This is a genomic window from Octadecabacter algicola (assembly GCF_021532625.1).
In the GTDB taxonomy this organism is placed as follows: Bacteria; Pseudomonadota; Alphaproteobacteria; order Rhodobacterales; family Rhodobacteraceae; genus Octadecabacter; species Octadecabacter algicola.
In genome coordinates, this window is sequence record NZ_JAKGAR010000001.1 from 743129 (window position 1) to 800799 (window position 57671).

The 57671-nt window shown below is 54.6% G+C and carries 57 protein-coding genes and 1 tRNA gene (2 of these 58 running past the window's edge); 27 read left to right on the forward strand and 31 right to left on the reverse strand.

Translation table 11 applies throughout. The features are described from left to right. Window positions 1-453: the 5' portion of a UMP kinase gene (gene pyrH, locus L0666_RS03585; RefSeq protein ID WP_235258723.1), read on the reverse strand. The gene continues 273 nt to the left of window position 1, outside the view; the window shows 453 of its 726 coding nt (coding positions 1-453); it begins with the start codon at window positions 451-453; its stop codon lies beyond the left edge, outside the window. A gap of 61 nt (window positions 454-514) precedes the next feature. On the opposite strand from pyrH, the gene miaA reads away from it, so the two are divergent. The 6 genes from miaA to L0666_RS03615 all read left to right on the forward strand — a co-directional run bounded on the left by miaA (window position 515) and on the right by L0666_RS03615 (window position 8947). Continuing rightward, window positions 515-1399, forward strand: coding sequence for a tRNA (adenosine(37)-N6)-dimethylallyltransferase MiaA (miaA, locus tag L0666_RS03590; RefSeq protein WP_235258725.1), 885 nt, complete (start codon window positions 515-517; stop codon window positions 1397-1399). Window positions 1400-1495: 96 nt separating this feature from the next. Further along, the gene (locus tag L0666_RS03595) at window positions 1496-2314 is read left to right on the forward strand and encodes a helix-turn-helix domain-containing protein (protein WP_235258727.1); all 819 of its coding nucleotides are present in this window, start codon (window positions 1496-1498) and stop codon (window positions 2312-2314) included. A 253-nt stretch (window positions 2315-2567) separates the two neighbouring features. Beyond that, complete coding sequence (locus L0666_RS03600; protein ID WP_235258729.1) at window positions 2568-4235, forward strand: ABC transporter substrate-binding protein; 1668 nt, start codon at window positions 2568-2570, stop codon at window positions 4233-4235. Between the two features lie 109 nt (window positions 4236-4344). Next, window positions 4345-5391, forward strand: a complete 1047-nt coding sequence (locus L0666_RS03605) for an ABC transporter permease (protein ID WP_235258731.1) — start codon at window positions 4345-4347, stop codon at window positions 5389-5391. Window positions 5392-5403: 12 nt separating this feature from the next. Further along, the gene (locus L0666_RS03610; RefSeq protein ID WP_235258733.1) at window positions 5404-6858 is read left to right on the forward strand and encodes an ABC transporter permease; all 1455 of its coding nucleotides are present in this window, start codon (window positions 5404-5406) and stop codon (window positions 6856-6858) included. Window positions 6859-6862: 4 nt separating this feature from the next. Beyond that, a complete protein-coding gene (locus tag L0666_RS03615) occupies window positions 6863-8947 on the forward strand; it encodes an ABC transporter ATP-binding protein (RefSeq protein ID WP_235258735.1) in 2085 nt (694 codons plus the stop codon). A gap of 71 nt (window positions 8948-9018) precedes the next feature. Here L0666_RS03615 and L0666_RS03620 read toward each other — a convergent pair whose 3' ends face one another. Then, window positions 9019-9621 (reverse strand): lytic transglycosylase domain-containing protein, encoded by a 603-nt coding sequence (locus L0666_RS03620; RefSeq protein WP_235258737.1) that lies wholly within the window; start codon window positions 9619-9621, stop codon window positions 9019-9021. A 175-nt stretch (window positions 9622-9796) separates the two neighbouring features. Between L0666_RS03620 and ssb the strand changes: the two genes are divergently transcribed. Beyond that, window positions 9797-10306, forward strand: a complete 510-nt coding sequence (gene ssb / locus L0666_RS03625) for a single-stranded DNA-binding protein (protein WP_235258739.1) — start codon at window positions 9797-9799, stop codon at window positions 10304-10306. Between the two features lie 78 nt (window positions 10307-10384). On the opposite strand, the gene aroB is transcribed toward ssb, so the two are convergent. Both aroB and L0666_RS03635 read right to left on the reverse strand, forming a co-directional pair. Further along, entirely contained in the window at window positions 10385-11542 is a 1158-nt protein-coding gene (gene aroB, locus L0666_RS03630; RefSeq protein WP_235259551.1) for a 3-dehydroquinate synthase, read from the reverse strand. Window positions 11543-11547: 5 nt separating this feature from the next. Beyond that, window positions 11548-12132, reverse strand: coding sequence for a shikimate kinase (locus L0666_RS03635; protein WP_336246265.1), 585 nt, complete (start codon window positions 12130-12132; stop codon window positions 11548-11550). A gap of 347 nt (window positions 12133-12479) precedes the next feature. On the opposite strand from L0666_RS03635, the gene L0666_RS03640 reads away from it, so the two are divergent. The 4 genes from L0666_RS03640 to L0666_RS03655 are packed head-to-tail and all read left to right on the forward strand — an operon-like array spanning window position 12480 to window position 16622. Further along, window positions 12480-14042, forward strand: a complete 1563-nt coding sequence (locus L0666_RS03640; RefSeq protein ID WP_235258741.1) for a hypothetical protein — start codon at window positions 12480-12482, stop codon at window positions 14040-14042. Beyond that, on the forward strand, window positions 14039-14965 hold the full coding sequence (locus L0666_RS03645) for a site-specific tyrosine recombinase XerD (RefSeq protein ID WP_235258743.1): 927 nt from the start codon (window positions 14039-14041) through the stop codon (window positions 14963-14965). The genes L0666_RS03640 and L0666_RS03645 overlap by 4 nt, the downstream gene beginning before the upstream one ends. A 60-nt stretch (window positions 14966-15025) precedes the next feature. After that, window positions 15026-16315 carry an HlyC/CorC family transporter gene (locus tag L0666_RS03650; RefSeq protein ID WP_235258745.1) on the forward strand — a complete coding sequence of 430 codons (1290 nt, stop codon included), beginning with the start codon at window positions 15026-15028 and terminating at the stop codon, window positions 16313-16315. Window positions 16316-16352: 37 nt separating this feature from the next. Next, window positions 16353-16622 (forward strand): helix-turn-helix domain-containing protein, encoded by a 270-nt coding sequence (locus tag L0666_RS03655; RefSeq protein WP_235258747.1) that lies wholly within the window; start codon window positions 16353-16355, stop codon window positions 16620-16622. Here the strand turns inward: L0666_RS03655 and L0666_RS03660 are convergent, their stop codons facing one another. Together L0666_RS03660 and L0666_RS03665 are read right to left on the reverse strand one after the other, a co-directional pair. After that, the gene (locus tag L0666_RS03660; RefSeq protein WP_235258749.1) at window positions 16623-16907 is read right to left on the reverse strand and encodes a DUF6525 family protein; all 285 of its coding nucleotides are present in this window, start codon (window positions 16905-16907) and stop codon (window positions 16623-16625) included. It lies immediately after the preceding gene. A gap of 66 nt (window positions 16908-16973) precedes the next feature. After that, window positions 16974-18512: a helicase HerA-like domain-containing protein gene (locus L0666_RS03665; RefSeq protein ID WP_235258751.1), complete on the reverse strand. Its 1539-nt coding sequence runs from the start codon at window positions 18510-18512 to the stop codon at window positions 16974-16976. Window positions 18513-19042: 530 nt separating this feature from the next. On the opposite strand from L0666_RS03665, the gene L0666_RS03670 reads away from it, so the two are divergent. Continuing rightward, window positions 19043-19699, forward strand: coding sequence for an invasion associated locus B family protein (locus tag L0666_RS03670; protein ID WP_235258753.1), 657 nt, complete (start codon window positions 19043-19045; stop codon window positions 19697-19699). A 54-nt stretch (window positions 19700-19753) separates the two neighbouring features. Here L0666_RS03670 and L0666_RS03675 read toward each other — a convergent pair whose 3' ends face one another. From L0666_RS03675 to L0666_RS03690, 4 genes are all read right to left on the reverse strand, one after another. Then, entirely contained in the window at window positions 19754-20962 is a 1209-nt protein-coding gene (locus tag L0666_RS03675; RefSeq protein ID WP_235258755.1) for a beta-ketoacyl-[acyl-carrier-protein] synthase family protein, read from the reverse strand. Next, window positions 20959-21216: an acyl carrier protein gene (locus L0666_RS03680; protein WP_235258757.1), complete on the reverse strand. Its 258-nt coding sequence runs from the start codon at window positions 21214-21216 to the stop codon at window positions 20959-20961. The genes L0666_RS03675 and L0666_RS03680 overlap by 4 nt, the downstream gene beginning before the upstream one ends. A 66-nt stretch (window positions 21217-21282) precedes the next feature. Then, complete coding sequence (locus tag L0666_RS03685; protein WP_235258759.1) at window positions 21283-22326, reverse strand: UDP-3-O-(3-hydroxymyristoyl)glucosamine N-acyltransferase; 1044 nt, start codon at window positions 22324-22326, stop codon at window positions 21283-21285. Window positions 22327-22354: 28 nt separating this feature from the next. Next, entirely contained in the window at window positions 22355-23962 is a 1608-nt protein-coding gene (locus tag L0666_RS03690) for a L,D-transpeptidase family protein (RefSeq protein WP_235258766.1), read from the reverse strand. A gap of 356 nt (window positions 23963-24318) precedes the next feature. On the opposite strand from L0666_RS03690, the gene mepK reads away from it, so the two are divergent. Together mepK and L0666_RS03700 are read left to right on the forward strand one after the other, a co-directional pair. Then, window positions 24319-24885 (forward strand): peptidoglycan L,D-endopeptidase MepK, encoded by a 567-nt coding sequence (gene mepK / locus L0666_RS03695; protein ID WP_235258780.1) that lies wholly within the window; start codon window positions 24319-24321, stop codon window positions 24883-24885. 179 nt (window positions 24886-25064) lie between these two features. Continuing rightward, window positions 25065-27746, forward strand: coding sequence for a peroxidase family protein (locus tag L0666_RS03700; RefSeq protein WP_235258789.1), 2682 nt, complete (start codon window positions 25065-25067; stop codon window positions 27744-27746). Here L0666_RS03700 and L0666_RS03705 read toward each other — a convergent pair. Together L0666_RS03705 and L0666_RS03710 are read right to left on the reverse strand one after the other, a co-directional pair. Next, window positions 27743-29986, reverse strand: a complete 2244-nt coding sequence (locus tag L0666_RS03705) for a xanthine dehydrogenase family protein molybdopterin-binding subunit (RefSeq protein ID WP_235258797.1) — start codon at window positions 29984-29986, stop codon at window positions 27743-27745. The two genes, L0666_RS03700 and L0666_RS03705, sit on opposite strands and share 4 nt — an antisense overlap. Before the next feature lie 3 nt (window positions 29987-29989). Then, window positions 29990-30451, reverse strand: coding sequence for a (2Fe-2S)-binding protein (locus L0666_RS03710; RefSeq protein ID WP_235258799.1), 462 nt, complete (start codon window positions 30449-30451; stop codon window positions 29990-29992). A gap of 62 nt (window positions 30452-30513) precedes the next feature. On the opposite strand from L0666_RS03710, the gene L0666_RS03715 reads away from it, so the two are divergent. Next, complete coding sequence (locus L0666_RS03715) at window positions 30514-31077, forward strand: TetR/AcrR family transcriptional regulator (RefSeq protein ID WP_235258801.1); 564 nt, start codon at window positions 30514-30516, stop codon at window positions 31075-31077. Here the strand turns inward: L0666_RS03715 and L0666_RS03720 are convergent. From L0666_RS03720 to iscR, 14 genes are all read right to left on the reverse strand, one after another. Then, window positions 31078-31154, reverse strand: a tRNA-Arg gene (locus tag L0666_RS03720). It abuts the gene before it with no gap. Between the two features lie 29 nt (window positions 31155-31183). After that, on the reverse strand, window positions 31184-32407 hold the full coding sequence (locus L0666_RS03725) for a cysteine desulfurase (RefSeq protein WP_235258803.1): 1224 nt from the start codon (window positions 32405-32407) through the stop codon (window positions 31184-31186). Then, window positions 32404-33093, reverse strand: a complete 690-nt coding sequence (locus L0666_RS03730; protein WP_235258812.1) for a YIP1 family protein — start codon at window positions 33091-33093, stop codon at window positions 32404-32406. The genes L0666_RS03725 and L0666_RS03730 overlap by 4 nt, the downstream gene beginning before the upstream one ends. After that, the gene (locus L0666_RS03735) at window positions 33030-33515 is read right to left on the reverse strand and encodes a hypothetical protein (RefSeq protein WP_235258814.1); all 486 of its coding nucleotides are present in this window, start codon (window positions 33513-33515) and stop codon (window positions 33030-33032) included. Before L0666_RS03735 ends, L0666_RS03730 begins: the two co-directional genes overlap by 64 nt. Then, window positions 33515-34816, reverse strand: coding sequence for a SufB/SufD family protein (locus tag L0666_RS03740; protein ID WP_235258816.1), 1302 nt, complete (start codon window positions 34814-34816; stop codon window positions 33515-33517). Before L0666_RS03740 ends, L0666_RS03735 begins: the two co-directional genes overlap by 1 nt. Next, window positions 34816-35571, reverse strand: coding sequence for a Fe-S cluster assembly ATPase SufC (gene sufC / locus L0666_RS03745; protein ID WP_216036739.1), 756 nt, complete (start codon window positions 35569-35571; stop codon window positions 34816-34818). The genes L0666_RS03740 and sufC overlap by 1 nt, the downstream gene beginning before the upstream one ends. 84 nt (window positions 35572-35655) lie before the next feature. After that, window positions 35656-36183 (reverse strand): hypothetical protein, encoded by a 528-nt coding sequence (locus L0666_RS03750; RefSeq protein WP_235258818.1) that lies wholly within the window; start codon window positions 36181-36183, stop codon window positions 35656-35658. Between the two features lie 147 nt (window positions 36184-36330). Next, complete coding sequence (locus L0666_RS03755; RefSeq protein ID WP_235258820.1) at window positions 36331-37158, reverse strand: polysaccharide pyruvyl transferase family protein; 828 nt, start codon at window positions 37156-37158, stop codon at window positions 36331-36333. 9 nt (window positions 37159-37167) lie between these two features. Then, window positions 37168-37485 (reverse strand): heavy metal-binding domain-containing protein, encoded by a 318-nt coding sequence (locus L0666_RS03760; RefSeq protein ID WP_235258822.1) that lies wholly within the window; start codon window positions 37483-37485, stop codon window positions 37168-37170. Beyond that, on the reverse strand, window positions 37482-37661 hold the full coding sequence (locus L0666_RS03765; RefSeq protein WP_235258824.1) for a hypothetical protein: 180 nt from the start codon (window positions 37659-37661) through the stop codon (window positions 37482-37484). Before L0666_RS03765 ends, L0666_RS03760 begins: the two co-directional genes overlap by 4 nt. 3 nt (window positions 37662-37664) lie before the next feature. Beyond that, window positions 37665-39188, reverse strand: a complete 1524-nt coding sequence (gene sufB / locus L0666_RS03770; protein WP_235258826.1) for a Fe-S cluster assembly protein SufB — start codon at window positions 39186-39188, stop codon at window positions 37665-37667. Between the two features lie 63 nt (window positions 39189-39251). Next, a complete protein-coding gene (locus L0666_RS03775; protein ID WP_235259553.1) occupies window positions 39252-40295 on the reverse strand; it encodes a cysteine desulfurase family protein in 1044 nt (347 codons plus the stop codon). After that, window positions 40295-40729 carry a hypothetical protein gene (locus tag L0666_RS03780; RefSeq protein ID WP_235258828.1) on the reverse strand — a complete coding sequence of 145 codons (435 nt, stop codon included), beginning with the start codon at window positions 40727-40729 and terminating at the stop codon, window positions 40295-40297. Before L0666_RS03780 ends, L0666_RS03775 begins: the two co-directional genes overlap by 1 nt. Continuing rightward, complete coding sequence (gene iscR, locus L0666_RS03785) at window positions 40726-41184, reverse strand: Fe-S cluster assembly transcriptional regulator IscR (protein ID WP_235258836.1); 459 nt, start codon at window positions 41182-41184, stop codon at window positions 40726-40728. Before iscR ends, L0666_RS03780 begins: the two co-directional genes overlap by 4 nt. A 178-nt stretch (window positions 41185-41362) precedes the next feature. Between iscR and L0666_RS03790 the strand changes: the two genes are divergently transcribed. From L0666_RS03790 to typA, 9 genes are all read left to right on the forward strand, one after another. After that, on the forward strand, window positions 41363-42016 hold the full coding sequence (locus tag L0666_RS03790) for an alpha/beta hydrolase (protein ID WP_235258838.1): 654 nt from the start codon (window positions 41363-41365) through the stop codon (window positions 42014-42016). Next, the gene (locus L0666_RS03795; RefSeq protein ID WP_235258840.1) at window positions 42016-42255 is read left to right on the forward strand and encodes a hypothetical protein; all 240 of its coding nucleotides are present in this window, start codon (window positions 42016-42018) and stop codon (window positions 42253-42255) included. The genes L0666_RS03790 and L0666_RS03795 overlap by 1 nt, the downstream gene beginning before the upstream one ends. Before the next feature lie 10 nt (window positions 42256-42265). Further along, window positions 42266-42706, forward strand: coding sequence for a hypothetical protein (locus L0666_RS03800; RefSeq protein WP_235258842.1), 441 nt, complete (start codon window positions 42266-42268; stop codon window positions 42704-42706). Further along, window positions 42707-43858 (forward strand): HD domain-containing protein, encoded by a 1152-nt coding sequence (locus tag L0666_RS03805; protein ID WP_235258844.1) that lies wholly within the window; start codon window positions 42707-42709, stop codon window positions 43856-43858. It abuts the gene before it with no gap. Between the two features lie 210 nt (window positions 43859-44068). After that, window positions 44069-45283 carry an NADP-dependent isocitrate dehydrogenase gene (locus tag L0666_RS03810; protein WP_235258846.1) on the forward strand — a complete coding sequence of 405 codons (1215 nt, stop codon included), beginning with the start codon at window positions 44069-44071 and terminating at the stop codon, window positions 45281-45283. A gap of 111 nt (window positions 45284-45394) precedes the next feature. Beyond that, window positions 45395-46006: a YitT family protein gene (locus L0666_RS03815; RefSeq protein WP_235258848.1), complete on the forward strand. Its 612-nt coding sequence runs from the start codon at window positions 45395-45397 to the stop codon at window positions 46004-46006. Between the two features lie 58 nt (window positions 46007-46064). Continuing rightward, window positions 46065-46694, forward strand: a complete 630-nt coding sequence (locus tag L0666_RS03820) for a YitT family protein (RefSeq protein ID WP_235258850.1) — start codon at window positions 46065-46067, stop codon at window positions 46692-46694. Window positions 46695-46705: 11 nt separating this feature from the next. Further along, window positions 46706-47041 carry an SMR family transporter gene (locus L0666_RS03825; RefSeq protein WP_235258859.1) on the forward strand — a complete coding sequence of 112 codons (336 nt, stop codon included), beginning with the start codon at window positions 46706-46708 and terminating at the stop codon, window positions 47039-47041. A 131-nt stretch (window positions 47042-47172) separates the two neighbouring features. Further along, on the forward strand, window positions 47173-48990 hold the full coding sequence (typA, locus tag L0666_RS03830; RefSeq protein ID WP_235258868.1) for a translational GTPase TypA: 1818 nt from the start codon (window positions 47173-47175) through the stop codon (window positions 48988-48990). A gap of 71 nt (window positions 48991-49061) precedes the next feature. Here typA and alaS read toward each other — a convergent pair whose 3' ends face one another. Both alaS and recA read right to left on the reverse strand, forming a co-directional pair. Then, window positions 49062-51713, reverse strand: a complete 2652-nt coding sequence (gene alaS, locus L0666_RS03835) for an alanine--tRNA ligase (RefSeq protein ID WP_235258870.1) — start codon at window positions 51711-51713, stop codon at window positions 49062-49064. A gap of 142 nt (window positions 51714-51855) precedes the next feature. Then, the gene (gene recA, locus L0666_RS03840) at window positions 51856-52935 is read right to left on the reverse strand and encodes a recombinase RecA (RefSeq protein WP_272492153.1); all 1080 of its coding nucleotides are present in this window, start codon (window positions 52933-52935) and stop codon (window positions 51856-51858) included. 182 nt (window positions 52936-53117) lie between these two features. On the opposite strand from recA, the gene L0666_RS03845 reads away from it, so the two are divergent. Continuing rightward, complete coding sequence (locus tag L0666_RS03845) at window positions 53118-53714, forward strand: sulfotransferase family protein (protein WP_235258883.1); 597 nt, start codon at window positions 53118-53120, stop codon at window positions 53712-53714. Here L0666_RS03845 and L0666_RS03850 read toward each other — a convergent pair. From L0666_RS03850 to L0666_RS03860, 3 genes are all read right to left on the reverse strand, one after another. Beyond that, the gene (locus tag L0666_RS03850) at window positions 53711-54769 is read right to left on the reverse strand and encodes a quaternary amine ABC transporter ATP-binding protein (protein WP_235258885.1); all 1059 of its coding nucleotides are present in this window, start codon (window positions 54767-54769) and stop codon (window positions 53711-53713) included. The genes L0666_RS03845 and L0666_RS03850 overlap by 4 nt on opposite strands. Before the next feature lie 12 nt (window positions 54770-54781). After that, entirely contained in the window at window positions 54782-55810 is a 1029-nt protein-coding gene (locus tag L0666_RS03855) for an ABC transporter permease (RefSeq protein WP_235258887.1), read from the reverse strand. 66 nt (window positions 55811-55876) lie between these two features. Continuing rightward, a complete protein-coding gene (locus L0666_RS03860; protein ID WP_235258889.1) occupies window positions 55877-56851 on the reverse strand; it encodes an ABC transporter substrate-binding protein in 975 nt (324 codons plus the stop codon). 159 nt (window positions 56852-57010) lie between these two features. Between L0666_RS03860 and L0666_RS03865 the strand changes: the two genes are divergently transcribed. Beyond that, complete coding sequence (locus L0666_RS03865; RefSeq protein ID WP_235258891.1) at window positions 57011-57472, forward strand: RrF2 family transcriptional regulator; 462 nt, start codon at window positions 57011-57013, stop codon at window positions 57470-57472. Next, a protein-coding gene (locus L0666_RS03870; protein WP_235258893.1) for a Crp/Fnr family transcriptional regulator crosses the window boundary here: on the forward strand, window positions 57472-57671 show its 5' end (the start). The gene runs 472 nt beyond the window's last position; the window shows 200 of its 672 coding nt (coding positions 1-200); it begins with the start codon at window positions 57472-57474; the stop codon falls past the right edge of the window. Before L0666_RS03865 ends, L0666_RS03870 begins: the two co-directional genes overlap by 1 nt.

The following is a 57671-nucleotide window of genomic DNA, read 5'->3' on the forward strand; positions in this document are numbered from 1 at the left end:
CAATGTGGCCGCGGTATCGGTCGTGAAATACGGGTTACCCGTGCCCGCCGCAAAGATACAAATCCGTTTCTTTTCGAGGTGGCGCACGGCGCGGCGGCGAATGTAGGGTTCGGCCACTTCGTTCATTGTGATCGCAGAAATGACCCGTGTGTGGATGCCAAGACCCTCAAGCGCACTTTGCATCGCCAACGCATTCATGACGGTCGCAAGCATTCCCATATAGTCTGCCGTGGTGCGTTCCATCCCCTGCGCAGAGCCCTGAAGTCCGCGGAAAATATTTCCGCCACCGATGACCATGCAAATCTCAACGCCCATTTCCTGAACGCTTTGAACCTCTTTGGCGATCCGTTCGACGGTTGGCGGATGCAGACCAAACCCTTGGTCCCCCATCAACGCCTCACCAGAAATCTTCAGCATGACCCTGTTATAAGTGGTCTTTTCGGTCTCTGACATCGCTGCCCCCTGCTGCTGCTTTCCGTTTCGCGCAAAATGTCGCAAAAGGGGGCCGGACGCAATGGGACATATGATGTTTGACCTCACCAAAATCGATCCAGACAAGCCTGTCTTGATTTACGGACCAACTGCCAGTGGAAAATCTGGTCTGGCACTGCAAATCGCTGAGGCCCAAGGTGGCGTGATCGTCAACGCCGATGCGCTGCAGATCTATCAAGGCTGGCCCATCCTGACCGCACAGCCGCCGTCCGAAGATTTGGCACGTGCGCCACATCATCTTTATAACCTCCTTCCTTATGACGCGCCCTATTCCGTTGGGGACTGGCTGCGCGATGTCACGCCGTTCTTAAAGGGAACGCGCCCCATTATTGTCGGCGGGACAGGATTGTATTTCACGGCACTGACCGAAGGGCTCGCGGACATTCCGGCAACGCCCCCCGATGTCAGGGCCAAAGCGGACGCGATCCCCCTACCCGATTTGATCGCGGGATTAGACGCTAATACCGCAGGCGCCCTTGACCTCAACAACCGTGCCCGCGTGCAACGCGCATGGGAAGTTCAACAAACCACAGGGCGCAGTATCCGTGACTGGCAAGCCGACACGCCGCCAGCCTTGTTGCCCCTAGAAGACTGCACCGCCCTTGCCCTGATGCCAGACGTCGACTGGTTGAATGCACGGATCGAACAACGTTTTGGGATGATGATGGACGCCGGCGCCTTGGCCGAAGCCAAAGCAATGCTACCAAATTGGGACCCCCTCGCCCCATCGTCCAAGGCCATTGGAGCGCAGGAGCTGATCCAGCTTTTGAACAACGAAATCACGACCGATTCGGCCCGTGAGGCAATTATCGTGGCCACGCGGCGCTATGCCAAACGTCAGCGCACTTGGTTACGGTCCCGCATGAAGCGGTGGCAAATCGTGCCTCTACCAGATGTAGCCCAGTGACAGATAGCCAACAAAAATAACGTTGATTTACAATTTCTTGGCGTCAAAATTGTCCTAATCGAACATCTTTTTTGATTAAGACTGGACCACACGCCGATGATGACAGACCCGCAAAACCGCCTCGCTTTGACAGCAATCGCCCAAAACGCAGGGCAAGGTCGCTGGCGAACCGAAGCCATGCGGTCGCACGCATCTCCGCGTCTTATCTTCGTGGCTCGTGGTCAGGGTCGTATTACCATCGCCGGACTGACCAGCGGCTTTGGCGCGAACAATCTAATCTATATTCCAGCAGGCACCATGTACGGTTTCGAAGTTGGCCCGACCGTGTTTGGGCAGATGCTGACCATCCCATCGGCTATGGCAACCGAATGGCCTCTGGAGCCGACCCACCTTCGGCTGCGCGATGTCATTGCGCAAAAAGAATTCGCTGTGCATCTGGATGCTTTGGAACGGGAACTGAAGTCCGAGCAATCCGGCCACGACCGCGCGGCCCACTATCAGCTTGGCTTGCTCGCAATCTACTTTGAGAGGCAACTTGGCCTGAGAGCCGACGACAGCAAAGACTCCCGCGCCGATACGGCCTCGGCACGTCTGGTGGCGGCTTATACGGATCTGATCGAACGCGACTATCACCTGCACAGCGGCGTTGCGGATTACGCCGCCAAGCTTGGTGTGACACCGACCCACCTTGCCCGCTGTTGCAAAGCCACAAGCGGGAAATCCGCACTCACGTTGTTGAACGATCGCATTTTATTTGAAGCACGCCTCATGCTGCGAGACAGCAAAGCGCCAGTGAACAAAATCGCGCAATCACTCGGATTTGGGTCTCCGGCGTACTTCACAAGGGCGTTTCAAACGCAGACTGGAATGACCCCATCCCAGTTCCGCAAAAAAGGGCCCTTGGCCTCCATTTAGTGGAACAATTTGTGGTGCGCGACGCTGCAATGCGGCAATCGAGTTTCCCTACAATATCTCATTTGCGACCCGAAAAATGTCGCTAATGGGAAGCGAATTGCCGATTGCAGCCGTTGACCTTTCGGCCAAAACACTGACCTAATGAGATTTCTTGTGGGGGCATGGTTATTGAGCGAACGCGATAAGACGTTTTCCTGACCTGTTAAGACCCCGACCAAACGAGAAATAAATAGTGTCTTCAGGGAGATCACGAATGACCAACAAAACACTTACCGGGGCGCCTATGCATCCGGCCATCGACGTTTATGTCAAAGATGAGAAAGCCGGAAAACTAAGCCGCCGTGAATTCATGGCGCGCACAACCGCACTTGGCGTTACATCCGCTGCGGCCTACGGCATGCTTGGCCTCACTCAGCCAGCGCAGGCTGCAGGCCACGCCCAACAAGGCGGCACCATGCGTATGCAAATGGAAGTCCGCGCCCTTAAAGACATCCGCGCGACTGACTGGACACAGATGGCATTCGTCTATGCAGGTTGGCTGGAATACCTCGTTGAGTATAACTCCGACGGTTCTTTCAACCCGATGCTCTTGTCTAGCTGGGAAGTGAACGACGACGCGACCGAATACACATTGAACGTCCGTCAGGGCGTCAAATGGAACAACGGTGATGATTTCACAGCCGAAGACGTCGCCCGTGTTTTCACTGAATGGTGTGACAAGTCCGCCGAAGGTAACTCTATGGCTGGCCGTATGGCTATTCTGGTTGATCCCGAGACCGATGCCGCAATCGAAGGCGCGATCGAAGTCGTTGACAGCCACACCGTCAAACTGAACCTGCCTGGTTCTGATATCACTTTGATTGCGGGCATGGCCGACTACCCTGCAGCCATCTATCACAGCACGGTTGATCGCGAAAATCCTGTTAACGCGCCCGTTGGCACAGGTCCTTACCTTCCAGAAAGCCACGAAGTCGGCGTCAAATCCGTGCTCGTGCGCAACGAAGGCCACGACTGGTGGGGTTATGCAGAAGGCAAAGGCGCCTACCTCGATCGTATTGAATACATCGATTACGGCACTGACCCATCTGCATGGGTTGCAGCAGCAGCCGCAGACGAAGTCGACATGACATATGAAACGGTTGGCGACTTTGTCGACGTATTCGAATCCATTGGTTACGAGCGTTCCGAAATCGCATCTGCTGCGACAATCGTTATCCGCCCGAACCAAGCGGCCGAAGTTGATGGTATGACGCCATACGCTGATGTCCGTGTTCGCAAGGCGATTGCAATGGCGGTTGATCCTGCTGTGTGTCTTGAGCTTGGCTACGCGAACCAAGGTCTGACAGCGCGCAACCAGCACGTTGGCCCAATGCACCCTGAATGGGCTGACGTTCCCGCAGTGGAATATGACCCAGAAGGCGCACTTGCCCTGCTGACCGAGGCGGGCATGGCAGACTTTGAGATGGAAATCTCTTCCATTGATGATGATTGGCGTAAGAACACAACTGATGCAGTAGCTGCACAGTTGCGCGACGCCGGGTTCAACGTAAAACGGACAATCATTCCGGGCTCTACGTTCTGGAACGACTGGACGAAGTACCCGTTCTCCTCCACCAACTGGAACCACCGCCCACTGGGTACACAGGTTCTGGGTTTGGCATATCGCTCAGGTGAAGCATGGAACGAGTTTGCATTTGCCAACGCTGAATTTGATGCGCTTCTGGATGAAGCCAACGCAATCGCGGATGCAGATGCACGTCGCGAAGTGATGACGAAAATCCAGCAGATCCTCACGGACGAAGCGGTGACGCTCCAGCCATACTGGCGCTCTCTCTATCGTCACGCCAAGCCTGGCTTTGTCGGTTGGGACATGCACATCGGTTACCTGCCGCAGATCTATAAGATCGGCCTAGCAGCCTAACTTACCCAATATCCAAGGCCGTCCGTTCACGCGGGCGGCCTTTTCAAATGACAAAAGATCGCGCAGGCATCGTTTCGGCGCGGCACAGCCAACCAACAGGGGCTACTTGATGGGACTGTTTATTCTGCGACGCCTTGGGGTGATGATCCTCACTGCGCTTTGCCTGACCTTCATTGTGTTCTGGCTGACCAACCTTTTCCCTAATTTGGAAAAGCTCGCTAAGACCCAAGGTAACTTCCGAATGAGCGACGAAGCCGTTGCCACCTATTTGGGCAACCGCGGGTATACTCAGCCCCTCCCCGTTAAATACGGTCAATGGCTTGGCGTACTGCCGGGCTATGTGATTGAAGGAACAGATGGCGAAACCCGCGCCCGCTGCGCGGCCGCCTCTTCACCAACCGAAGACACACCGACATTTTGTGGCGTTCTGCAAGGCGAATGGGGACAGTCCACAGTCTTTAAGGACAGCGTTTCAAAGATTGTCGGCACCCGCCTTGCCCTAACTGGAAAGCTCATGTTCTGGGTGATGATGGTTATGGTGCCCGGCGCGTTGATAATCGGTGTGCTGGCCGGAATGCGAGAAGGGTCGCGCACGGACCGCAGCCTGTCGACCGTTTCAATCATCTCGACCGCGACGCCGGAATACGTGTCTGGTGTTATCTTCATTGCCGTCTTTGCCACCCCCCTATTTGGGATGCAGTGGTTCAAAGGAACCGCCACATCAGCGATGGATGGTGCAAACTTTGAGAACTTCTTCCTACCCGTGATCACCATCGCACTTTACGGGATGGGCTATATCGCACGAATGACGCGGGCCTCAATGACTGAAGTGATGACCGCCCAATACATCCGCACCGCCCGCCTTAAGGGTGTGAGCTTTCCAAACATCGTTATGAAACACGCCTTGCGCAATGCACTGATCGCACCATTCACCGTGATCATGTTGCAGTTCCCTTGGTTGCTGAACGGCGTCGTGATCGTCGAGACCTTGTTCAACTACAAAGGTTTCGGTTGGACGTTGGTACAGGCTGCATCCAACAACGACATCGAACTCCTGTTGGGCGTGTCGGTAGTCTCTGTCTTTGTGGTGCTGTTCACGCAGCTTATCTCGGATATCGGCTACGTCTTCCTCAACCCACGCATTCGCATTTCTTAAGGAGCCAGAACAATGGAACCACTTTCCTGGACCGGCTCTTTCGGGAGCACTCTCATCCCAGCACTGACAATTGCCGTTTTCGTCTTCCTGGCAGGTGTCGTCGTACAAACCATCATGAGCTTTTTCGCCCCAGAGGTGAAACTGCAAGCCAACGCAGATGGCACGATTAAATCTCGTGGCGGCCTACTTGGGCGACTTGAAAAACTGAACCTTCAGATTTTCATGTTGATCGTTTTTATCATCGCCGCCATCATCGTGGTCTCTTGGTTCATGCCATACGGCAAAGCTGGAATCTTGGGCGAAGTTATCAAACGGTTTCTGCCCGTTTGGCTGTCGTTGATCGTCACATTTGCAGTATCGATCACGTTCAAACGCAAACTCGGCCTGTACGGTAAACTGTTCGATTCAATGATCGGTATGATCGGCTTTGGACTGGTGATGTTCTGGGTCTTTACGTCAATATATGTCGGTCTGTTTGACATGATCGCGACCCATGATCCATTGCAGCAAATCTCGGGTATCAAGAATAAAACACCCGGTTTCCCTGTCCCCGAAGGTCAAGACGAAGGATTCTTCCCGCACTATTTGTTGGGCGGAGACAACCTTGCGCGTGACATTTTTAGCCGCATGGTCCACGGGTCGGTGATCGTTATGGTCATCGCACCGCTCGCGACTGTTTTCGCCTTTATGGTCGGCATCACGCTGGGCCTGCCTGCGGGCTACTATGGCGGTAAACTGGACACGCTGTTGTCCTTCCTTGCCAACCTAATCCTCGCCTTCCCCGTGATCTTGTTGTTCTACTTGTTGGTGACACCGGAAATCGTAGCGACAGGTCTGCCAAACTATATGGCGGCATTCCTGTTCATTTTCCCGCTGGTGTTCTTTGGTGTGATGATCAACAGCCGTTTTAAGACCCAACCCAGCAAGAACACGCTTTTGCTGGCGGTGGTCCTAATCCCGCTGGGGCTCCTTTACCTGAACGTGGTCAGCGATGCGGACAGCCCGTTGCAAATCTGGCCAGCAGCTCTTGATTTCATCAACATCCCATCCGGTATCCTTGTGGTGTTTGTGTCGGTGGTTTTTGTGAACTCACCCACTGTGTTCCGTATCGTGCGCGGCCTCGCGCTTGATATCAAAACCCGCGATTACGTGGCCGCTGCGCAAACCCGTGGTGAAGGTCCGTGGTACATCATGCTCTGGGAAATCCTACCCAATGCACGTGGCCCGCTGATCGTCGATTTCTGCCTTCGTATTGGTTACACCACCATCCTGCTTGGCACCTTGGGCTTCTTTGGCCTTGGTCTGCCGCCGGAATCCCCGGACTGGGGCAGCACCATCAACGAAGGGCGCAAACTGTTGCTAATCTTCGCACACCCTGCCCTGCCCCCTGCCATCGCATTGCTGTCTCTGGTGCTCGGCCTCAACCTTCTCGCAGATGGTCTGCGCGAAGAAAGCCTGAAGGATTAAGCCCATGAAACGTGAAACCTACGACGGCCCTATCCTCGAAATTGATCGCCTTTCGATTAGCTTTTTCACACGGCTTCGCGAAATCCCCGCGGTGATGAACTTCTCTGCCTCTATCCAACCGGGTGAGGCCTTGGGCATCGTCGGCGAATCCGGCTGCGGTAAATCCACCGTCGCGCTTGGGGTCATGCAAGACCTCGGCGTGAACGGGCGCATTGTTGGCGGTTCGATCAAGTTCAAAGGCCGCGAGCTGAACGAGATGACACGCGAAGAGCTGCGAGACATTCGTGGTTCTGAAATCGCAATGATCTATCAGGAACCTATGGCGTCGTTGAACCCCGCCATGCGGATCGGCAAACAGCTGATGGAAGTGCCGATGATCCACGAAGGTGTGGGCGAACAAGAAGCCTATGCGCGGGCATTGGAAGTGGTAACTGACGTTAAGCTTCCTGATCCGGAACGCATGCTGAACAGCTTCCCGCACCAACTATCGGGCGGCCAACAACAGCGTATCGTCATCGCGATGGCCTTGATGTCAAAGCCGTCTTTGCTGATCTTGGATGAACCGACCACCGCGCTCGATGTAACTGTCGAAGCCGCCGTTGTTGAACTGGTCAAAGACCTTGGTAAAAAATACGGCACTTCGATGCTGTTTATCTCTCACAACCTCGGGCTGGTTCTGGAAACCTGTGACCGTATCTGTGTGATGTATTCTGGCGAAGCCGTGGAACGCGGTACAATTGCAGGTGTGTTCGACAATATGCAGCACCCCTATACACAGGCGTTGTTCCGTTCGATCCCATTGCCCGGTGCTGACAAAAACGCTCGCCCTTTGGTGGCCATTCCCGGGAATTTCCCACTGCCCCATGAACGCCCGCAAGGCTGTAACTTTGGTCCCCGCTGCGACTATTTCGAAGCCGGTCTTTGCGACGAAGGCGGCATTCCAATGTACCCCGCCGATGACGACGGATCACACGAAACACGTTGCCTACGCTTTCAGGAAATCGATTGGGACGCCCCTATCGAGGTCGGCGAACAAACCGAAAAGCCAGAACCAGGCCGAGTTGTCCTGAAGATGGATAATCTCAAGAAATACTATGAGGTTGCGGCATCTGCGCTGTTTGGCGGTAAGAACAAAAAGGTCGTCAAAGCCAACGAAACCCTATCTTTTGAAGCACGCGAAAGCGAAACGCTTGCCATTGTGGGCGAATCCGGCTGCGGGAAGTCGACCTTTGCCAAGGTGTTGATGGGCTTGGAAACCGCGACGGAGGGGCAAATCCTTCTCGATAACGAAAACATCGAATCCACGCCGATTGAATCCCGTGACACAAAGACGGTCGCGGATGTCCAAATGGTATTCCAGAACCCGTTCGACACATTGAACCCATCTATGACGGTCGGGCGGCAGATCATTCGTGCGCTCGAGATTTTTAAGATCGGCAAAACGGATCAGGATCGTAAGGATCGCATGTTAGAATTGCTTGATCTGGTCAAACTGCCCCGTGCCTTTGCGGATCGTATGCCGCGCCAGCTGTCAGGTGGTCAAAAACAACGTGTCGGGATCGCGCGCGCCTTTGCCGGTGACGCACGGATCGTGGTGGCAGATGAACCTGTATCGGCCTTGGATGTATCAGTTCAAGCGGCTGTCACCGACCTGTTGATGGAAATCCAACGCAACGAGAAAACGACCCTGCTGTTCATCTCTCACGACTTGAGCATCGTGCGCTATCTATCTGATCGCGTTATGGTTATGTACCTTGGACATGTTGTTGAGCTTGGCACCACCGAACAAGTCTTTAGCCCGCCGTACCACCCCTACACAGAGGCGCTTTTGTCAGCGGTGCCAATCGCCGATACCAAGATCAAGAAAAAGCACATCGTTCTTGAGGGTGATATTCCATCCGCGATGAACCCGCCCAGTGGCTGCCCCTTCCAAACGCGCTGCAACTGGAAAGATAAGGCCGGCAGATCCCTGTGTGAAACCAAAGTGCCTACAGTACGCACCTTGGCGAATGGACATCAGATCAAATGCCACCTGAACGACGATGACTTGGCTCAGATGGAACCCGTCATCGAAATGGCCGCAGAGTAATCACTCAACGTTATCAATAAGAAAGGCGTCGCAGCTCATGCGACGCCTTTAAATTTACGAAGCATTCGTTTTTAGCTACCCCAGATGACCCGCACATAATTGCGCGTCTCACGATAGGGTGGCACGCCCCCATGTTGTTGAACTGCGCCCGGGCCCGCGTTGTAGGCCGCGAGCGCCAAACGCCAAGACCCGAATGTATCAAACTGTTCACGCAAGTACCGCGCACCACCATCGAGGTTTTGGTAAGGATCACGCGGATTTACACGCAAATACTGTGCCGTTCCCGGCATCAACTGCGCCAATCCAATCGCCCCTGCATGAGACAGGGCATTCGGATTCCATGCGCTTTCCTGTTGGATCAGACGCAGAAACAAATCTTCTGGAACACGATTCCGCTGCGCTGCGGCCTTCGCCATATTAAGAAATTGGCCACGATAGCTGCCATTATATTGTGGGCCCGTGTTCGTTGTCGTTGGCACTTCAATGCGGGGTGGCTGAAGACGGATCGAGTTGGCGTATTGCGACGCGGCCCGACCATCCAACACATCAAGCTGAGAACTAAATAAAGTGGTGCGATTTCGCGTCGACAAGGTGTCTGCCAAAGCTGGCACCGAAGTGATTGAAATCGTAGTAAAAACAGTAGCGAACGCCGCTACACTTGCCAATACGCGCATAAACATGCCCCCACATTTTGTGAAAACATAACCCATCACCATTGGTTTGACCATATTGCAGCATGGTTTAATCCCGTGCGGAATCCACCCTAAGGTTCCGTTAAGCCTTTCGGGCCTATCACCGGTGCTGTAACAGGGTTAAAACCCTTTAAAGATTCTACAGGAGAGGCGAATAATGGCCGGTTCACTTAACAAAGTCATGCTTATCGGCAATCTGGGGCGCGACCCAGAGGTGCGCAGTTTTCAGAACGGCGGCAAGGTTTGTAACCTTCGCATCGCCACGTCTGAAACTTGGAAAGATAAGAACACTGGCGAACGCCGCGAGAAAACGGAATGGCATTCTGTCGCGATCTTCCAAGAAGGTTTGGTGCGTGTGGCCGAACAATACCTCAAGAAGGGCTCGACGGTTTATATCGAAGGTAAACTGCAGACGCGCAAATGGCAGGACCAGTCCGGCAATGACCGTTATACTACAGAAGTGGTTTTGCAGGGCTTTGACGGCGTCATGACCATGATCGGCGGCCGCGGTGACAGCAGCGGCGGTGGAGGCTACGGCGGCGGTGATCAAGGTGGCGGTTATGGTAGCGGTGGCTACGGTGGTGGCGATCAAGGCCGTGATTATGGCGGCGGCGACAAAGGTGGCAGCGGCGGCGGTAGTGACATGGACGACGAGATCCCGTTCTAAGCCGACACACCAAAGACAATTCATAAGGGGCCATGCAATGCTTGGCCCCTTATCGTTTGTGCAATGATGACAGCAAACCTACCGCGCTGCGAGACCATCGCGCAACACACCCAACACCGTGGCCGCCGGCACGTCAGATGTGATGAAGGCCTCGCCGATGCCACGCGCGAGAATAAAGCGCAGCTTGCCATCAACAACCTTTTTGTCCTGCCCCATGAGCGCCAACAGAGCATCAGCATCGGGCAGATCGCCGTCGATGTCTTTCAGATCGGTCTTCATTCCCATGTCTTTAAGGTGCGCGCGTACGCGGCTCGGCGCTTCTTGGCTGCACAGTCCCATACGAGCCGAAACTTCAAAAGCCATAGCACACCCGATCGCAACGCCTTCGCCATGTAACAGGCGGTTTGAATACCCTGTTGCGGCCTCAAGCGCGTGACAAAACGTATGACCAAGATTCAACAAAGCGCGGTCGCCTTGTTCCGTTTCATCCCGTTCGACGATGTCGGCCTTCATCTGTACGGACCAACGCACAGCTTCGACCCGCGCGGCTATAACGTCATTAGATACCGCATCCGAAGAGACAGTATTATCTCCGTTCAACAGCGGCTTAAGCTTTGGCCCTTGCACTTCGAGCCAGTCAAAGAAGCTTTCGTCACCCAGCAGCCCGTATTTAGCCACCTCTCCATAGCCCGACAGGAAGTCGCGGTTTGTAAGTGTCCCCAGCAAGGCCACATCGGCCAAAACCAGAGTCGGTTGGTGAAACGCGCCGATCAAGTTTTTACCCGCCACCGAGTTGATCCCAGTTTTGCCGCCCACGGAACTGTCGACCTGTGCCAACAACGATGTCGGGATCTGCACAAACCGCACGCCACGGCGGACTGTCGCTGCGGCGAACCCAACAAGATCGCCAATGACACCACCGCCAAAAGCAATCACTATATCGCCGCGTTCAACCTTTTGTGCCAAAAGGAATTCGACTGTTTGTTCTAAGAACGGCCAGCTCTTGGTACCTTCCCCAGCGGGCAAAACCAGACTTTCTGATGAGATGCCTTCCGCTTCCAGTCCTGCGCGTAAAGCGTCCAGATGCAAAGGGGCAACGTTGTCTTCGGTCACGATCACAACGCGTGGACGACGCAAGAACGGAGCGACCCGCGCGCCTGCTTCCGCCAGAAGACCAGGCCCGATCACCACGTCATACGAACGCCCAGGCAGGTTAACGTGAACGGTTTCAATCAAATCGCTCATGTGGCGGGCTCCAGTATGTCAGGGCGTGAGGCAAGTATGTCCATCACGACGTCGGTAGTTTGTTCGATTGAGTACTCGGGCTTGGTTTGGACGCTCAGCTCTGCTTTCGCATAGATCGGAGCGCGCTCCTTATAGATTTCACCCAAGGTTTTTCGAGGGTTAGGCGTGCGCAGCAACGGGCGTGTATCCTTATAGCGCACCCGTTCCCAAAGCAGGTCAAGGTCCGCATCCAAAAGCACCGCAACACCGTGCTGCGAAATCTCGGAGCGATTGCGTTCTGCCAAATAGGCACCGCCCCCCGTCGATAAAATACATGGGTCTGACGCCAGAAGACGAGAGATGACTTCGGCTTCCCGATCCCTGAAGAACGGCTCACCGGAGCGTTCAAAGATTTCCGAAATCGTAGCATTGGCGGCGGATTCTATTTCAGCATCAGAATCGATGTAAGGCACATTCAAACGCTGCGCGAGCGCGCGACCGATGGCCGTCTTGCCTGATCCCATCATCCCGACCAGCACGACTGTACGGTGTAAGACGAAGTCCGGCTTCGGGTCCACTGTAATTTCTGGTCCTTCTGTCACCTGTATATCCCCCAGTTTGGGCCTTGTTTTCATAGCCCACCGCCAAATCGTATCGGCCAAGCCCCGCTTGTTTGAAAAAATATGCTAAGCGGTGGCGTGATCTTGCTGCAAAGGACATATATAACCTCAAGACAAGCGGCAACTAAGGCCGCGCATTTGGGGCAAAGAAACGGGCAAAAGGGTGGACCGAGCAGCATGTGGCGATTGATAAAACTTCTATTGGTGTTGTGCATTCTAGCGGCAATCGCTTTCATCGGCTTTGCCTATCTCGGGCCGATCTTTATGCCCGACGACTTCGCAGCCCCGATCCAACAGGTGGTTATACCGGTGACATTAGGGAGTGAGTGATGCGTGGGTTCGGAGTTTTTACGAGTGTTTTGATTATCTGTTCTGCTCCGATGCTGGCGCAAACTGACGATAATGCGCCTTTGTCGGCCATTGATTGGCTGTCCGAAACCGTTGAACAACCCGAAGTCGCAGTTGCGGCCCCCGTTTTGGGAACGCAAGCGACACGTATCCCCGATGCCGATGAAGATCCGGTCGCTCAATCTGCCACCACACCGAACGTTTCGGTTCAGACGTTGGGCGGCCCTGCCCCTCGTGCTTTGGGCATTTTGGCCCCCGAGATCACGGGCCTACCCGTAGACCTTTGGGAAAACAGCGCACCAGACACCATCGCCGCCCTAATGATGGCACAGCAGGTTGATACGCTCCCTGCTGTGCAAGAATTGATCATGACCCTGTCTATGAGCCAAGCAAACCCGCCGCGCATGGACGCCGGCGATGACGCATTCTTTTTGGCACGCGTAGATAAATTGCTGGATTTCGGTGCGTTAGAACGTGCGCAAGCGATGCTTGAGGCGGCAAGCCCTGATACGCCGGCTTTGTTTCGCCGCTGGTTTGATGTGTCGTTACTGACGGGCACGGAAGACGCTGCCTGCCGTGATTTACAGTCGCGCCCAGATGTGGCCCCCACACCATCGGCCCGCGTTTTCTGTCTGGCGCGATCTGGCGATTGGTCCGCTGCGGCGTTGACGTTGAACACTGGATTGGCGCTTGACGATATTGATGCGGACACTGGCGCTTTGTTGTCGCGGTTCCTTGATCCCGAACTTTTTGAAGACGAACCAGACCTTACCCCGCCTGATCACGCGACTCCGCTTACCTTTAGAATGTTCGAAGCCATTGGAACCCCGCTGACCACGCAAGGCCTTCCGCGTGCTTTTTCTCATGCCGACTTACGGGCCAATGTCGGTTGGAAAGCCCAGCTCGAGGCCGCCGAGAGATTGGCACGCTCTGGCGCGATCGCAAACAACGCGTTGATGGGGCTTTATACGGCCCGTGTACCCGCAGCGTCAGGTGGCGTCTGGGAACGCGCCCGCGCCGTTGATCAATTGACAACTGCGCTGACCAGCGAAGACGAAGGTGCAATAGATGACGCCCTGACGCGCCTGTGGAACGAGGCCCAGTCCGTTGGCGTGACCGTTCAGATGGCCCAGTATTTCGCCCCTTTGATGCTGGATACTGGGGCGGTTCCCGCTGACCCGTTGGTGTTCAAGTTTCTATTGTTGTCCGATCGCTACGAAGAAGCAGCCCTGAACGAAGACCTCGCCATCACCGATCCATCTTTGGCCGCGATTGCACGTGGTGGTGATTTTTCAAACGTCGGCGTTGAGCGCAAACAATATCCGTTGGTGCGCGCCGCCTTTGAAGCAGAACCAGATGCGACACTTGTCGAAATGGCAAGCCAAGGCCGCACCGGCGAAGCAATCTTGCGCAACATTGCGACCCTTCAACAAGGGATCGACGGCGATGCACAGGCCTTTCAAGATGGGATCGCAACCTTGCGCGCGCTTGGTTTGGAAGACGCAGCGCGACGCATCTCTTTGCAATATCTGTTGCTTCCATGAGCGCGTCTGAACGCCCGAACGCCAACTGGATTCAAGCCTTCCTTGAGGCGCAGGCCGCAGAGTTGGACGCTGCTACAAATACCCAATTGGCTTATGCCCGTGACCTGACCGCGTTTTCTGACTGGTTGGACGGACATTTTAGCACCGTCACGCAAAGTGATGTTGAGCGTTATTTGATCTGGTGCGATGACCAAGGGCTTGCAAAATCCACGCGGGCGCGACGCCTGTCGGCGATCAAGCAAATCTATCGGTTCGCCTTTGAAGAAGGCTGGCGCGATGACAACCCTGCAATCCAGATCAGTGGCCCAGGGCGCGACAAACGTCTTCCCAAGACCCTAAGCCATGAAGAAGTCGATGCCTTGCTAGGGGCCGCACGCGCCGCACCCAAAGACACATTGCGCACCACCTGCCTGATGGAACTGCTGTACGCGACGGGCATGCGCGTGACCGAATTGGTGTCCCTCCCTGTTGCCGCCGCACGGGGTGATCCGCGCATGTTGTTGGTACGCGGCAAAGGCGACAAGGAACGCATGGTGCCCCTTTCCCCACCTGCCCGCACGGCCACCGCCACGTGGCTCGCCGCACGCGATGAGGCCGAAGAGGCCGCCGTGAAAGACGGCGCACCACGATCAAAGTTCCTGTTCCCATCCCGCGGTAAGCTGGGGCATCTCACGCGACAAAGCTTTTTCAATCTCATCAAGGACCTTGCCGTTGCGGGTAGCGTATCCCCTGCAAAGGTTACCCCGCACACGCTACGCCACGCCTTTGCAACCCATCTCTTGGCGGGCGGTGCTGATTTGCGATCCATCCAGACGTTGCTGGGCCACGCTGATGTGGCGACGACAGAAATCTACACTCATGTGCTGGATGAACGCCTGAAAGAACTGGTGCTGGATCACCATCCTTTGGCGCAAGACGACTAGCCCCCCTTGAACGTGCCCTCATGCGCCACCATAACACTCCAATGATAAAGATTTACTGCCATGCTTGACGCTGCATTCTGGATCACCGCTGGTGCGATCCTGTTTCTTCTTGTGCTTTCGGGCTTCTTTTCGGGATCCGAAACCGCGCTGACTGCCGCCTCGCGCGGGAAACTGCGAGCAAACGCCGACAAAGGCGACAAGGGCGCTGAGAAAGCATTCGATGTCACCGAAGATCGTGAACGGTTGATCGGATCGGTTTTGCTAGGCAACAATCTGGTTAACATTCTTGCCACGTCACTGGCGACAACCATGTTCTTGCGCCTGTTCGGGGAAAACGGCGTGGCCTTGGCAACAATCATCATGACGTTGTTGGTGCTGATCTTTGCCGAAGTCCTGCCTAAGACCTATGCCATTACAAACCCCGAACGCGCAGCATCGCTGGCCGCACGGCCGATTTCTTTGATTGTTACCATCTTTGCCCCTGTGGTTACGGCGGTACGCACATTGGTGCGTGGTGTTTTGCAGGTGTTCGGCGTTCAGACCGACCCAGACAGCAACATCCTTGCAGTCCGCGAAGAGATCGCAGGCGCTTTGCAACTGGGCCATTCCGAAGGTGTTGTAGAAAAAGAAGACCGCGACCGCATTTTGGGTGCGCTTGATCTGGGTGATCGCACGGTTGAGGAAATCATGCTTCACCGCACGGATATCGAAATGATCGACGCCGCCCTGCCTGTGGCCGAAATCCTGTCGCTTTGTCTGGACAGCAACCACACTCGCCTGCCGCTGTATCGCGATGAGCCGGAAAACATCGTTGGTGTCTTGCACGCCAAAGACTTGCTGCGCGCCATGCACAAGATGCTGGCCGATGGCCGGATCGAGCCACAGGAAATGGCAGAGTTTGATATTCTAACAGTTGCAATGAAACCTTACTTCGTGCCGGAAACCACGACGCTCGATGACCAAATGCATCAGTTCTTGGCGCGACGTCGCCATTTTGCATTGGTCGTCGATGAATACGGCACCCTGCAAGGGTTGATCACACTAGAAGACATCCTTGAAGAAATCGTCGGTGAAATCACCGATGAGTTTGACACCGATGAGGAAAACGACCTCATCGCGGCAGAGGATGGCAGCTATACCGTGGACGGCACCATGACGATCCGCGATGTGAACCGTGCAACCGACTGGAACTTGCCGGATGACGAAGCCAATACCGTTGCCGGACTGGTCATCCACGAGGCTCAAATGATCCCGATGGTCGGCCAAGTGTTCAGCTTTCACGGTTTCCGCTTTGAAGTTATCGCCAAAGATGAAAACCGCGTTTCCGAGCTGAAGATTTCCGAGCTATAGCAACGTAACGCACCAAGACCGCACAGGACAAATTGACATGACCTCTGAGACAATCCTTGCTGACCGTCTGAAATCTGTACGCAAGGCGCGAAAGATTGGACGCCCGAAATTGGCGAAACTGTCGGGTCTGACAGAACGTCAGCTTGCAAAGTTGGAAACAAAGGGCGCCGCGGTGCCCGAACCGGTTTTGTCCAACTTAGCCGAGGCGCTGCACATCACGCCTTTGGCTTTGACAGGTGCCCTGCCCTTGATCGACGAAGATTTACAGCCAGCGGCTAGTACCTGTACCAGCGGCTGCTGTGGCTGATCACTGACAGGTCGCAGCCTCAGGATGATCTGAACCCCATATACGACTGACGTCCTTGGCGACTTGCTTCCGTTGCAAGCGATCTAGCTCCGCCAATGCGCGGTCTTGATCGCCACTGCGAGCCAGCGCCCTGTCATAGGCACGCCTAACAGTTGCTGCGCGCCATGGCAGCAATGCCCCCGAAACCCAAACGCGTAATTCGGGCGGCAGCCGATCATAGTCTTGCATCGGATTTCGTGCACGACGCTTTGTTTTCAGCGTCGTCGCGCCACGGTTACTGCGCATCAAAAAATCCCCTAGCTGTGCTAGGGAATATTTAGGTAACAGTATAACATAACGCAACTGGAAAAATTAGCGCCCTTTGAACAAACCACCCAAAATGCCGCGCACAATGCGTCGGCCTGTGGTGCCCTTAAGTTCTTTGGCGACGGCGGTTGCAATTGCACCGCCCCAGCCATCTTTGGAAGACGAACGACGGCTGGTCGAGCGTTCCCCGTCACTGCCCGTATAGCGACGGCCTTGTTTGTGCTCGCGCTCTTCGGCTTCCAATTTTTCTTCTTGGGCCTCGGCTTCTTCGGCTGCTTTGGCCGCGTCACCTGCCCGTTTTGCCAGCATTTCGGCGGCTGAATTGCGATCTAAACGTTCATCGTATTTGCCCGACATAGGAGATACGGCCATGACCTCGGCGCGTTCGGCTTTGGTGATCGGGCCAAGCTGTGAAGATGGCGGACGGATCAAGGTGCGTTCCACAATGCCGGGCACACCTTTGTCCATCAACATTGACGTGACGGCTTCGCCAGTTCCGACTTCGCGGATGGCTTCAGCGGTGTCGAACAATGGGTTCGGGCGATACGTGTCGGCCGCCTGTTTCAGTTCCTTTTGGTCCTTGGCGGTGAATGCCCGCAGTGCGTGCTGGACGCGGTTTCCGAGCTGGCCCAGAACGTCCTCGGGAACGTCCGCGGGGTTCTGCGTAATGAAATAAACACCAACACCTTTGGAACGGATCAGGCGAGCGACCTGTTCGACCTTGTCCACCAATGCCTTGGGGGCGTCATCAAACAACAAGTGGGCTTCGTCAAAGAAGAAGACCAGTTTGGGTTTGTCTGGGTTGCCGACCTCTGGCAGTTCCTCAAACAGTTCGGACAGCAGCCACAACAGGAACGTCGCATATAGTTTGGGCGACGCCATCAGTTTATCAGAGGCAAGAATGTTGATCCGTCCGCGCCCGTCAGCTTCGGTGTGCATCATGTCGTGCAAGTCCAACGCCGGTTCGCCGAACAATTCTGCCCCACCTTGGTTTTCCAGGACCAACAATTGCCGTTGGATCGCGCCAACGGATGACGACGCCACATTACCGTAGCGCAAAGAAAGGTCTTTGGAGTTCTGACCAACCCAAACGAGCAAGGCTTGAAGGTCTTCCAGATCAAGCAGAGGCAGGCCGTCTTCGTCCGCCACACGGAAAGCGACGTTCAAGACGCCCTCCTGTGCTTCGGTAAGCCCCATAAGGCTAGACAACAACAATGGGCCCATTTCGGCAACTGTGGTGCGGATTGGATGACCCTGCTCGCCCAGCAAGTCCCAGAACGTTACGGGAAAGGAATCGTATTGCAGATCAAGGCCGATCGTCTCGGCGCGCTTCATAAACGGTTCGTGCAGTTTAAAGTCAGCGGTGCCGGATTTCGCCAATCCGGACAGATCGCCTTTTACATCGGACAGAAACACAGGAACGCCCGCAGCCGAAAACCCTTCGGCAAGGATTTGCAACGTCACTGTTTTGCCGGTGCCTGTGGCCCCTGCGATCAATCCGTGGCGGTTCGCGTATTGATACTGCAATTCCTGTGCTGTGCCGTATCCATCGCCGCCGCCACCTACGAAAATTCCGTTGCTCATTTTTTGTTCCCTGCCTCGGTCCATGTCGGACTATCGTTTCATTTCATGGGCTAAAATACATTCTTAACCTTTATGAGCCAGTATATTCGTACGGGCCGCATGAGTCCTCGTGTTGGTCCGTGACTTCCTCCCTGTTAGACCTGCCGCGCCCAGATAAACTCTGAGGCGCGGTTTTTTTACGGATCGATCACCGCAATGACGGTCACGTTAAACCTTCTGGCCGAGGGCTGAATGTCATTATTAAGAATATCAAATGACATTTTTATCAAAAACGTGAAGATCATGCTGTTGACGGGTGCCAAATGGTTTCGTAGCGTCTGCGCAATAAGTCGGCCAAGTCCGATAGGGAGAAGACGAAGAAGGGCCTTTTGGGGCCCTTTTTCTATTTGGGAACAATATGTTCACAGGTTGGGCGGTTCCCGTAAGCGCTGCTTTGCCGAACGTGTCTTTTGCGCTGACACCCCATTCATCCCATGCTAAACCTCGCCAAAGCACCTATACCCTTGCACTTACTTGTATCGGAACGATCTATGACACTATTGAACACGTCCCTTTCTAAAGCCCTGTCTGCTGCAGCTCTTGCCTGCCTCTTGGCTCAGCCAGCTCTGGCACAAGAAGCGACAGAAGACGCCACGACCGAAGACGCCGCAACTGACGAACAGGCAGACAGCGTTTTCAATATGGGCGAAGAAGTGGACGAGAATGGCGATCCAATCGCGCCCGAACCACAAGAACCACAGGTCGGCCAGCAATACCTCAAAGAGGTTCACGGCGACTGGGCTCTGCGGTGTTTGAAAGTCGAAGAAGGCGAAGACCCGTGCCAGATGTATCAATTGCTGAACGACGCTGACGATAACTCCGTTGCTGAGATCGCAATCGTATCCTTGCCAAACAGTGGCCAGGCTGTTGCTGGCGCAACAATCGTTGTGCCACTGGAAACCTTGTTGACCGAACAGTTGACCATGCGCGTCGACGGCGGCACTGCGCGCCGTTTCCCGTTTAACTTCTGTAACGTGGGTGGCTGTGTCACGCGTCTTGGCCTGACAGAACAAGACATCGCTCTGTTCCGCCGCGGCGCGTCTGCGACTCTGTCCATGGCGCCTGCTGCTGCACCCGATCAAACCGTAACAGTGACAATGTCTTTGTCTGGGTTCACGGCTGCATATAACGCAGTATCCGCCCAGTAACACGGAACACACTTATTGAAACGCCGCTCCTGAATGGGGCGGCGTTTTGCGTTCTTAGGCTGATTTCAATGCGATCACAGCGTTTAGGCCACCAAAGGCGAACGCATTGGACAGCACTGCATCAACTTTGACGTTTCGGGCTTCATTTGGAACTACATCCATCGCGCATTCGGGATCTGGTTCTTCAAAACCGATGGTTGGCGCAATGACCCCGTCCCGCACTGCCATGATACATGCCAGAAGTTCGACGGCACCTGTGCCCCCGATCAAGTGCCCATGCATCGATTTGGTCGATGACATCATTAGGTTGTCGGCATGCGTCCCAAAGACATCAGCGACTGCGGCGCATTCAGTCTTATCGTTGGCCGCAGTCCCCGTGCCATGGGCGTTGATATAACCAACGTCGCTTGCGTTAAGTTGCGCATCCTTAAGCGCCCCAGCAATTGCGCGCGCCGCCCCCTGTTTGCTTGGGGTGACGATATCAGACGCGTCCGATGACATGGCAAAGCCTGCAACCTCAGCGATGATTGTGGCGCCCCGTTTGATGGCGTGGTCACGTTCTTCAAACACAAACACGCCTGCGCCTTCGCCCTGCACCATCCCGTTGCGGGTGGCGGAAAACGGACGACAGGCATCTTTTGACATCACGCGCAGGCCCTCCCAAGCCTTAACGCCGCCAAAACAAAGCATGCTCTCGGAACCGCCTGTCACCATCACATCCGCCATCCCGCTGCGGATCATCGCAAAGGCCTGCCCCATGGCATGGTTCGACGACGCGCAGGCGGTGGCCACCGTAAACGACGGGCCGCGCAGATTGTACTGCATCGAAACATGCGACGCGGCCGCATTGTTCATCAACTTCGGTACGATAAACGGATGAACCCGATTTTTGCCTTCTTCATAAACGGCGCGATAATTTTCATCCTGTGTGTTCAGCCCACCGCCCGACGTGCCCAAAACGACACCCGAACGGTCGGCCAAAACACCCGAAAACGTCAAGCCCGCTTCAAGGATGGCTTGTTCGGCGGCTAATAAAGTGAACTGCGTAAACCGATCATAAAGGCTGATCTGCTGGCGATTGAAATGGCTGTGTTCATCATAACCGGTGACCTGCCCGCCGATCTTGACTGCAAGACGGTCCACATCACGGATATCCAGCGGGCCAATCCCACAATGCCCCTCGGCCATTGCCTTCAGAGTTGTTGGCACATCATGGCCGAGAGCATTGATAGTGCCCGACCCCGTAATGACAACGCGTTTCACGATTGATCCTTCACCAGCGTTTCGATGGCCCTGATAATCGTACCGACGTTCGTGATATCGAATTCACTCTCGTTGGGGTCGTTGGCGTTGAAGGGGATCGTGATGTCAAAAGCTTCTTCGATTGCAAAAATGCTTTCAACCAAGCCAAGACTATCAATGCCCAGATCCTCGAGTGTCTTGTCACGTGATACATCTGACGGTTCAAGCAAAGCTTGTTCTGCAATAATCTCAACAACTTGGGATTCAATGCTCATGAGTCATCGTCCATTCAACTTTGGTATTGGCATCCATTTAATGTGCAACCGCCCAATTTGGAACCGTTATTGCTTACTCAGCCGTCGCAAAGCTTTTTGTGCCGCGCGGTGTTCATGGGTCGGCTGAGCAGGATGGCCGGATACGAACACCCCATCCGCCACGTCGGCCAAAACAATCGCACCGCCACCGGCAACGACATCCCGGCCAATGGTTAGGTTATCTGCAACGCCAGATTTACCGCCAAGGATCACTCGAGCCCCAAGCACCGAAGACCCCGCAATCGCCGCCTGCGCACAGAGCAGACAGTCCTCACCGAGAACAACGTTGTGCCCAACCTGAACAAGGTTATCGATCTTGACCCCATTGCCCAAACGCGTTGCACGGATGGTGCCAGCGTCGATCGTGGAATTCGCCCCAACTTCTACATTGTCGCCGATTTCTACACTGCCAAGAGAATGGATGCGGTGCCATGTGCCGTCGATCGGATCAAGCGGTGCACCACGGGCCCGAACGGCACGTTCAACGTTGCTTGGCCCGTCTGTGGTAAAGGAAAACCCATCCCCCCCAATGGCGACGCCCATTTGCGCAATGAACCCGTCACCGATGCGCACTCGAGGGCCTATTCTTACAGCTGGGTGCAGCGATACATTTGTGCCGATCACGACTTCACGACCGATCGAAACATGTGATGCGATCCGCGCATTAGGGCCAATCTGCACCCCCGCTTCAATCGCCACGAATGGGCCGATCTGGGCACCCTCGGCGATCTGGGCACTTGGGTCGATGACAGCGGAAGAATGAATGCCGGATAGCCCCGCAAATGCGGGATCATCATCCATGGCTCGCGTCAGACCCGCCATGGCAAGCCGCCCCCGCGGTGCTACGATTGCCCCATCAAGCCCAAGGTCGTTTAGGTCCGCCCCCGGCCAGACCACGGCGGCGCGAGCTGCTGAGCTTTTCAGGGTCTCGGCAAATTTCGGGGCCACAGCCAGTGCCAGATCCCCTGCCCGTGCTTCGAGAGGTTCGGCCAAACGGTCTACCGAAATAGATGCGTCGCCAAGGGTCTCAGCCCCAAGCGACGCAGCAAGTTCTTGTAATGTCTGTGGCATGCTGTTCCCCTAAACCTTGGGGACAGATTTACCCGCCAATCGAACGGACCGCCACCCCTTCACCAGCCAAAGCATTCCAAATGCGGCTGTCACGGTTGTACACGTCACGACGGAAGTTCAACTGACCCGTCGTGTGCGTGAACGCCGTGCGATAGACTAGGTGAACTGGCACGGGATCATCAAGGTTAACACGTGCTTCGCGACCTGTGCGCAACTGGGACTGAAAGTACTCTTCTGGATCCGTCTCTTGCACCGCAAGCAACGCATAGGCGAAATCAAACGGGTCATTCAGGCGGATACAGCCGTGGCTGAACGCACGCACTTCACGGCCAAACAAAGACTTTGCCGGCGTGTCGTGAAGGTAGATGTTGTACTGGTTCGGGAAAATGAACTTTACCAGACCTAAGGCGTTCCCACGGCTCGGAGGTTGACGCATCGAATATGGGAATGTGCGTTCATTGAACTGGCTAAAGTTCACGTTGCTGCGGTTTACCACTCGGCCACGGCTGTCTGTAATCTCGATATGGCTAACTGCGTTGCGGTTGCGCTGCAGTGCCGGAAGATATTCGTTCACGATGATGGAACGTGGAACATACCAGCTAGGGTTAATGACCATATATTCCATAACATCAGAGAACTCTGGTGACTGTCGGTCGCTATCTGTGGCACCAATAACGGAGCGTGTCTGATAGGTGACACTGTCATTGTCCATGATTGCTGCGGTGAAGTCCGTCAGGTTGACCCAAACGTGACGCTGGCCGCGAGGGCGGTTCATCCAGCGTTCGCGCTCCATTGCGACGATCACTTGCTGCAAACGGTTTGCGACAGGAACATTCACTTCACGCAGTGTTCCCGCACCTGCTACGCCATCAGCCGAAAGGCCATGGGCCGTCTGGAAACGCTGCACGGCGGCCTGCAGTGTGGCGTCATAGGTCTGCGTTGCAGAACGTTCCATGTAGCCCATAGCGACCAAACGATCCCGAAGCGCTATGACGTTGGAACCGGATGCACCTGGTTCAAGCCCACCACCGGAAACAGAAGGTCCCCAGCCGCCAACCGCCAACAGACGTTCAAGACGCAGTTTTTCACGCAATAACCGCGCGTATTCTGGGGAGCTAGGAGCCAAGGAAGACAAATAAGCTGCGGGGCTGGATTGCTCTAGACCTTGCAAATAGCCAAGGCGCGAACGCAGTGGAACCTCTCGACGGATCTCGGCGACGACGTTTCTTGGTGTCAGGATACCCGTCTGAAGGGAGCGCGCGTAGGACAAAAACAGGCGCGACATCTCGACTTCCATGGCGCCTTTTTCGGCTGGGGTGTTTGCCGCTTGCAAGCGCGCCATCAACGATTCAGGATCATATTGCGTGGCTGGCAAACCGTGGTCGCCAGCATTCGCAAAGGCAGCCAGAAGAGCATTGCGACGGGCGCGGTCGCGACTTGAAATACCGGTCCAAATGCCGTCAAAATCCCGCGCGCGGTAAAATTCAGCAAGAGCTTCGTCGCGAGCAGCACCCTCAGCGACAGCTTGGCGGAACGCCGTTGTCTGCGCGTCAGCCGTTTGTGGCGGCATCAACATGACGAACACAGCCGTCAACAGCGCCAAAGCGCGGAAAATTGGGTAGTTTAGCGTAGTCATTTGGTCCCCCCCGGAACATTTTAGCGCGAACACACAGCGCCAACGCATCGTAAATATCAGTAGTGTAGTGAATCAGGCAGCGATCCAAATAAGTCTATTCACATTTGCGCTAGCAATTGAAAGGGTTTTAACCTTGTTACTTCGGCGCAACCTGCATTTTGGCACAAATACAACAAATGGCTAAATGCACACAATCTGCGCAAATAATCGCCTATTTCCCCCTTGATCGGGAAAGAACCCTCAAAGGGGCTTGGTCGACGAATCATTTTGTGGCATAAATCCGGCACACTTGGGACAAATGGCAAAAAAATTCGTGAAATCACGGACTTACAGGTAAGCGACGGGACAGCGCTGATATGACACTGAAGACATCGAGCATCTCTCGGCGTGGTTTGCTAGGCGCATTCGCTGCGACAGCAATCACAGCCGCCCCAACATATTCCAATGCCGCAGGCTTCCTGCGCGGTGGTGGCGATATTCGCCGCCTCAAGATGTACTCTGGCCGCACAGGCGAGAGCATCGATACGATTTATTGGATTGAAGGCCAGTACATTGGCGAATCCATGACCGAAGTGAACCGCTTCTTCCGCGATTGGCGCAATGGCCAGACGCACCAGATCGATACCCGTACGATCGACATCATCGCGGCCACTCAAAACCTTTTGGACAACGACCAGCCTTACACGCTGATTTCCGGCTACCGCTCCCCTCAGACAAACGCAATGTTGCGCGCGAACTCATCCGGTGTTGCACGTAACTCCCTGCACCTTCAGGGCAAAGCGTCTGATTTGCGCATGCAAGGTCGTTCTGTTCAGCAGATGGCGCGTGCCGCAGCAGCCTGCCAGGCTGGTGGCGTTGGCCGCTACTCTGGGTCCAACTTTGTGCACGTAGATTGTGGCCCAGTTCGCGCTTGGGGCAGCTAAGACTGCCACCCCGTACTGTTCGAAAATAGAAGACAATCCATTAGCCCGAACAGAAATGTTCGGGCTTTGTGCATAACACCCCAGACGTAACTGGAAATAATTGCCTTTCCCGCACACCCCTCCTAAAACCTTAGGCGGGGTAAGTTGAAGGTGACGTGGTGGCAAGTAGCTGTCCTTTTTTGGCAAATATAGAAGCACAAGAACGCCTCGTTGAGGCACGCTATGAAGATGGTGTTTCAGAACTGTTCGAGGATGCAGCAGATCCTGTCACGGTCTCCATGGTCGTATTTGACCAAGACGGCGACATGCCGAATTCTGCGGGGCTAAGCACGTTATTCACGACGTTCGGCCAGTTTTTGGACCATGACCTTGTCTTGACACCCGAAGATCACAACGCGGGCAGCATCGAACTTATTGGTATGCCCCATGACATTGATCGATCTCAGGTCGCCGAGGAAATTGGCGACGGTGAAACCATCGCCCCGACCAATGTTGTGACGTGGCAAATTGATGGCTCACAGATTTACGGATCAACAGAGGCACGCGCAGAAGACTTGCGCAGCTATGAAGGCGGTCAGCTGCGCATGCAGGAAGACACCACTTCCGCCTCAGAGATGCTGCCAGATGCTGACCCGGATAGCTTCATGGCAGGTGACATCGAAGGCGATGACCCTGTTTATCTGGCCGGTGACATCCGCGCCAATGAGAACCCCAACCTGCTATCGATGCACACGATGTTTGTGCGCGAACACAATTACTGGGCGGATCGTCTGGCCGAAGAAAACCCTGATTGGGACGATGACCAGCTATATGATGCGGCACGCTCCATTGTCGAATACGAACTGCAACAGATCACCTACAACGAATGGCTACCCCATCTGATCGGCACTGAGGTCGGTGAAGACATGACCGACTACGCGGGCTATGACGCTGATGTCGTTGGTGAAATGTCAGTGGAGTTTTCAACCGCAGCATTCCGGTTCGGGCATACTCTCGTGTCATCCCAAATTGATATTCTTGGCGAGGACGGCACGGATGAAGGGTCGTTGGCCCTTATGGAGGCGTTCTTTAACCACACTCCCGTTGAGGAAAGCGGCATCGATGCGCTGATCCGTGGGCAGCTGGATGCCACGGCACAAGAGCTCGACGCACAGATCGTGGATGACTTGAATTTCTTCCTGTTCACCGAGGACGGCATCACAGGTTTCTCGCTGGCAGCCTTGAACCTCGCGCGGAGTTTGGATCACGGGCTAGAAAGCTATATCGAAGTCCGCGCCGCCCTCATTGGGGACGTCGATCCTGATACGCTGGACCCGCAGGACTTTTCGATCATCACCAGCGACGCGAACCTTCAGGCGCGATTTGCGCAAGCCTATGACGATGTGTTTCAGGTTGAATTGTGGACCGGCGGATTGGCCGAAGACGCGATTGATGGCACGCAAATGGGTCCGTTGTTCACTCATATCATTGCCGATCAATTCACTCGTACCCGTGCTGCGGATGAGACCTTTGGGACGCTCGACTCGGCATTGGGCGCTGAAATACTTGAAGAAATTCAAAGCAGCACCTTCGCGACGATCATTGAACGCACAACCGACGTGGACATGATCCAAGACGATGTCTTCCTTGCCCAAGACCGCAGCTTAAGCGCATCCGGGGATATTGAAACCACGTGGCACGCGGATATCATCGAGCTCGCGGCCAAGACATTGAACGGCACTCTTTACACAGATTCTGGCAATGACACCGTTATCTTGACGGGCGGCACGACCATCGACGGTAATGTCGAAATGGGTCAAGGGGCCGACACGCTGACTGCGTCAAGCGGCGCGATTCTTGGTGATGTTGACACAGACCGTGACGATGATGCAGTCGCTCTGACCGGCACGGCGGATATCGAAGGTGATGTCGACCTTGGCAGCGGTGACGACGTTCTTGCGATGGAAGACATAGCACGTGTGCATGGTAACGTTCAGGCGGGCCACAACGATGACACTGTAGTGCTAGAAGACCGTGCCGAAATCAGCGGCGATCTGGACACTGGATATGGTAGCGATGATGTAACGATTGGCGCACGCACCACAGTCGGTGGAGCCATTGTTTTGGGGTCCGGCAATGACAGTATCCGCGTTTCCACAGGGGCGAACATTTCAGATGTGAACGGTGGCAGTGGCTTTGACACGCTCGAACTGGATGGCCCAGCACGTGTTGAATACGACGCGGACCCAAAGAATGGCAGGGTCTTCTTTAAGGATGAGGATGGAAACGAAACCGGCGAAAGCTTTGATTTCAAATCAATTGAACGGATCACCTGTTTCACCCTTGGCACGCTGATCATCACTGAACGCGGCAAACTGCCGATCGAGAACCTTCAAGTTGGGGATCGGGTTTGGACAATGGACAACGGATTGCAACCGATCGCTTGGGTTGGCCGCGCAACGGTCCCTGCAAAGGGCGCATTGGCTCCGATCATGATCCGCAAGGGCGCGATGGACAACGCGCGTGACTTGCTCGTCTCCCCCCAACATCGAATGATGCTTGATGGCTGGCGGGTGCAAATGCATTGCGGTGAGGATGAGGTTTTGGCCCCAGCCAAGGCCCTGACAAACGACGGATCCATCCGGCGGGTCGAAGGCGGCACCGTGACCTATGTGCATATCGCGTTCGAAGCCCACGAAATCGTCGTGGCCGAAGGCATCCCTTCCGAGAGCTTCTTCCCCGGTGCCGAAGCCCTAAGCGCGCTGGACCACGCTGCACGGGATGAAATTCTGGCGTTGTTCCCCGAATGGCGCTGCCCGCATTTGCGGCCAGCCTCTGCGCGCAAGGTTCTCACCCTGCGCGAAGCGAAAGCATTTATCTAGACGAAATCGATATGTTTGTTGAACGGCATTTCGCGAATGCGTTGCCCCGTGGCGGCAAAGATCGCGTTCGCAAGAGCTGGTGCAGCAGGCGGGACAGGTGGTTCGCCAATACCACGCACGTGATCGCCCAATTCCAGACCTTTTACAGTGATCTCCGGTGCTTGATACAGCCGCATGGCTTCGAACCCGTCATAATTTAGCTGATCCGTCATACCATCTGAATGGGTAATCTCACCCGAAATTGCATGCCCAAGCGCCCAGATGATGCCGCCACTCATCAGACGCGAAAGATTTTGAGGATCAACAACTCGGCCAACGTTGGCGACGGCAAAGACCTTATCAATCTGGATTCCACGGTCGGTGTTCGTGACCTCGACCACCTCCGCGCAAGGAACACCAAAGGACATACAGAACGCAACGCCCCTGCCCCTGTTCGCCCCTATCGACGGACCATCCCAACCTGACAGCTGCGCGACCTCGTCCAGCACGGCGCGGCTGTTGTCGTCCCATGCAAGGCGAATGCGTTCGTCCATCGGATCAGCGCCCGCTGCATGGATCAGCTCATCCAAGGCGCTGTCATGGAAAAATCCATTGGTGGACGCCCCGACGGAGCGCCACGAACTAATCGGCGCCAGGTCGGCGCTGCGATATCCGGTCACGCGGTAGTTGGGAATGCCAAAGGGTTGGTCCCACGCCCCCGCCGTGATCATCGCATCCGGTCCAGGCACAGAAAGCCCCAAGCGTCCCATCTGACTTGAGATGACTGACGGCATAGCAATGCCAAGGTCCAATGCCTCAACCTGACCGTCTTTTACGGTGCCCTGCATCCGCGCCATCGCGATCTGACGTGTATAGTCGTGCGCCATGTCTTCTTCGCGTGAATAGGTCAGTTTGACCGGCGTGTTCTTCATCGCCAGCCCAAGGTGCGCCGCTTGTGTAATAACATCAATCTCAAGGCGATGCCCAAACGAGCCGCCCATCATCAGCACGTGAATATGAACATCGTCTTTGTCTAATCCCGTGATATCCGCCACAGCGTCCTGCGCAAAGCGCGGCACCTGTGTTCCTGTCCAAACGTCTGCACGGTTATCGGTGATCAACACGGTCGCGTTGAGCGGTTCAAGCGGCGCATGAGCAAGATACGGCGCGCGGTATTCGGCCGTGACCACGTCGCCCTTGGACAATGCGGAGTCCGCATCGCCATCATCACGATACTGACTGTCTTGGTGGTCCTTTTTGAAACTTTCGGCCAGCACAGCCCAATGGTCGTCTTGCTCTGCCGGATACTCCGCAGGACCCCACTCAAATGTAATCGCCTGCGCTGCTTGAAACGCACGCCATGTGTTATCCGCGATGACGCCCATACCATTCGGGACCTCAACAACCTTCAAAACGCCGCGCATGCCTTCGGCGTCGGCGGTGTTAGCAGACAGCATGGCCCCGCCTTTGCGCGGGTTGGTGATGACCGTGGCATGGACCATGCCATCAAGTTCCATGTCGATGCCATAGGTCTGGGTGCCTGTGGATTTTGGCACAATATCAATGCGCTGCATGTCTTTGCCAATGTAGCGCCATTTGGATGGATCTTTGAGGGTCACGTTGTCCACGGGATCAAGGCCCGCAGCAGTCGCCGCCAAATCCGTATAGGCCAACTGGCGACCGTCCGGCAAAATTACAGCACCGCGTTCGGTCTGCATGTTGGCCACCGCCACGCCCGTTTCTTGAGCCGCGGCGGCCTTAAGCGTTTCGCGTGCCACGGCACCAGCCACCCGCAGCTTGTCCCAGCTGTCAGCGACAGTGGTTGACCCACCTGTGATCTGCACGCCCATGATTTTCATCGCTGCGTCCATCACAGTGCGGGTCGCGTTGGCCGCAAACCTATCATCCGTCGGCATGAACCCCGGCGCTTCTTCGCTAAGGGCGGTATTGTAATAAGCGGGCGATGGAGGGCCCGGGTCAACAGTGACCTGATCCAGATCGATATCAAGTTCCTCGGCGATTAGTGCGGCCTGAACATGGTAAACACCCTGCCCTTTGTCCGCCCGTGGCGTGATCAGCGTCACCCCGTCTGCGGTGATACGAACGTATTCTGTAAGTGCCGCGTCACCATCGGCCAGATCATCCACCAGCGGGTTGGCGACAGGTTTCTTATAAAGGTATGCGCCAAAGGCGACCCCACCCAACACAGCTGCTGATCCGATTAGGAATGTACGACGCGCAATTGTTTTGATCCGACCCATGGCTTAACCCTCCCGCAGTTTGGCGGCGGCGGTGACAATCGCGGCCCGAATTTGAGGATACGTCCCGCAGCGGCACAGGTTGCCGGACATCTCAGCATCTATGTCTTCGTCTGCTGGTTCAGGGATCGCAGCCAGCATACTTGCGGCTTGCATGATTTGACCTGACTGGCAGTAACCACATTGTGCGACCTGATGTTCGGCCCATGCCTCTTGGACGGCATGCATTGCGTTTGGCGTGCCTAGACCGTTGATTGTCGTGACTTCCGCGCCAACCGCATCGACTGCCCACGTTTGGCAAGACCGAACAGCGACCCCGTCCAGATGCACCGTGCAGGCGCCACACTGGGCAATACCGCAACCGTATTTCACGCCTTTGACGCCGATTTCATCGCGTAAGACCCAAAGCAATGGCATGTCGTCTTCGACATCGACCTCATGGGTGGTTCCGTCTACATTCAATTGCATGGCTCGCCTCCTACTGGATTCCCACAACTTGACATTTCGTCAAGTTTTGTCAAGTTGATTTAATGAACGCAGAACACACAACAATTCTAGATGCCGCCCTTGAGGTCTTTCTACGGTACGGCTTTCGGCGAACCACGATGGGTGACATCGCCAAAGCTGCCGGCCTATCGCGCCAATCGCTATATTCTCGTTTCGCCAATAAGGACGAGGTCTATGCCGCAGGCCTGGACCTGCACACCCAACGCATCGTCGCGGACCTAAAATCAGCCTTCTTAGAAGCAGCCACGATTGAAGATGCCATGGATGGGTTTGCAGCGATTAGCATCGTTTCCACGTTCGAAATGCTAAACCAAAGCCCCGACGCCTCTGACTTAATCGAGGCGGCGAAAAGCCCAGAAGGCCAAGCAGCTATGGCCCGCTCTTCGCTACTTAAACGACAGCTTTTGGCGGATCTTTTTGAACCCTATACAACTGCCCTCAAGACCCATGGACTTTCGCCATTACAACTTGCTGAGTTTGTAGAGACCAATAAGCTCGCGATCAGTAAATCTGCGCAAACACGCGCACAGCTCGACGCCCAAATAGCGACCCTAAAGGCGTCTGTCGTAGCACTTACAAAGGGGTAATGGCGGACCGTAGAGGATTCGAACCTCTGGCCTCTGCCTTCGGAGGGCAGCGCTCTATCCAGCTGAGCTAACGGTCCATGTCGTCGCTATAGCCTTGGGCTGAGCGTCATGCAAACAACTTGTGGCACAATTCGAGCGCATCAACCAAAGCATCGACATCATCGGTTGTATTATACATTGCAAAAGACGCGCGGCAGGTCGCAGTCAGTCCGAGATGATCCATCAATGGCCCCGTGCAATGTTGCCCTGCCCGAACCGCGACACCCTTTTTATCAAGGACGGTCGAGATGTCATGGGCATGGGCCGCCCCATCCAACGTAAAGCTAAAGATCGCAGCCTTGTTAGCCGACGTTCCTTGCACGTTTAGCCAGTTCAAACCGTCTAATTTGCTGCGGGCGTAGTCGCGCAACGTGCGTTCGTGGGCTGCGATGTTGCCCATCCCAAGGCTCGTCACATAATCGAGCGCGACACCAAAACCGATGGTTTGCACGATACCGGGGGTTCCGGCCTCAAATTTCATCGGCGCGTCGTTATAGATCACGTGATCCTTGTGGACCTCGCGGATCATGTCACCGCCACCCATAAAGGGGCGCATCTCGGCCATGCGTTCGGCGCGAATGTAGATCGCGCCGGACCCAGACGGCCCGTAAAGCTTATGGCCGGTGATCGGGTAGAAATCACAGCCCAAATCTTCGACGTTGACAGGCATATGCACAGCAGCTTGGCTACCATCAACGAGCGTCGCGATGCCCTTTTCACGGGCTGCGTGGCAGATGGTTTTGACGTCAACAACCGTGCCCAAAACGTTTGAAAGCTGCGTTACAGCAATGAGTTTGGTCCGCTCTGTCACAGCATCCAGAACGCGTGCCGGATCAAGATCGCCATTGCTGTCGATATCCACCCAAACCAGTTTCACCCCCATACGTTCACGCAGGAAATGCCATGGCACTATGTTGGCGTGATGTTCCATAACGGACAAGATGATCTCGTCGCCCGCTTTCAGGTTTTCCATGGCCCATGCGTAGGCAACCGTGTTGATGCCTTCGGTCGTACCAGAATTTAGAACGATGGTGTTTTCATCTGTCGCACCTAGGAACTTGGCAATCTTGGCGCGCACGCTTTCGTATTTCTCGGTGGCGAGATTGCTGAGGTAATGTAGGCCACGGTGCACGTTAGAATACTCTTCCGCATATGCGGTCGTGATGGCGTCAATCACCACCTGCGGTTTCTGCGCGGATGCGCCGCTGTCGAGGTAAACCAGCGGCTTGCCGTTCACTTCACGGCTGAGAATCGGGAAATCGGCGCGAACCGAGGCGACGTCAAAAGTCATAGTGTTTCCCCCGCGACGACTGCGTCGGGACCAAGTCCAAACACAGCGCTCAAGACAGTGATAAAGATGTAAACAGCAAGGAACGACAGAACGATCACAGCAACGGTTTTACCCATGTTATTGAAATCGTGCCCAACATTCACAGCATTTCCAAGCCCGCGCAAAAACACAAACCCGCCGAACAAGGCCAAAAGCCCACCTAGGATCGGTTCAATGAAGAATACGACGATCACTACCAAGAAGATCAAAGCCGCGACCAGCTGAATAACCGCCGTCACCGCCATAATATCATTTAAGCCGCCCTGCCCGCCCATAGCTGCACCAATGCGGTGCACCGCAAAGGCAAGTGCGATGCCTTGCAGCGACGATAGTACGCCCTCAGTTAAGGGATTTTGGCTAAGCGGCGTGATCTGCGGCTCAGCGAGTTCTATGTTGGCGAGCATCGCTTCAAACGCATATGAAAAAATGCCGAAAGTGATGCCGGACACAACGCCAGCCAAGACGATCAAGATGATCGAAACCTCAAGCGGCAGGCGCGCCTCTTTCACAAGAGATGATGCCATTCTTGGGTTACGGATCGTTAGCTTGACCCACTCCAACATGCTTTTGAACGTTAAATCCATTAGTCCGCCTTTGAAATTTCGGCCAAGCCGCTGATCCAGAACCACAACAACACAGCCAGCCATATCCCACCGACCAGTGTGGTTCCCGGATGTTCCAAGCCGTTCAACCCGACCAGAAGCCCATAAAACAGGGCAATCGGCGTCGCCGCCAGCCAGCCCCAAAACACCGCGATCCGCGCGCCATACCCTGTCGCATTTCGACGGATCAGCTTGGTCACGGCATACAAAATTCCTGCAATCAAGTAGAACACCAGTGGCAAGAGCATCAGCAACGTAAAGAAGGCATAAATGGTGTCTTGTTGAAAATCACTGCCTGTCTGCACGGCCTGACGCTGCAAACCAGGCAGACGAGAGATGAACATTAAGAAACAGGCAATCATCAACCACAGGATGCCACGATCTTCACGTGGCCCCATGCCGTAAAGCCGCCGCACCACTTGGCGCGGACGGCGATACGTTTCCACTATGTCCTGCGTGACAGGCATCAGCTTGCGCGCCGCGCAAGCCAGCCCTCAAGGCGGTCTAGCATGGCTTCGGCCAAGGCTTCGTCTTCGATCTCTTCCAAGGCTTCAGCCAAGAACGCCAAAACCAATAGGTCAGTTGCTTCGGCTTCCGGAACCCCACGCGAACGCAGATAGAACAATGCCTCTTCGTCAATCGCACCCGTGGTTGACCCGTGCGAACAGATGACATCATCCGCGTAAATTTCGAGTTCAGGCTTGGCGAGGAACTGGCTGTCACCATCCAGCAGCAATGACTGACTGATTTGGTAACCGTCTGTTTTCTGAGCGTCTGCTTTAACAAGGATTTTGCCTTGAAACACACCTGTCGCGCCATTGCGCAGCACTTTTTTGAACACCTGACGGCTTTCACAGTTCACTGCGTCATGTGTGATAAAGACCGTGTCGTCATGATGGAAATCAGCACCATCCCCAACGCAAGCCCCCGCCACAGTGGCTTTTGCATCGTCGCCAGTCAGTTCGATCACGCATTCATTGCGCGTCAGCACGCCATTCATTGTCAATGTGAACGACTTGAACGTGGATTCCGTGCCAAGTCGGGTGAAAATGCCTGTAACCGCGCGGCGTTCATGGTCACGTCCTTGGACGCGCACATGGTGGAACCCCGCATGATCAGCGATCTCGACTTCCATGGATTTGTTTAGCCGAGCCGCAGCCGGGCCTGTTTCCAGAAGTGTCAGATCAGCGCCTTCATCCAGTTTGATGCAGTGATGAAGCATCACATCTGAACTGTCTGATTTATGGAGGTACATGATGTTAATCGGCTTACTTACCTTGCCGGTCGCATGCACGACGATACCGTCAGTCGCAAAGGCCGTGTTCAGAGCAGCAAGTGGGCGTTCAACGACCTCTTGGCCGCGCTGTTCAAGCACGCCGTATTGCTCTTTGGCCCAGTGGATGTCTTTTTGCATGACATCAGACAGGCGTTCAATCGTGACCCCTTCCAATGACAAATCATCGGACGCGTCTGCATCAAACACACCATCCACGAACACGATCTTAAGACGATCAATGTGGTCCCACAGCGGCGCTTCGCCACCGTCAAACGTTGCCGCTTTGGGCGCTGCGGCTTGAACGAGCGTGTCCGGCTTGGTGAATTTCCAATATTCATCACGCCCGTGTGGCAGGCCCATGATTTCAACGCGGGCCAAAGCAGCCTTACGGGCGTCCTGCGCCCACGTCGCACCATCTGGCAAAGTCATCGAGGACAGGCGCGCTTGCGTAGTGTCCTGTTTGATTTGCAACATTTTCTTTGGAGCAGCCATTAAGCCACCTCCGCCAGAATGTCGGCATAACCGTTGTTTTCAACTTCAAGCGCCAGTTCTGGACCGCCCGTTTTGATGATACGGCCATCCGCCATGATGTGAACGACGTCTGGTTTGATGTGGTCCAGAAGACGCTGGTAGTGCGTGATAACAAGGAAACCACGGCCTTCGTCGCGCAAAGCGTTTACGCCTTCGGAGACCAATTTCATCGCATCAACGTCCAGACCGGAGTCTGTTTCGTCCAAGATGCACATCTTTGGCTCAAGCATGGCCATCTGAAGGATCTCGTTACGCTTTTTCTCACCACCGGAGAAACCAACGTTCACAGGGCGCTTCAGCATGTCCGCGTCGATCTTAAGTGTCTTCGCCTTCGCGCGGATTACTTTCAGAAACTCGCCAGCAGACATTTCGTCTTCGCCACGCGCTTTGCGCTGTGCGTTTACCGCTGTGCGCAGGAACGTCATGTTGCCGACGCCCGGGATTTCAACAGGATATTGGAACGCTAGGAACAGGCCGGCAGCGGCGCGTTCTTCGGCTTCCATGTCGAGCAGTTCTTCACCACCCAGGGACGCGGAACCCTCAGTAACCTCATAACCTTCTTTGCCGGACAAAACGTAAGACAATGTGGATTTACCAGACCCGTTCGGCCCCATGATCGCGTGCACCTTGCCGGGTTCAACGGTCAAGTTGACACCTTTCAGGATCTGCTTGTCTTCTTCTTCAAGTTTGACGTGTAGGTTTTTGATTTCTAGCATCTTTTTCTCTTTCCAAATACGGCTAGAGGGCGCGCACGGATGCGGCCCTCATCGTTGTTTTCATCATGTAAGTTGGTGTTAGGTTTAGGTGAGCAGCGTCGCGCTGGCCATCATTTCTGTAACCCACGCGTCCGGATAGAACCGCGCGTAGACCTCGGGTGCGAGTTTCACAAGATCGGCTTCGAACATCGTTGCGCCGACGAAGCCTGCCAATTGCAGTGGCACGGTCCGCTTGGACGTTAGGCCCAAAACGAACATCGTCACGAGGCTGATCAGAACTGCCAATGACAGTGCGATTGGCAAGCTGGACAATACCGAAGCGGCATCCACGCCCTTTTCGGCGGCAAATGCCATTGCTTTGTCGAAGTACGTAAAGTCGATCCACCGAGCGGCGATCACGCTGCCTGCTCCAGCAACCAATGCGGCTACATACATCAGCGGATTGCGTTTCTTCTGGGTGGATTTCTTCATCATTTTGACAGGCGTTTTCTTCAGAAAGCTGCGCTCGTCGCTCGTCGTTGCGAGACCTTGACCGGGAACAGTCCAAGACGTCGTATTGCCGGAGTTGATTTTGCTCATCCGTTCCGCAAATGTTGTGGTGCTGACAGCCATGACCGAAGTTCCCTCTAATTCCTGTCTCAACTTTTAGGAGGGAGTTGAGGCCGAAATGGGGCACACCACGGGCAGCATGGGGGCGATGTAGGATCAGACCTGCCTCATTAGGCATTGTGACGCTACGTCTCTTTCCGATGCGTGCCATTATGCAGCCTCCCTTTGCTTAAGCCCGGCTGGAAAGCTTTCAAAAAGCGCTTCTTTGGCGATGGCGATTCCGTCCGCGTATGGCAACGCTCCGTTTGGAGCGCCAATCGCGACATCCACGATCTCATGCGGTTCGATCGGTGTGCCCAGCGCGCGGCCAATGCCAGCGGCGTAATCATGGAACTTCAGCATGGCGCCCCCATGAATGCCGAGCGGGTCAAGCCAAGTGTTAGGGATACCGTAAGCATCCGCCGTGATCAGCCCGTGCAAGGACTGGCTGATCACATGAGAACAGCTTGCGATCTCGCGCACCACGGCATGAGGGTCAGGATTGCGCACGTCAATCAATTTGATGTGGGGGTTATCAGCCGCGATCTTGGCAAAGCGTTCATCGTCCGCGAAATGCATGTGTGGCACGAGGCCGACAATGTCTTGCCGCTCAGGCGTATCGCCATCTAGCGCGGTCAGCGCCTCTGCAATCAGCATGCCCGTATCACCAAACAGACGATCATCGCGCTGCAGCAACGCCGCTGTAATCGGCCCGCGCAGCAAAGCCACGCGCACATTCTTCAGGAAACTCAGATCCGCAATGCCCGACATTGCCCCGGTGCCCCAAATGAACGGTTTGCCACCCTTCTCGCGCGGTTCGTTCTGGTTGTTCTTGACCATCTTCATCAAGCTGCCCAGCGCATACATCTCGCAGTTCTTATGCCCAGCCCACACAACATCCCGCCCCGCCACATGGGCGACGATGGTAGCGCTGATCGCGTCACCAAAGTTCTGTTCTTTGTTGTAGTAGAACAGTTTGAGGGGGGAGTTGTAGGTCATGACGCCCAATCAGTCCCGCGTGACCGTCACGGCCGTACCTGACGCACTGACCATCAGCATGTTGTTGATAACCTCATAATCAAGATCAACACCAACAACCGCGTTTGCGCCCAAGGACACCGCACGTTCTTCCATCTCATGAAGAGCCGTGACCCGCGCCTTGCCGAGTTCTTGCTCATATGCAGCAGAGCGGCCACCGACGATATCGCGGATCCCTGCAAAAACATCGCGAAAGATGTTGGCCCCAAGAATAGCCTCGCCAGTAACGATGCCTTTGTAATCCTTGATACGTTGTCCTTCGACCGAAGGTGTTGTTGTAACGATCATTGCTTGCCCTTTCTATAAAGGTAGAAGCCGATTTTAACCGCGCCGTAGATCGCAGCAAAAACTAACGCATCCAAAACAGCGTCGCCGATCTCTCTCGACCCGATCATGACGATAAAGCCGAAGTAGACGCAGGATGCGATCAAGATATTCGCAAACAAGGGCAACGCAGTCTGCATGATTTACCCCACAGAGCCTTCAAGGCTGATCGCGACCAGTGCCTGTGCTTCCATAGCGAATTCCATCGGCAGCGCTTGCAGCACTTCCTTTGCAAACCCGTTGACGATCAGCGCGACGGCCTCTTCTTCGTCCATGCCACGGCTGCGGCAGTAGAACATTTGATCATCGTCGATCTTTGATGTCGTCGCTTCGTGCTCTACGCGGGATGAGTTATTCTTCACCTCGATATACGGCACTGTATGTGCACCACACTTGTCACCGATCAACAGGCTGTCGCATTGTGTGTAGTTGCGGCTGTCTTTGGCCTTCGGGTGCATGGACACGAGGCCACGGTAGGTGTTCTGCGCCTTACCCGCAGAGATGCCTTTGGACACGATGCGCGACTTGGTGTTCTTCCCAAGGTGCACCATCTTTGTGCCTGTGTCGGCCTGCTGCATGTTGTTGGCAATCGCGATGGAGTAAAACTCGCCTTGGCTGTCGTCCCCACGCAGGATGCAAGACGGGTACTTCCATGTGACAGCAGAGCCTGTTTCAACTTGGGTCCACATCACCTTAGAGCGATCCCCACGACAATCGGCGCGTTTGGTTACAAAGTTATAGATACCGCCTTTGCCGTCTTCATCACCAGGGTACCAGTTCTGAACGGTGGAGTATTTCACCTCAGCGTCGTCCATGATCACAATCTCGACCACCGCGGCGTGCAACTGTGCCACGTCCCGCTTAGGGGCAGTACAGCCCTCAAGGTAGGACACATAGGCGCCCTCATCACAGATGATCAGCGTACGTTCGAACTGACCTGTGTTTTCGGCGTTAATGCGGAAATATGTGGACAGTTCCATCGGGCATTTGGTGCCCTTTGGAATGTAAACGAACGATCCGTCCGAGAACACGGCGCTATTGAGCGTCGCGTAGAAGTTGTCTTGTACCGGCACTACGGAGCCAAGGTACTGTTTAACCAGTTCAGGATGCTCGCGGATCGCTTCTGAGATGGAACAGAAGATCACGCCAGCCTTTTTCAGCTCGTCTTGGAACGTGGTCCCAACGGATACGGAATCAAACACCGCATCAACAGCAACTTTGCGCGGGGCGTCTGACATCTCTTCTGCGCCTTCAACACCAGCGAGGATCGCTTGCTCTTTCAACGGGATGCCCAGCTTGGCGTATGTTGCCAAGAGTTTGGGGTCTACCTCGTCCAAGGACTTTGGCTTTACTTCCATGCTTTTGGGGCGTGCATAGTAATACTGGTCTTGGAAATCGATCTTTGGGTAATCGACCATTGCCCACTCAGGCTCTTCCATTTTGAGCCAACGGGCGTAGGCCGCCAGACGCCATTCAAGCATCCACTCAGGTTCTTCGTTCTTTTCCGAAATCAGGCGCACGATGTCTTCGGACAGACCAAGCGGCGCATAGTCGGTTTCGATATCCGTGTCCCAGCCATACTTATAGGTGCCAGACAGCGCGACAACCGCATCTACAGTTTCCTGATCGACGCCGTCTTTCACGTCTACTTTATCTTTCACATCCATCTGCTTCACTTCCTTCTATGCGCCACTCTTTCGCGTGTGGCGGGCATCGTTGCGACCAATCCGTTACCCGTGGCGGGCGCGGTGCTTGGCCAATCTGTCTGTCCAGACGTCAACAAATCGAGTGACGTCGTCTAATGTGTTTTCAGGGCCCAAAGACACCCTTATCGCGCTTGCAGCGTCAGTCTCACTATACCCCATGGCTTGCAAGACCCCGCTTGCCTTGACCTTACCGCTGGAACAGGCCGAACCCGCAGAAACGGCAATCCCCGCAAGATCCAAGCCCATGACCTGACGTTCCCCCGTCCATCCCGGCGTGAGAAGGCAAGACGTGTTGGGCAAACGCTTCTGGTTATTTCCGACCAAAATAGTCTCCTTTGACGCAGCCTCAACCCCGTTTTCTAGAATAATTCTAAGTTTTTCGATACGGTCCCAAACTCCGTTCTCCAGATCCCGCATTGCAGCCACGATCGCAGCACCCATTCCCGCAATACCGATGATGTTTTCCGTGCCGGACCTGCGCCCCATCTCTTGGCCGCCACCGGTGATTTGTGCAGCGACATCCGTCCCTTGCGGGAAAACCAAGGCGCCAACACCTTTGGGACCTCCAAACTTATGGGCCGATAAGAACACCATACCTATGCCAGACCAAGAGAATGCAAACGGTAAGCGCCCTACCCCTTGCGTAATATCAGACACAGCCAGTCCTTTGGGCAGGTCTTGAACCACACCCGTCTCCGAATTGGCCCATTGCAGGACACTGGATTCGGGATTCGCAACCGTCACACGGCCTGAACTATCAACGGGCAAGTCCGTTTCAATCCACCCCTTAAGCGCGTCATGCTCGACCTCTGCCCCATGCAGCCCACGCCCCTTACAGGCCAGCGCCGCAGCTTCGGTAGAACCGGACACAAAAACCACGTCCGCACCCGACGCACCGATTGCGTCAGCAACTTGCCCCCGAGCACGTTCCACTAGCGCCTTGGCCGCGCGCCCTTCGGCATGCACGGAACTCGGGTTACCAACCAAATCCATGGCGGCAATCATCGCGTCGCGCGCTTCACTGCGCACTGGCGTGGTCGCATTGTGGTCCAGATAAATACGGCCCATCATGCCGTCTCCCTGAGATCGGCAATTTGATCTCGCAGATCAGCAGCCACATCGGCCCGCAACAAATAATACGACGCCGGAACGATCACGTGTTTCATTTCTTCACCCACGGCCCGCATCACCTGAAGCAGAATGCGACCGGGAACCTGTGCATACCCCGGAAAACGAATGGTCATCCTGTTGCGAATCCGACCAAGCCACGATTGCTCTGCATTCCAGCCACCGACCGCTTCATGTGATGCACGGGCCAAAAACACATGCAGTTCACCAAGGTTCATTCCAGCAAGGGCCACACCCTCTATCCTGGCGCGCCGATGGGCGACACGCTCACTGGTCGAGCTCCATGTTGATAAGTCCTTAACCGGCGCATTCCCATCTGGGGCAATCACCGCATCGAGTTCTTGCAACCGAATAAGGGCTTTGATCTCGGTCATTCATCGACCACTTCGAACAAGTTGGGAACCGCGGGACAAGGCGCCAATCCGTTCTCAACAACATCGCTAAGCCGTGTCTGATGCAGGAACACGTAGACATGGGCGCTTAGTCCCTCCCACAAACGGTTGGTCATACTTTGCGCGCGTGATCCTGATGCTCCACCAGAGGCACCCGCCCCTTGATGCATAGCACTCACGGTCTCATCAACTGCCCCGAGAATATCAACCGCACGGATTTCCGATGCAGGCTTGGCCAAACGGTACCCACCACCCGGCCCACGCACACTTTCGACCAGCCCCGCACGACGCAGCTTCACGAACAACTGCTCAAGATAGGGCAAAGACACATCTTGCCGTTTCGACAATTCCCCAAGACTGACCAGCGTGTCAGCGGGCTGAAGCGCGATATCTGTCAAAGCGACCATCGCGTAGCGGCCTTTTGTACTTAATTTCATAGCTTTCGCCCCCACTTCGGGTCGCGCAGGCGTTGACGTAGCCCCAGCACCCTATTAACTCAGTCAGACAACGCAGCCTCTAGGGCGTGCGATTTAGAATCTTTCTAAGGTGGTCGAGGGTTTTCGTCAAGAATGCCAATGACTCCAACGAAACCGAATTAGTAATGAACGGACTCCTATGCCCGAAGTCATCTTCCCTGGCCCAGAAGGCCGCCTCGAAGGCCGCTACCACCCACAAAAAGAACGCGACGCACCGATCGCCATCGTGCTTCACCCGCATCCGCAGTTCGGCGGAACGATGAACAACAAGGTCGTCTACAACCTGCACTACGCGTTTTACAACATGGGCTTTACCGTTTTGCGGTTTAACTTCCGTGGTGTTGGTCGCTCGCAAGGTGAATATGATCAAGGCGTTGGTGAATTGTCTGATGCGGCATCCGCATTGGATTACCTCCAGTCCATGAACAACAATTCCAAGCACTGCTGGGTCGCTGGGTTCAGTTTTGGTGCGTGGATCGGGATGCAGTTGTTGATGCGTCGCCCAGAGATCACAGGTTTCATCTCTGTGTCTCCGCCTGCGAACATGTATGACTTCAGCTTCCTTGCTCCTTGCCCATCTTCTGGTCTGATCATCAACGGCGCGGCGGACCGTGTGGCACCTCCTGCGGATACTGTGAACCTCGTGAATAAACTGCACGAACAAAAGGGTATCACCATTACGCACGACGAAGTCCCCGGTGCAGGCCATTTCTTTGAAGATCCGCACATGGATCCGATGATTGAAACGGTCCAAGGTTACGTGAAACAACGCCTGACAGAGAATACCCGCTGATGTCTGACACCGTAACCAAACTGGCGGCCAAGCTTGCCGAAGATGTTGTCGAAGTCCAAGATGCGACAGGCGAGAGCCGTTTGTTCATCGAACTTGGCGCAGTCATCGGTTCAGCGTCGCAAACCCTTGAAGAAGCGTTCATGACCGAAGTGCGTATCCGCTTGGCCGAGCGCGTGGCTCGCAAGTATCTAGACAACAAAATTGCCGAGCTTTCGGCAAAAGCGACGAGCCAGACCTAGCACCCGAGACATGCAAACAGCTGACCTTGTTCTTATCCCGCTTCTTGATAGCCAACATGCATTGGCCCAGATTGCGCGGGTAGAGAACGGGTTGGCGTTGCTGTTCTTTACGGATCAGGTTGCCACGCCCCGCAGCAAACCCCATGCGATTGCGGGTGAGGACGTGATTGCGGCGCTTTGCATTCCGGTCGCCGATTTGCCCTCCGACATCTGGCCCATTATCGGATATGAGGCCGTGCCGCGTATTGCGCCCTATCACGACACAGCTCTCGACCGATTGGACATCGTTGACGCAACGCACATCGAAGCCTTTGTGAACGCCGTACAGGGGCTTTACCCGTGGGACGGTTTTCCTGATCCTGACTACTTCACGCTGATGCTGCGTGATGAAAACACGCTCCCGGTTCGTGCCCGCATGACGGCTGATTTCCCAAAACCCGAAAGCCCCTAAATGCAGGATCGCATCGCAGCGCAACTCGACTTCTTGATTGAGGCCGACAAGCTAAAATCCGTAACCCGTGCTAACGTGCTAGCCGACGGTTCGCGCATGGAAAACACCGCTGAACACTCATGGCATGTTTGCCTCTGGGCGCTGATCTTTGCGGATCAATCAGGCGGCGCAAACATTCCACGCGTTATCCAGATGTTGCTGCTGCATGACCTGATCGAGATTGATGCTGGCGATCATCCGATCCACTTACCCCATAATGCCGATGACGTCCGCAAAGCCGAAACCGCTGCCGCTGATCGGCTCTATGCCCTGCTGCCAGATGATCAGGCCATCGCCTACCGTTTGCTTTGGGATGAATTTGAAGCTGGTAAGACTACAGATGCACATTACGCGCGGATGATCGACAAAGCCGCGCCCATGTTTCTTGAGCTTTCAAACCCCGGCCTTGGCCCGACGGAACGCGATATTTTACACGCCATCCAAGACACGGGGCGTTTTGCTGATCTGAAAAACGACTGGCCAGACGCGTACCACCACGCCTCTAACCTTCTGAACAAACGAAGCCTTATGCCGCTTGAGCCCTTTGCATCGCGGCTGCGGTTTGTGATGGAAGCGGATCAGCTTAAGTCGGTACTGCGTGGAACAACACTTTGCGATGGCTCACGGCACGAAAACTCTGGCGAGCATAGCTGGCACATCATGCTTTGGGCGATGACGCTCGACGAACACAGCCACGCCCCCGTCCAATTGGATGTAGTATTGATGATGTTGCTGTTGCATGACCTCGTTGAGATCGACGCAGGCGACAACCCGATCCACGGAGACTATGATGTCGCCGCTGTCGAGGCACAGGAACAATTGGCTGCAGACAGGCTGTTCGGCATGTTGCCACCCACGCAGCGGGATCAGTGCCGCGCTGTTTGGGAAGAATTCGAAGCCGCAAACAGCACAGATGCCATTTTCGCCAAGTCTTTGGACCGCGCTCAACCGCTTGTGTGTAACTTGGAATCCGGCGGCGGGTCTTGGCGGGACTACAACGTCACGCGCGAGCAATTGGAAACCCGCGTTGCAGTTAAAGTGAAGCGTGGCGCCCCCGCGGTTTGGGACGCCATTGCCCCCCGTATTGATGCTTGGTTTTCCGCCAACACCTAAGAAAGGCATGGGATTGGGTGACAGTTTCCAGTAATTCCCCTTGCCAAATTGGGCCACCGGCAAGACTGTATTAACAAAGGTCGCATAGCCGCGGTCTTAGCGTCATGCTCCACATCGTTATTTATGTATACAATTGCATACAGGCCTTTTCACCAGCGCTAACACGCGCTATCCAGTTACCAAATTCGCACCAGTATTAGGATATCCCCCATGGATAAGATCAAAGTAGCCAATCCAATCGTTGAGATGGACGGCGACGAAATGACTCGCATCATCTGGAAGTTCATCAAAGATAAGCTGATCCTGCCCTATCTCGATCTTGATCTGCTGTATTACGATCTTGGAATGGAAAGCCGCGATGCAACGGATGACCAGATCACCATCGATGCTGCAGAAAAAACAAAAGAAGTCGGCGTCGCTGTCAAATGTGCCACGATCACGCCTGACGAAGGCCGCGTCGAAGAGTTTGGCCTTAAGAAGATGTGGAAATCACCGAACGGGACGATCCGCAACATTCTTGGCGGCACGATCTTCCGCGAACCTATCATCTGTTCCAACGTACCACGCCTTGTTCCCGGTTGGACCCAGCCGATTGTGATTGGCCGTCACGCTTATGGCGATCAGTACAAGGCCACGGACATGAAATTCCCTGGACCAGGTAAGCTGACCATGAAATTCGTCGGTGAAGACGGCACCGTCGTTGAAGAAGACGTCTTTGATGCACCGTCCTCAGGTGTCTACATGGCGATGTACAACCTTGATAAGTCTATCGAAGATTTCGCCCGTGCGTCGTTTGAATATGGCCTTAAACGCAATTTCCCAGTCTATCTGTCGACCAAAAATACGATCCTGAAACAGTATGACGGCCAGTTCATGCTCACGTTCCAGCGCATCTATGACGAAGAATACAAAACCCAGTTCGAAGACGCTGGTCTTTGGTACGAACACCGCTTGATTGACGACATGGTTGCATCCGCCATGAAATGGTCCGGTGGCTATGTTTGGGCCTGTAAAAACTATGATGGTGACGTTCAGTCTGACACCGTTGCGCAGGGTTTTGGTTCACTTGGTTTGATGACATCCCAGTTGATGACACCAGACGGCAAGATCGTTGAATCCGAAGCGGCACACGGTACCGTAACTCGCCACTACCGCCAGCACCAAAAGGGCGAAGCAACCTCAACCAACTCAATCGCGTCTATCTTTGCGTGGACAGGTGGCCTGCGTCACCGTGCGAAACTCGACGGTAATGACGCGTTGATGAACTTTGCAGAAACGCTGGAAAAGGTCATCGTGGATACAGTCGAATCTGGCTCCATGACCAAAGACTTGGCGCTGCTGGTTGGTCCAAACCAATCTTGGCTGACCACTGAAGGGTTCCTTGAAAAAATTGATGAGAACCTGCAGGCCGCCCTCGCGGCATAAGGCGACACAGATTGATGAAATTTTGGGCTACCCGCTTGGGTAGCCCATTTTTTATGGCCAACCGCATTCAAGAAACTTGAAAGGTCAGCATTACTGCCATAACATTCCTGTATGGCAACCCAAACAGCAGTTCCTCACCACACGACACTCGACGATGCACAGGGCCTCGCGCTTGGAGTGTTCCTGTCCAGCCTTGGCGTGCATGTTCTGGCGCATCTTGGGCTGGTCACGGGCCAAACTGCGGGTCTCGCTGTGTTGTTCGCCTACGCGACGGGTCTGTCGTTTGGTGCTGCTTTCTTTTTGGTCAACTTGCCCTTTTACGTGATTGCGTACCGAAGGCTAGGCGCTTCTTTTACAATAAAATCAATTACCTGCGTTACGTCTCTTTCGATTATTGTGGAAATGCTGCCGCAGATTTTTCCGTTGGGACCCATTCATCCCGCTATGGGCGCCGTGACCTTTGGCGCTCTCACGGGGCTCGGGCTTTTGGCAGTGTTTCGCCACAACGGCAGCTTGGGCGGCGTTGGGGTTTTGGCGCTTCTCGCGCAGGATCACTGGGGGCTCAAAGCGGGATATGTACAACTGGCAACAGACGCCGCGATCTTTGCTATCGCATGGTTAATCTTCCCCACATCGATCATTGTCTGGTCTCTTTTGGGCGCAGTCGTCCTTAACCTCGTTATCCTTCTCAACCATCGCCGCGATCGCTACATCGCGATCTAACTCACTATCGGCCTTCTTTTTGATAGACAGCCCGAAATCGGACCGATACCCAATTTTCATGGCAAACACTCAAAACATCCCACCAAAGAATCGCCCGCGTAGGCACACCCTTCTTGAAGACGTTCAAGGCTTGGTAACCGGTACGGGCATGGCCGCGACGGGCCTTGTGATCCTGACCCATCTAGGGTTAGTGACAGGACAGACTGCTGGACTTGCAATGCTTCTGTCTTATGTGACGGGCTATTCGTTTGCGCTGACGTTCTTTCTGGTGAACCTTCCGTTTTATTGGCTTGGTTACAAAAGAATTGGGCCGCGATTTGTTGTCAAAACACTGATCTCTGTGATTCTTGTTTCTGTCTTTTCCATATATTTTCCTATGCTTATGACATTCGAGACGCTCAATCCGTTCTATGGCGTGGCCCTATTCGGCGTGCTGACGGGGGCTGGGTTGCTTGCGATTTTCCGTCATGGCGCCTCATTAGGCGGCGTCGGCATTCTGGCGCTGTATATTCAAGAAAGCACAGGCTTTCGCGCGGGGTATACGCAACTGCTGTTTGATGCCTGCATCTTTGGCGCAGCCTTCTTTATCCTAGAACCAAACGCCGTCCTGCTATCGATGCTTGGCGCGTTTATCGTCAATATGATCATTACGTTTAACCACCGCAAAGACTGGTATGTCGCCACTTAAAGGATGCTCCAATGCCTACGCATTTCATCACGCTCTTCGTCGCAGTCATCTTTGAAACCATCGGCACAACCGCCTTACAAGCCAGCCAACAGTTCACAAAATTCGGCCCCTCCGTGGTCGTGGTCATATCCTATGCACTGGCGTTTTACCTTTTGGCCCTCACGCTCAAGCATATGCCTGTCGGCATCATGTACGCGATCTGGTCCGGATCGGGCATTGTGCTTATTGCCCTGATTGGTTGGGTGGTATTCCGCCAAACACTGGACCTGCCCGCCATCCTCGGAATGGGGATGATCCTGTGCGGCATCCTTGTCATTCAGCTGTTCTCAAAAACGGCAGTTCACTAACAGCGCACATTACCCCTTTGCCTTTTGGTGCAAGGCACGGTATGGCCCGCGCAACCACGAATTATGTCTTATCGCTTCGCTACTTGAGGTCGTGTTCAACGTCCCAGAGCGCCTTTACTTAAGGACTACCAATGGAACTGCGTAACATCGCCATCATCGCCCACGTTGACCACGGCAAAACGACCCTTGTGGACGAACTGCTCAAGCAATCGGGCACCTACCGTGAAAACCAAGCGACAACAGAACGCGCTATGGATTCCAATGACTTGGAACGTGAGCGCGGCATCACAATTTTCGCCAAACCAACATCGGTTGAATGGAAAGGCACACGCATCAACATCGTTGATACACCGGGCCACGCCGATTTTGGCGGCGAAGTTGAACGTATTCTGTCCATGGTTGACGGTGTTGTTCTGCTGGTAGACGCGGCCGAAGGCCCGATGCCACAAACAAAGTTCGTAACGTCCAAAGCGTTGAAATTGGGCCTGCGCCCGATTGTTGTTGTAAACAAAGTCGACAAGCCAGACGGCGAACCTGACCGCGCATTGGACGAATGTTTCGACCTCTTTGCTTCGCTGGACGCCACCGACGAACAACTCGATTTCCCATCCATGTACGCCTCTGGCCGTTCAGGCTGGGCCGATCACGAGTTGGACGGCAAGCGCGACGGTCTGGACGCCTTGTTCGATCTAATCATCGATCACGTCCCTGCCCCTGCGCAAGTTACAGAACAAGACAAACCGTTCACCATGCTGGCCACGACACTTGGCGGTGACCCGTTCTTGGGTCGCCTGCTGACTGGTCGCGTTGAAACTGGTACCTTGCAAGCAGGTCAGTCCATCAAAGCAATGTCGCGCGACGGCACATTGATCGAAAACTTCCGCTGCACCAAGATTCTCGCATTCCGCGGGCTTGAGCAGACAGCAATCGACACCGCCGAAGCTGGTGACATCGTTTCCATCGCAGGCATGACCAAAGCGACTGTTGCGGACACATTGGCAGACACGTCTGTGGACGAAGCGATCCCAGCACAACCAATCGATCCACCAACCATTACAGTGACCTTCGGTATCAACGATTCCCCTCTTGCGGGTCGTGACGGCAAAAAGGTTCAGTCTCGCGTAATTCGCGAGCGCCTGATGAAAGAAGCCGAGTCCAACGTTGCGATCAAAATCACCGACACACCGGGCGGTGACGCATTTGAAGTTGCTGGTCGTGGCGAACTTCAAATGGGTGTTTTGATTGAAAACATGCGCCGTGAAGGTTTCGAGCTTTCGATCTCCCGCCCTCAGGTGCTGTTCCAAGAAATCGATGGCGTCCGTATGGAACCAATCGAAGAAGCAACAATCGACGTGGATGACGAATACTCTGGCGCAGTTATCGAAAAGATCACAGGTGCGCGCAAAGGCGAGTTGGTCGAGATGAAGCCAGCAGGTGCAGGCAAAACCCGCATTATCGCCCACGTCCCATCCCGTGGCCTGATTGGCTATCACGGCGAATTCCTGACAGACACACGCGGTACAGGTGTTATCAACCGCGTGTTCCACGACTGGGCACCGCACAAAGGTAAGATCCCAGGCCGCCGCGCTGGTGTTCTGATTTCCATGGAAAACGGTACGTCCGTTGCATTCGCCCTTTGGAACCTTGAAGATCGCGGTAAGATGATGATCGGCGCTCAGGCTGACGTTTACACAGGCATGATCATTGGTGAGCACAGCCGTGAGAACGACCTCGAAGTGAACCCGCTGAAAGGTAAGAAACTGACCAACGTGCGCGCATCCGGTACGGATGAAGCCGTGCGTTTGACGACACCTATGACATTGTCATTGGAAGAAGCGATTGCTTACATCGATGATGATGAACTGGTTGAAGTTACGCCAAACGCGATCCGCTTGCGTAAGCGTTACCTTGACCCGCATGAGCGCAAGCGCCACGCGAAGAAAGACTAATAAGTCTATGGTTTAAAACAAAAGGCCCCGCTAAATCAGCGGGGCCTTTTGCGTTTCTAGTATGGGTTGGCTTAGCCTAGAACGGCCTCTGCCGCAGCAATCGCAGCATCTGCATTCGCTGCATCCTTACCGCCACCTTGTGCCATGTCAGGGCGACCACCGCCGCCTTTTCCGCCAAGTTCCGCAACAGCGGCCCGCACAAGATCAACCGCGCTGACTTTATCAGTCAGATCCGCAGTGACACCTGCTGCAACTGCAGCTTTGCCATCTGCGTCTGCGATCAACAGCACGATGCCGCTTTCCATCGCCGTTTTCATCTCGTCAATCATTGCTGGCAGGTCCTTACCAGTGACGCCCTGAACAACCTGAGCTTTGAACGACATACCATTGATATCTTTCGGCTTTGCGCCTTCTTCTTTGGCCCCGCCACCCATAGCGACCTCGCGGCGCAGTTGCGCCACTTCGTTGGCCAAGGCTTTGCGTTCATCCATCAATGCTTTCACCCGATCTGGCACATCGCCAGCGGGAGATTTCAACAGGCTCGCCGTAGCGGCCAAACGTTGGTCCTGTTCTTGCAGGTAATCCAATGCCGCCTGTCCTGTCAGTGCTTCGATCCGGCGCACACCAGCAGACGACGCGCTGTCGCCAAGCGTCACGAACGCACCAATGTCACCTGTTTGGCGTACATGTGTACCGCCACACAATTCAAGCGACCAAGTTTTGCCATCAGTCCCTTTGCCGGTATCGGCACGGCCCATGGACACAACGCGCACTTCATCGCCGTATTTCTCACCGAATAACGCCTGAGCGCCAATCGCGCGGGCGTCGTCTGGCGTCATGATGCGGGTATCGACCGGTGAATTCTGGCGGATCATCGCGTTGACCTGATGTTCGACTGTTCGTAGGTCTTCCAGTGACAGACCATCGTTGTGGCTGAAATCAAACCGCAAACGGTCCGGTGCGTTCAACGAGCCCTTCTGCGCCACGTGATCGCCCAATCGTTCGCGCAATGCCTCATGAAGCAAGTGCGTGGCAGAGTGATTGGCGCGGATCGCAGAACGACGCGTATGATCGACCACCAATTCAGTGCCTTGGCCTTGCGTTAGTGTGCCTTCGGTTACTTTAGCCATATGAAGGAACAAGCCAGCAACTTTCTTGGTATCGGTGATCTTGGCCGTACCTGTATCTGTCTTCGCGATGCCTTCATCACCCACCTGACCGCCGCTTTCAGCGTAGAATGGGGATTGGTTGAAAATCAATGTGACGCTATCGCCTTTGCTGGCGCTACCCACAGCATCAGACCCAGCAACGATTGCCAAAAGCTGCCCTTCGGCTGCTTCTGTTTCATAGCCAAGGAATTCGGTTGGGCCGTTCTTGTCGGCAAGGTCAAACCAGATCGCGGCATCGGCAGCTGCGCCTGTTCCAGACCACGCTGCACGGGCTTTGTCCTTTTGGGCCTGCATCGCGGCATCAAAGCCATCCGTATCCACGCCGTGACCCTTTTCGCGCAAGGCATCTTGGGTCAGATCAAGCGGGAAGCCATACGTGTCGTAGAGCTTGAAAGCCGTTTCACCTGGAAGATCAGCGCCCTCCGGCACGTCAACCAAAGCGGTATCGAGCAGCTTTAAGCCACGATCCAGCGTTGTTTTGAAACGGATTTCCTCGTTCAAGAGCGTGTCTTCGATCAGCGTTTGACCTTGACCAAGTTCCGGATACGCGGCGCCCATTTGTTGGACCAAAGCCGACACCAACTTATGCATTACGGGGTCTTGTGCGCCCAACAGGTGCGCATGACGCATGGCGCGACGCATGATGCGACGCAGCACGTAACCACGGCCCTCATTGGATGGCAAAACGCCTTCTGCAATCAGGAAGGACGTTGAGCGCAGATGGTCTGCGATAACACGGTGGTGCACATTCTGATCCCCGAACGGGTCGGTGCTGGTCGCATGTGCGGATGCTTCGATCAGCGCCTTGAACAGGTCGGTTTCGTAGTTGTCGTGACCGCCTTGCAGCAAGGCCGCGATCCGTTCCAGCCCCATTCCTGTGTCGATGGACTGCATGTCCAGCGGCTTCATTGTGCCGTCTTCGAACTGTTCGTTCTGCATGAAAACGACATTCCAGATTTCGATAAAGCGATCGCCATCTTCGTCAGCCGATCCCGGAGGGCCGCCCCAGATATGATCACCGTGATCATAGAAAATCTCAGTACAGGGACCGCACGGTCCAGTTGGGCCCATGCGCCAGAAATTATCATCCGTGGCGATGCGAATGATCCGGTCCTCTGGCACGCCGATTTTCTTCCACATATCAAATGCTTCGTCATCGGTGTGATAAACGGTCGTCAGCAGCTTCGACTTATCGATGCCGAAGTCCTTGGTCAGCAGGTCCCATGCGAACGGGATCGCCTCGGTTTTGAAGTAATCGCCAAAACTGAAGTTTCCGAGCATCTCAAAGAACGTATGGTGACGTGCTGTATAGCCAACATTGTCGAGGTCATTGTGCTTCCCACCGGCACGCACACATTTTTGGCTGGTGGTCGCGCGCTGATAGTCGCCGGATTCCATGCCAGTAAAGCGGTTCTTGAACTGAACCATTCCCGAATTGGTAAACATCAAAGTCGGGTCATTGCGCGGCACAAGCGGGCTTGAGGCCACGACCTCGTGTCCCTGACGTTTGAAGTAATCAAGGAAGGTCGAACGGATGTCTGACAAGCTGGTCATGGCGCGGGCTTTCAAGCGAAGTTAATGGTTCGGCCAGAGATAGCCCTCCCTATGGCGCAAGTCCACAGGGCCCGCGAGGCAGCATCAAAGAAAAGGGGCGCAAGGTTTCCCATGCGCCCCATCAGAACCGGTGTCGGTCTACTTAATCTTCTAAAAGCGCGTCTTCGTCGCCATTTGGCATGTCTTCGGATCCGTCGAAATCCAACCCGTGTGCCGCGCGGATTTTATCTTCGATTTCGATCGCGAAATGTTCGTTCTCTCTTAGGAAGTTCTTGGCGTTCTCGCGGCCCTGCCCGATACGTTCATCCCCGTAGGAGAACCATGAGCCTGACTTCTCAACGATACCTGCCTTAACACCCATATCGATAAGCTCACCCATCTTCGAGATGCCTTCGCCATACATGATGTCAAATTCAACCTGCTTGAACGGCGGCGCGACCTTGTTCTTAACGATTTTGACTTTGGTTGCGTTGCCAACGACCTCATCGCGATCCTTGATGGCGCCTGTCCGGCGAATATCCAAGCGGACGGATGAATAGAATTTCAGCGCATTGCCGCCAGTTGTAGTTTCTGGAGACCCAAACATCACGCCGATCTTCATGCGGATTTGGTTGATGAAAATAACCGTACACTTGGTGCGGCTGATAGACCCCGTAAGCTTACGCATCGCTTGGGACATCAGACGAGCATGAACACCAACGGAGTGGTCGCCCATGTCGCCTTCGAGTTCCGATTTCGGTGTAAGAGCCGCCACGGAGTCGACGATAACCATGGAAACAGCGCCAGACCGCACAAGCGTGTCCACGATCTCAAGCGCCTGTTCGCCTGTGTCAGGCTGGGAAATCAACAACTCGTCGAGGTTCACGCCAAGTTTCTTTGCGTATTGAGGGTCCAGCGCGTGTTCCGCGTCAACAAAGGCGCAAACGCCGCCTTTTTTCTGTTCTTCAGCGACGCAGTGCAGCGTCAGCGTAGTCTTACCAGAGCTTTCAGGACCGTAGATTTCTACGATACGGCCTTTGGGAATACCGCCGATGCCAAGCGCAATATCAAGACCCAAAGACCCTGTCGAAGTTGATTCAATCTCTTGCACAGCATTGCCGCCCAACGTCATGATGGAGCCCTTACCGAACTGACGTTCGATTTGTGCCAATGCGGAATCAAGCGCCTTTTGCTTGTCTGCGGATTTCTTATCGGTCATTTTTAAAAGCTCTGCCGTTGCCATGATTTTGATCCTTATCCCACGCCCACCTGAGGGCCGCAATTGATTGCTTCGTTCACCTCTTGTTCTCACCCGTATGAGACCAAAAGTAGAACATTTCAACTAAAATCGTACCTATCTTAGCTTTCGCGTGAAGAAGTTAAGGAGTAGTTTACAGGTAACGACCCCTTCGGAGTTTCACTTAGATGCTTGTATTTGCAAAAGAAAAGCTGGTTTTTCTGGCCTTACCCAAGACAGGAACGACCGCTTTGGAAAGTGTTCTAGAACCACAAGCCGCGATGGTGATGCGCAAGGCTCCGAATCTAAAACACACTCCAGGGTATCGATATGACAAATATCTAAAGACCTATCTTGAGAAATGCGGGCTAAAGAATCTGCAAACCGTTTGCGTCGTGCGCCACCCCGTTGACTGGCTTGGCAGTTGGTATCGGTACCGCGCACGCCCCGCGAAAGACGGCAGTTCCAACAGTACCAAAGACATAAGCTTTGAGGCGTTTGTCGCTGAATTTGCGGCCGATGATCCTGCTGAGTGGGCACGCGTCGGGCATCCACCACGTTTCATTCGCGACAACAACGGGCGCGTTGTGGTTGATCATTTGTTTCAGTACGAACAGATGGATCTGCTGGTGGATTTCCTTGAGGGCCGACTAAAGACAACGATCACCCTGCCCCAGCGCAATGTCTCTCCGCCCAACGACATGACGTTGAGTGCTGCTACAACCGCGCGGCTTGAGGCCAAGCACGCGCAGATGTTTGAAGATTGGGAAAACGCGCGCCGTTAGTAGTTGCGCGTACCGTCATCTGACGACACGCGCGGCACGAGGGCACGCACAAGGGCCGTCATGTCCAGCGTTCCGACCGTTTCGTCACCATCTTTGACGACATAAGCGTGGGATGTATCCCCGCCGGACCGCGCAATCATACTTTCCAGCGTGTCATCGACATCCACGTCACCGTGGGCGTCATCTGGCACTGCCCCATCGCTGAGAGGCGTCATGACAGATCGCACCCTCAACACCCGCGCGCGGTTAATGTCGCTAACGAAGTCTTCGATGTAGGGATCGTTGGGGTTCAGCAGGATGTGTTGTGGTTCACCCTGCTGAACAACATAACCGTCCTTCAGGATCACAAGGTGGTCCGCCAGCTTTAGCGCCTCGTCCAGATCGTGGGTGATAAAGATGATCGTCTTGTGCAGTTCCTTTTGCAATTCAAGCAACAAGTCCTGCATGTCGGTGCGGATCAGCGGATCAAGGGCTGAGAACGCTTCGTCCATCAACATAATATCCGTGTTGGCAGTTAGCGCACGGGCAATTCCGACACGTTGTTGCATGCCGCCTGACAACTGAGCCGGATAATGGTTTTCAAACCCCGCAAGGCCCACACGGTCCAGCCACTTGGTGGCTTCACGGTTGCACACCTCGGCATCTTCGCCGCGCACAGACAAAGGCATCCCTGCGTTTTGCAGCACGGTTTTATGCGGCAAGAGTGCGAACTTCTGAAACACCATCGACATCTTTTGCTGGCGTACCTCACGCAGGCCTGTTTCAGATAGCTGCATGACGTCTTCGCCTTGGACGATAATCTCACCAGCTGTAGGTTCGATCAATCGGTTCAAGTGACGAATGAGTGTCGATTTGCCGGACCCTGACAGACCCATCACGACGGTGATTTCACCCGCCTGCATATCAACATTGATGTCATTCAAGCCCAGTACATGTTTGTGCTCAGCAAGAAGTTCTTCTTTACCCATGCCGTTTTTCACATGATCCATGACGGACGCGCCGTCTTGACCGAAGATTTTGTAAACCCCTCGAAGGCTGACCATTGGTTCTGTCATGACGTCAGCTCCTTAGTGTTTGACGTGAGTCATATCGACCCGCGAGAGTGCAGCTTTGGACACACGATCAAGGATCACAGCCAAAAGAACGATGCCAATACCGGCAACGATCCCGACACCCAGTTCAAGGTTTCGAATACCGCGCAACACGTTGACGCCAAGTCCTGGGGCCGACACCAGCGAGGCAATAACGACCATCGCCAGGCTCATCATGATGGTTTGGTTCACCCCTGCCATGATATTGGGCAAAGCCAAGGGCAGTTGAACACGCATCAGTTTTTGTTTGGAATTCATACCGAACGCATCCGCTGCCTCGATCACGTCTTGATCAACCAGCCGAATACCAAGGTCCGTCAGGCGGATCACTGGCACGATGGCATACAGGATAATTGCAATCCCGTAGAGCTTGGATTCCGTCACCGAGAACAAGAAGATCAGCGGGATCAGGTAAACAAAGGTCGGTAAGGTCTGCAAAAGATCGAGCACAGGGACAGTAAACTTTTGTAATCGATCGGATTTGGACATAGCGATGCCTATGGGCACCCCAAGCAGAACCGATATCGTCGTACAGACAAAGATGATGGATAGCGTCTGCATCGCAACATCATAGTGATCCACCAGCCCTAGCAACATGATCGCCACGAAGACAAAGATCGTCACAGGTTTGGATCGCGACGCATACCAAGAAATGCCGACCAACACTGGGATCATGATGAACCATGGGGTCGCTTCAAACAGCCACAGCGCACCGTCCAGCATCCAGCTGAGTGGTTGGGTCAGCGGGTCCAGTACAGATTTTAGAGCAGGTTTGGCGGCCAGAAAGCCGTCCTCGATACCTTTTGTGACATCGCGCGATTGAAGGATCGCGCTGCAACTTTCGTTCAGGTTATCAAGCGAGGGAAATGGGAAGAACGGGCCAGATGCCGCGTCTCCACTGGCTTGCGCCATCAAATCCGCCATTGATAACGGCGCGCCTTCTCCGGCCACACCGCACCAATTGCTCAGACCTAAGGTCTCGAATAATTTATCGTAAAACGCCATGCTGTCCCCGTCCCCTGGATAAAGCAAAACCCCCCGCCGATTTTTCGACGGGGGGCTCTTAGTAATTTAGTCTAGCAGAGCAGACAGACGCTCTTTGGCCGCGTCGTCCAGCCAGTCAGCCCAAACATCTTTGTAGTTGGTCAGGAAGTAGACCGCAGCCTCATCGTAGGACGCGTTATTGTCCAAGCGCCATGCGAGAACTTCACCCATCTGTTCGTTGGTGAAGGAAACGTTTGCCATCAATGCAGCCGCTTCTGGCTCACGATCGGGGAAACCGTTCGCAACAGCTGTAACAACTTTGGATGCCGGATACGCAGAGAACACAGGGCTCGCGCAGTCTGGATCGCCGTTACATGTGTGGCCTTCTTCGTCGTAGGCAGGCACTTCGACGGCAACCATTGGGTATTTGCCCAGCACCGCTGTCGGCGCCCAGTAGTAACCGAACCATGGTGCTTCTTCGTCGAATGCAGCCGCGATGGATGTCTGCAGCGTCTCACCCGAACCGTGCTGGAAACGCTCGATGCCAGCTTCCTCTGCGCCAGCGGCGATCAGGTTGTTGTTGTTGATGATGTCGCAAGCCCAGCCCGACGGGCAATCGTGGAACTTACCACCAACGAGGTCAGGGTTAGCGATGATGCCTTCCCATGTTGTCAGCTCTGGGTTGGATTCAGCAAGGTATGCAGGGATCCACCATGCTTCGACGCCGCCGTCGGACAGAACGTCTGCCAGTTCGATCAGCTTCCCTTCTTCCAACAGGCCTTCATAGGCTGGTGTGGAGTTCGCCCAAACTTCGGTCAGAATGTCAGGCTCGCCTGTTTCAGTGATCGATGTGATCGCTGTCACTGTAGAGGACGGGATCTTTTGAACGTCACAGCCGTAGCCTTGCTGAAGCAAGAATGCGGAAACGGCAGTTACAACAGCGGACGATGCCCAATCCATTTCTGTAATCGTGACTTCACCGCACTCTGCATAGGCAGCAGAGCTGGACGTCATGAGGGCGGCAACGGCCGCGCCTTTGAGAAGGTTTGTCTTGAGTGTCATAGATCGTCTCCTAGTTGAACGTATTGTTTTTCTTGATCGTTTTTGTCTAGCAGCGTTCATAACATGGGAATTCAGCGGGCGCGACCCTTTCTTCCGAGAGCGATTGATTGCCAAAGAAACATCCCTCATATAGCTTTATTGCCTGCAACAGGACGCACTATGAAACTTACCAGTTACACCAACTACGCCCTGCGCGCGCTTCAGCTCGCGGCGATTAAATCCCCTAATCTTGTGCGTGTGGATGACGTTGCTACGATCCATTCTCTTTCTCGGCCTCATATCACAAAGATCGTCCATGAACTTGGCAAGTCTGGCTATCTTGAAACGGTCAGGGGGCGTGGCGGCGGGTTTCGGTTGGCGCGGGCGCCAACCGAAATCGTCGTCGGTGATGTTGTGCGGATCACCGAAGGCCCGCTTGACGTGGTCGAATGTTTTAATCCTGAGAAAAACACCTGTGTCTTAAGGGGTGTTTGTATTTTGTCGCGCAAATTACAAGAGGCTACCGCCGCATTCATGGCCGTCTTGGATGATCTTACGATTGCGGATATTTCCGCTAACAAGGGGCAGTTGCTTGATCGGATAGCCCCGCTTGAAACACCGGATCAAAAGGTTGCTCAATAATGGATGCTCAAACGGATTGGGTGGAACGCTTCCCTGGCTTATCGCGGCTGGAACCGTCCGTAAAACAGCTCTTAACGAACCGCAGTGTGATCATCGACGTACCCGAAGGCGTAACCTTGTTCGGGCCCAAGAACTCACCCGAGAACATGTTGTTTCTTTTAGATGGCACGGTTCGGGTACAACAGGTGTCCGAAACGGG

Bases quoted from the DNA above. Each gene is read 5' to 3' on its own strand.
- miaA (WP_235258725.1), top strand. From the start codon at position 515: ATGGGACATATGATGTTTGACCTCACCAAAATCGATCCAGACAAGCCT.
- L0666_RS03595 (WP_235258727.1), top strand. From the start codon at position 1,496: ATGATGACAGACCCGCAAAACCGCCTCGCTTTGACAGCAATCGCCCAA.
- L0666_RS03600 (WP_235258729.1), top strand. From the start codon at position 2,568: ATGACCAACAAAACACTTACCGGGGCGCCTATGCATCCGGCCATCGAC.
- L0666_RS03605 (WP_235258731.1), top strand. From the start codon at position 4,345: ATGGGACTGTTTATTCTGCGACGCCTTGGGGTGATGATCCTCACTGCG.
- L0666_RS03610 (WP_235258733.1), top strand. From the start codon at position 5,404: ATGGAACCACTTTCCTGGACCGGCTCTTTCGGGAGCACTCTCATCCCA.
- L0666_RS03615 (WP_235258735.1), top strand. From the start codon at position 6,863: ATGAAACGTGAAACCTACGACGGCCCTATCCTCGAAATTGATCGCCTT.
- L0666_RS03620 (WP_235258737.1), bottom strand. From the start codon at position 9,621: ATGCGCGTATTGGCAAGTGTAGCGGCGTTCGCTACTGTTTTTACTACG.
- ssb (WP_235258739.1), top strand. From the start codon at position 9,797: ATGGCCGGTTCACTTAACAAAGTCATGCTTATCGGCAATCTGGGGCGC.
- L0666_RS03640 (WP_235258741.1), top strand. From the start codon at position 12,480: ATGCGTGGGTTCGGAGTTTTTACGAGTGTTTTGATTATCTGTTCTGCT.
- L0666_RS03645 (WP_235258743.1), top strand. From the start codon at position 14,039: ATGAGCGCGTCTGAACGCCCGAACGCCAACTGGATTCAAGCCTTCCTT.
- L0666_RS03650 (WP_235258745.1), top strand. From the start codon at position 15,026: ATGCTTGACGCTGCATTCTGGATCACCGCTGGTGCGATCCTGTTTCTT.
- L0666_RS03655 (WP_235258747.1), top strand. From the start codon at position 16,353: ATGACCTCTGAGACAATCCTTGCTGACCGTCTGAAATCTGTACGCAAG.
- L0666_RS03660 (WP_235258749.1), bottom strand. From the start codon at position 16,907: ATGCGCAGTAACCGTGGCGCGACGACGCTGAAAACAAAGCGTCGTGCA.
- L0666_RS03665 (WP_235258751.1), bottom strand. From the start codon at position 18,512: ATGAGCAACGGAATTTTCGTAGGTGGCGGCGGCGATGGATACGGCACA.
- L0666_RS03670 (WP_235258753.1), top strand. From the start codon at position 19,043: ATGACACTATTGAACACGTCCCTTTCTAAAGCCCTGTCTGCTGCAGCT.
- L0666_RS03680 (WP_235258757.1), bottom strand. From the start codon at position 21,216: ATGAGCATTGAATCCCAAGTTGTTGAGATTATTGCAGAACAAGCTTTG.
- L0666_RS03685 (WP_235258759.1), bottom strand. From the start codon at position 22,326: ATGCCACAGACATTACAAGAACTTGCTGCGTCGCTTGGGGCTGAGACC.
- L0666_RS03690 (WP_235258766.1), bottom strand. From the start codon at position 23,962: ATGACTACGCTAAACTACCCAATTTTCCGCGCTTTGGCGCTGTTGACG.
- mepK (WP_235258780.1), top strand. From the start codon at position 24,319: ATGACACTGAAGACATCGAGCATCTCTCGGCGTGGTTTGCTAGGCGCA.
- L0666_RS03705 (WP_235258797.1), bottom strand. From the start codon at position 29,986: ATGGGTCGGATCAAAACAATTGCGCGTCGTACATTCCTAATCGGATCA.
- L0666_RS03710 (WP_235258799.1), bottom strand. From the start codon at position 30,451: ATGCAATTGAATGTAGACGGAACCACCCATGAGGTCGATGTCGAAGAC.
- L0666_RS03715 (WP_235258801.1), top strand. From the start codon at position 30,514: ATGAACGCAGAACACACAACAATTCTAGATGCCGCCCTTGAGGTCTTT.
- L0666_RS03725 (WP_235258803.1), bottom strand. From the start codon at position 32,407: ATGACTTTTGACGTCGCCTCGGTTCGCGCCGATTTCCCGATTCTCAGC.
- L0666_RS03730 (WP_235258812.1), bottom strand. From the start codon at position 33,093: ATGGCTGGCTGTGTTGTTGTGGTTCTGGATCAGCGGCTTGGCCGAAAT.
- L0666_RS03735 (WP_235258814.1), bottom strand. From the start codon at position 33,515: ATGCCTGTCACGCAGGACATAGTGGAAACGTATCGCCGTCCGCGCCAA.
- L0666_RS03740 (WP_235258816.1), bottom strand. From the start codon at position 34,816: ATGGCTGCTCCAAAGAAAATGTTGCAAATCAAACAGGACACTACGCAA.
- sufC (WP_216036739.1), bottom strand. From the start codon at position 35,571: ATGCTAGAAATCAAAAACCTACACGTCAAACTTGAAGAAGAAGACAAG.
- L0666_RS03750 (WP_235258818.1), bottom strand. From the start codon at position 36,183: ATGGCTGTCAGCACCACAACATTTGCGGAACGGATGAGCAAAATCAAC.
- L0666_RS03755 (WP_235258820.1), bottom strand. From the start codon at position 37,158: ATGACCTACAACTCCCCCCTCAAACTGTTCTACTACAACAAAGAACAG.
- L0666_RS03760 (WP_235258822.1), bottom strand. From the start codon at position 37,485: ATGATCGTTACAACAACACCTTCGGTCGAAGGACAACGTATCAAGGAT.
- L0666_RS03765 (WP_235258824.1), bottom strand. From the start codon at position 37,661: ATGCAGACTGCGTTGCCCTTGTTTGCGAATATCTTGATCGCATCCTGC.
- sufB (WP_235258826.1), bottom strand. From the start codon at position 39,188: ATGGATGTGAAAGATAAAGTAGACGTGAAAGACGGCGTCGATCAGGAA.
- L0666_RS03775 (WP_235259553.1), bottom strand. From the start codon at position 40,295: ATGGGCCGTATTTATCTGGACCACAATGCGACCACGCCAGTGCGCAGT.
- L0666_RS03780 (WP_235258828.1), bottom strand. From the start codon at position 40,729: ATGACCGAGATCAAAGCCCTTATTCGGTTGCAAGAACTCGATGCGGTG.
- iscR (WP_235258836.1), bottom strand. From the start codon at position 41,184: ATGAAATTAAGTACAAAAGGCCGCTACGCGATGGTCGCTTTGACAGAT.
- L0666_RS03790 (WP_235258838.1), top strand. From the start codon at position 41,363: ATGCCCGAAGTCATCTTCCCTGGCCCAGAAGGCCGCCTCGAAGGCCGC.
- L0666_RS03795 (WP_235258840.1), top strand. From the start codon at position 42,016: ATGTCTGACACCGTAACCAAACTGGCGGCCAAGCTTGCCGAAGATGTT.
- L0666_RS03800 (WP_235258842.1), top strand. From the start codon at position 42,266: ATGCAAACAGCTGACCTTGTTCTTATCCCGCTTCTTGATAGCCAACAT.
- L0666_RS03805 (WP_235258844.1), top strand. From the start codon at position 42,707: ATGCAGGATCGCATCGCAGCGCAACTCGACTTCTTGATTGAGGCCGAC.
- L0666_RS03810 (WP_235258846.1), top strand. From the start codon at position 44,069: ATGGATAAGATCAAAGTAGCCAATCCAATCGTTGAGATGGACGGCGAC.
- L0666_RS03815 (WP_235258848.1), top strand. From the start codon at position 45,395: ATGGCAACCCAAACAGCAGTTCCTCACCACACGACACTCGACGATGCA.
- L0666_RS03820 (WP_235258850.1), top strand. From the start codon at position 46,065: ATGGCAAACACTCAAAACATCCCACCAAAGAATCGCCCGCGTAGGCAC.
- L0666_RS03825 (WP_235258859.1), top strand. From the start codon at position 46,706: ATGCCTACGCATTTCATCACGCTCTTCGTCGCAGTCATCTTTGAAACC.
- typA (WP_235258868.1), top strand. From the start codon at position 47,173: ATGGAACTGCGTAACATCGCCATCATCGCCCACGTTGACCACGGCAAA.
- alaS (WP_235258870.1), bottom strand. From the start codon at position 51,713: ATGACCAGCTTGTCAGACATCCGTTCGACCTTCCTTGATTACTTCAAA.
- recA (WP_272492153.1), bottom strand. From the start codon at position 52,935: ATGGCAACGGCAGAGCTTTTAAAAATGACCGATAAGAAATCCGCAGAC.
- L0666_RS03845 (WP_235258883.1), top strand. From the start codon at position 53,118: ATGCTTGTATTTGCAAAAGAAAAGCTGGTTTTTCTGGCCTTACCCAAG.
- L0666_RS03850 (WP_235258885.1), bottom strand. From the start codon at position 54,769: ATGACAGAACCAATGGTCAGCCTTCGAGGGGTTTACAAAATCTTCGGT.
- L0666_RS03855 (WP_235258887.1), bottom strand. From the start codon at position 55,810: ATGGCGTTTTACGATAAATTATTCGAGACCTTAGGTCTGAGCAATTGG.
- L0666_RS03860 (WP_235258889.1), bottom strand. From the start codon at position 56,851: ATGACACTCAAGACAAACCTTCTCAAAGGCGCGGCCGTTGCCGCCCTC.
- L0666_RS03865 (WP_235258891.1), top strand. From the start codon at position 57,011: ATGAAACTTACCAGTTACACCAACTACGCCCTGCGCGCGCTTCAGCTC.